The following is a 56,978-nucleotide window of genomic DNA, read 5'->3' as shown; positions in this document are numbered from 1 at the left end:
ACGCCGGGCTCGTCGCGGACCCACGCCACGTCGTCCGCCACCAGGAGCTCCCATGCGGCAGGACCGGCGGTCCGCCGCAGTTCGTCCTGCGGTCCGGCGGCACGGATCCGGCCGTCGGCGATGACGACCACGTCGTCGCAGAGCCGCTCCACGACGTCGAGCTGGTGACTTGAGAACAGCACCGGGACACCGTCGGCCGCGGTCTCCCGCAGCACACCGAGCACGGTGTCGACCGCCATCGGGTCGAGGCCGGAGAACGGTTCGTCGAGCACGAGCACCTCGGGCCGGTGGGCGAGCGCGGCGGCGACCTGCACGCGCTGCTGGTTGCCGAGCGAGAGCTTCTCGACGGGGTCGCCGGCGTGCGTGGTGAGCTCGAGGCGCTCGAGCAGCTCGGCCGTCCGGGCCGCGGCGGTCCGTCGGTCCACACCGTGCAGGCGGGCCAGGTACGTGACCTGCTCGGCGACGGGCATCTTCGGGTACAGCCCGCGCTCCTCCGGCATGTAGCCGAACCGGCGGCGGTCGGTCGGTCCGATCGGTGCGCCGTCGAGCGCGACCGTGCCGCTGTCGGCGTCGAGCACGCCGAGCATGATGCGCATGGTCGTCGTCTTGCCGGCACCGTTGCCGCCGACGAACCCGGTCAGTCGTCCGCGTCCGACGCTGAAGCCGACGTCGTCGAGCACACGGCGCTCGCCGAAGTGCTTCGTCACTCCCTCGATGGTGAGCATGGGGTCCCCTTCCGCAGCGGCCGTCGCTGCGCCTCCGACGCTATTGCGGTGGCGGGCGGCGGCGCCTCCGGCACGAGACGGGGATCGCGGGCGTCGGCGTCTCCGCCGCGCGGGGGAGGACCGCGGCGGCTCACTCGCCGGAACGCACCACCCCGTGCTCGTACGCCCAGACCACGGCCTGGATCCGGTCGCGCACGCCGAGCTTCTGCAGGACGTTCGAGACGTGCGTCTTGACGGTCGCCTCGCCGACGAACAGCTGGCCGGCGATCTCGGCGTTGCTGAGCCCCCGACCGAGCAGCCGCAGCACCTCGGTCTCGCGTTCCGTCAGACCCGGCAGAGCCACGTCCGCGTCGGGCACGGCCTGGTCGACCACCGGCACGCTGGCCGTGGTCGCCCGACTGATCACCCGGCGCGTGACGTCCGGAGCGAGCAGGGCGTCACCGCGGGCGACGGTCCGGACGGCCTCGATGAGCTTCTCCGGCGAGGCGTTCTTCAGCAGGAACCCGCTCGCCCCGGCGGCCAGGGCGTCGAAGAGGTACTCGTCGGTGTCGAAGGTCGTGAGGACGAGCACGGCCGGTGGGTTCGGGCCCGCGGTGATCCGGCGCGCCGCTTCGAGGCCGTCGACACCCGGCATCTGCACGTCGAGGCAGACCACGTCCGGTCGGTGCTCGGCGACGGCAGCCACCGCGCCCGCACCGTCGGCGGCCTCGGCGACGACCCGGACACCGGGCTCCGACTCGAGGATGACCCGGAAGCCGGCGCGGACCAGGTCCTGGTCGTCGGCGAGCACGACCCGGATCACGTCGTCGGCAGCCATGCCCGCACCAGGTAGCCGCCGCGGTCCCGCGGTCCGATCTCGATCCGCCCGCCGACCGCCGCCACGCGCTCACGCATGCCGACGTGTCCGAGCCCGCTGCCGCCCGCCGACCGGGAGGCCCGTGCCCCGGCGCCCGTGTCCGTCACCTCGAGCTCCACCGCGTCCGGCAGGTACCGGAGCCGCAGGTCGGCCCGTGCGTCCGGTCCGGCGTGCTTGAGGACGTTCGTCACCGCCTCCTGCGCGATGCGGTAGGTCACCGCGGCGACGGTCGGCGGGACCGGTCGTTCGTCACCGACGACGCTGAACCCGGTCTCGTGCCCGGCGTCCGTGGCGGCCCGGGCGAGTTCCGGCAGCCGGGTGAGGCCCTCGGTGCTCGGCGCTTCCGCCGGGGTCGTCGGGGCGTCCGTGCCGGGTTCCCGCAGCGTGCCGAGCATCCGGCGGAGTTCCTCGACCGCGGTCCGGGCACTGTCCTCGACGACGCCGAGGGACGCCACCGCCTGCGCCGGGTCGCGGTCGAGCACGCGCCGCGCGGCCCCGGCCTGGACGCCCATGAGCGAGACGTGGTGGGCGACGACGTCGTGGAGCTCACGGGCGATCCGGACGCGTTCGAGCGCGACCGCCTGCGCCGCCGACCGCTCGCGTTCCGCGGCGAGCTCGGCCGTGCGCTGGCCGAGCTCGTGCGCGGCGACGGCCGCTGCCCAAGCCCGGTTGCCCGAGTACCAGGCGGCACCGAAGTAGACGAGGTTGATGACGATCGTGAGGAGCGAACTCGCGACGAACGGCGGGATGACGGAGTGACCGTCGTCGGGCAGCGCGCTCGGCACCGACCAGCGGAAGACGATCGCCAGGAACACCCACGCGAACATCCCGGCGATGACGACCCAGCGCACGGCCTCGGCCCGCACGCGGTCGGAGCACCACGCCCCGACGGTGTACAGCGCGATGAACAGCGTGAAGTTGGTGAAGAGCCCCTCGGGCACGTGCAGCAGTTGCGTGGCCGCGAAGGCCAGCGCGGCGACGACGGCCACCGTCATCGGGAACCGGCGGCGGAACGCCAGGGGCCCGGCGTTCGCGACGACCATCAGTGCGCACACCCACCACGCCGCCGGGTCGTCGTACAGCCCCACGGCGGAGTACAGGGTCACCGAGACCGCGAGCGCCCCCGCGAGCACGAGCGCCAGGACCGCGTCCTGCCGGTGCTCGCGGGGACCCACCGGCAGCCGTGACCAGCCGTCGTCCTGCGTCGGACCGCCCCCGGCGGTCGCCCCCGTGCCCGTCATGCCACCACGGTAGCGGCACGGCCGCGCCGCCCGGCGGCGGACCGGACGTCAGCGGTAGGCGCGCTCGTACGGGGCGGGCTTGTACGGCAGGTCCACCCGGAGCGCCTGGGCGGCCCGGATCGGGAAGTTCGGGTCGCGCAGCGCACCCCGTCCGACGAGGACCACGTCGGCCTGCCCGAGGGCGACGATCTGCTCGGCCTGGAAGGCGTCGTCGATCATGCCGACGGCCGCGACCGGGATCCCGGTGGCCTGCCGGATCGCGGTCGCGAAGGGCAGCTGGTAGCCGGGGCCGATCGGGATGCGGGCGTCCGCCACGTTGCCGCCGGTGGAGACCGACACGAGGTCGACGCCGTGTTCGCCGAGCCACGTGGAGACCTGTTCGGTCTCGGCGAGGTCCCAGCCGCCCTCGACCCAGTCGGTCGCGGACAGGCGCACGACGAGCGGGACGGCCTCGCCGACCTCGGCGCGCACGGCGTCGACGGTCTCGAGCAGGGCCCGCGCCCGGTTCTCGAGCGAGCCGCCGTACTGGTCGGCGCGCTCGTTCGACAGCGGTGACAGGAACTCGTGCAGCAGGTACCCGTGGGCGCCGTGCAGCTCGAGCAGGTCGAAGCCGGCGTCGACGGCGCGACGGGCCGCAGCGGCGAACGCACGGACGACCTCGGCGATGCCCTCGGTCGTGAGCTCGGTCGGGACGTGCAGGCCCGGGAACGCGATCGGCGACGGACCGACCGGCTGCCACCCGCCCTGCTCCGGCGCGACGTTGCCGCCGCCCGCGGTCGGTCCCCACTCACGGCTGGTCGAGGCCTTGCGGCCGGCGTGCGCGAGCTGGATCCCGGCGACCGCACCCTGGCTGTGGATGAAGTCGGTGATCGGTCGGAAGGCATCGCGCTGGTCGTCGTTCCACAGGCCGAGGTCCTGCGGGCTGATGCGGCCCTCGGGGACGACGCCCGTGGCCTCGACGACGACCGCACCGGCACCGCCACGGGCGAGGGCGCCGAGGTGGACGAGGTGCCACGGGGTCGGGACGCCGTCCTGCGCCTCGACCATGTACTGGCACATCGGCGGGATCCACACGCGGTTCCGGATCTCGAGGCCGCGGAGGGTGATGGGGTCGAAGAGTGCGTGGGTCACGCGGGTCCTTCCGTTGGTCGTGCAGGGGACCGGCCGACGGACGTGGAGCCGCCGGGAGGCCCGTCCACAGTACGACTGTCGACGTACTGCTCGCCCAGGCGCCTCCCCTGTGCGCGAGGTGAGTGCGACGGCACTACGCTCGGACGCGGCCCGCGACGCGATGCTGCGCCAGGTCTGCGGGCTGACCGAACTCTGGCGTTCAGGAGGACCGAAGTGACCGAATCCGCACCCGTCGACCCCACGACGACCGCAGGGTGGAAGCAGCTCGCCGGCATCGCCGACGGCTTCTCCCCGGACCTCCGTGGGTGGTTCGACGCCGACCCCGGTCGTGCCGAGAAGTACACCTTCCAGGCAGCCGACCTGACCGTCGACCTCTCCAAGGGCCTGGTGACCGAGGAGGTCCTGCAGGCCCTCCTCCAGGTCGCCGAGGACACCGGCGTCGCCGAGCGGTACCAGGCGATGATCTCCGGCGAGCGGATCAACGTCACCGAGGACCGCGCCGTCCTGCACACCGCGCTGCGCCGTCCGGCGGCGACCGAGGGCCTCGTGCCCGCGGCGCCCCTGACCGTCGACGGGCAGGACGTCGACGCCGACGTGCACGCCACGCTCGACAAGGTCTACGGCTTCGCCGAGCAGGTCCGTTCCGGCGCGTGGACCGGTGTCACCGGCAAGCGCATCGAGACCGTCGTCAACGTCGGCATCGGCGGGTCCGACCTCGGCCCGGTCATGGTCTACGAAGCACTCAAGCCGTACGTGCAGCAGGGGCTCGAGGTCCGCTTCGTCTCGAACATCGACCCGGCCGACATCGCCGAGAAGACGGCCGGCCTCGACCCCGAGACCACGCTCTTCATCGTCGCGTCGAAGACCTTCGGCACCCTCGAGACGCTCACGAACGCCCGTCTCGCCCGCCAGTGGCTGTGGCAGGGTCTCGGCCTCGCCGACGCCGGCGACGACGAGAAGAAGGACGCCGTCGCGAAGCACTTCGTCGCCGTCTCGACCGCGCTCGACAAGGTCGCCGCGTTCGGCATCGACCCGGAGAACGCCTTCGGCTTCTGGGACTGGGTGGGCGGCCGCTACTCGGTCGACTCCGCCATCGGCACGAGCGTCGTCATCGCGATCGGCAAGGAGAACTGGGAGCAGTTCCTCGCCGGCTTCCACGCCATCGACGAGCACATGCGCACCGCGCCGCTCGCCGAGAACGTCCCGGTCCTGATGGGCCTGCTCAACGTCTGGTACACGAACTTCCTCGGGGCGCAGAGCCACGCGGTCCTGCCGTACACGCAGTACCTGCACCGCTTCCCCGCGTACCTGCAGCAGCTCACGATGGAGTCGAACGGCAAGCGGGTCCGCTGGGACGGCTCGGACGTCGTCACCGACACCGGCGAGGTCTTCTGGGGTGAACCCGGCACGAACGGCCAGCACGCGTTCTACCAGCTCATCCACCAGGGCACGCGCCTGATCCCGGCCGACTTCATCACGGTCGCGAAGCCCGCGCACGCGCTGCAGGACGAGACCGGCGACGGGAAGGCCGTGCAGCCGGGCCAGGACGTGCACACCCTGTTCCTCGCGAACTTCTTCGCCCAGTCGAAGGCGCTCGCGTTCGGCAAGACCGCCGACGAGGTCCGCGCCGAGGGCACCACGGACGAGGCGATCGTCGCCGCCCGCACCTTCACCGGGAACAAGCCGAGCACGTCGATCCTGGCGCCCGAACTCACCCCGAGCGTCCTCGGCCAGCTGATCGCCCTCTACGAGCACATCGTGTTCACCGAGGGGACCATCTGGGGCATCGACTCGTTCGACCAGTGGGGCGTGGAGCTCGGCAAGCAGCTCGCGCTGCAGGTCACCCCGGCCGTGCAGGGCGACCGTGCGGTCCTCGACGCGCAGGACTCCTCGACGAAGGCGCTCATCGCGAAGTACCTCGAGCTGCGCGGCTGACGCCGCCGCCCGGCCGGGAGGCCCGGGGCACGCAGGCAGGGCGACGTCCCTGTCCGGCGGGCCCCGGGCCTCCCGTCATCCCGGGCCTCCCGTCATCCCGGGCCTCCGGTCGTCCCGGGCGTCCGGGCCGGTCGTGCGTCCGGCCCTCAGGTGCGTCGGGCGAGCACCACGGAGTCCTCGAGCGTCGCCGTGCCACCGTCCGGTCCGGTGACGGTCCGCGTGCGCAGCTCCGCGACCGCGACCGTCCACCCGGCACCGAGTGCGAGCTGGCTGACCTGTTCCCCGGGCCCGACCAGGGGCTCGGCGTGCGCGTGCTCCTCGTGAGCGGCCCAGGACGGCGAGCCCGCGTGCCCGATCACGAGCAGGCGTCCCCGCGGGGCGACGAACGTCGTCGCACGGCGCAGCACCGCCGCCCGCGGGAACGACACCGACGAGTGCAGGAACGACGCGGACACGAGGTCGAACCGGTCGTCGGTGTTCCACCCGGCCAGGTCGGCCTGCACCCACCGCACCCGGTCGCCGAGCCCGGCACGTTCCGCCTCGGCCCGGCCCCGGTCCAGCGCGTTCGGCGCGATGTCCACCGCGGTCACCCGCCACCCCTGCGCCGCCAGCCACAGGGCGTCGCCGCCCTCGCCGGACCCGAGGTCGAGGGCGGTGGGGCCGGTCTCGGCGCCGACGCGGTTCGACGCGCGATCGTCGTCCGTTCCGGGGACGAGCGGCCCGAGCGTGTCGACCAGGGATGCGTTCGGCCGCCCCGACCAGATCGGCGAGTCCCCGTAGCGGGCCGTCCAGAACGTCTCGGCTTCGGACCGGGGAGCGGGGTACGCAGTCATGCGCGCAGCATCCCACCGGCGCTCATCCAGGGCCAGTACGATTGCCGGATCGGCAACGGGGACGACAACCCCGGGGTCCGTTCGACGCAGTCGCAACGGAGACCCAGCCTCGATACGGAAGTATGTGCAAGTGACGATCATGACCGAGCGGCCTCAGCAGGACACCCCGAGCGCCGAGACGGAGCGACCCGGCAACGCGACCGTCCGTTTCCAGAACGCCGCGATCCTCGCCGTGGAGACCACCGTCGCCGAGCGCGTGACCACGTCCGCGGACATCGAGGAGAAGCTCCGCGGTGTGCTCCGCCGCCTGCGCCTGCCGATGGGGCTGCTCGAACGCGTCGCCGGGGTGCGGGAGCGCCGCAACTGGGGCGAGGACCAGTCCTTCCAGACCGCCGCGATCGACGCCGGACGTCGGGCGATGGCGGCCGCGGGGATCAAGCCGGAGGACGTCGGCCTGCTCATCAACACGTCGGTGACCCGTCCGCACCTCGAGCCCTCGGTGGCCGTGCGGCTGCACCACGGTCTCGGCCTGCCGACGTCGGCGATCAACTTCGACATCGCGAACGCCTGCCTCGGCTTCGTCAACGCGATGAGCGTCGCCGCGGGCATGATCGACTCCGGTCAGATCAAGTACGCGCTCATCGTGGACGGCGAGGACGCCGACCAGGTGCAGCTCAACACGATCGACCGCCTGAACCAGGGCGGCCGGAACCGCAAGGACTTCATGAGCGAGTTCGCCAGCCTGACGCTCGGCTCCGGCGCTGCCGCCGCCGTGCTCGGCCCGGCCGACCTGCACCCGACCGGCCACCGGATCGTCGGCGGCGTCACCCGCGCGGCGACCCAGTGGTACGACCTGTGCGTCGGCAGCGTGGACGGGATGTTCACGGACGCGAAGATGCTGCTCAAGGGCGGCATGGAACTCGTCGTCGCCGCCTGGAACGAGGCCCGCGCCCACTTCGACTGGGCCGACATGGACCGCTACGTCCTGCACCAGGTCTCGGACGTGCACACGAACGCCTTCGTCCAGGCGATCGGTGTCGAGCGCGACAAGGTCCCCACCACCTACGAGCGCTTCGGCAACGTCGGCCCGGCGTCGATCCCGATCACCCTCGCGGACGAGGTCACCCGTGGCTCGATCCGCCCCGGGGACCGCGTGTTCCTCGGCGGCGTCGGCTCCGGCATCAACACGGCGATGATGGAACTGCGCTGGTGACACCGCGGTTGCCCCGCGTCGCCGCGACCACGGCTCCGGCGACGCTCCCGCCGCCCCTGCCCGGACTCGACCCCGCGTGGTCCCGTCTGGTCACCGTCCCCGCGTCAGCCGGTCCGACGGCGGGCACGGCCCGACCCGAGCGCACCTGGCACCTGCTCGACACGGCCGGGCAGCTCGACGAGCTCGGCCTGGAGCCCGTCGGCACCCTGCTGTGTGTGCACGGCAACCCGACGTGGTCCTACCTGTGGCGCTCGGTGCTCGCGCGCTCGCTCGAGGTCGCCGCGGCCGGTGGCCCCGTGTGGCGTGTGGTCGCCGTCGACCAGCTCGGGATGGGTTTCTCGGAGCGCACCGGCGAGGACCACCGTCTGGCCGACCGGGTCGCGGACCTCGGCGCGTTGACCGACGAGCTCGGCCTGACCGGGCCGGTCGTCACGCTCGGCCACGACTGGGGCGGTGTCGTCTCGCTCGGCTGGGCCGTCGACCACCCCGACCTCGTCGTCGCGGTGACGACCTGCAACACCGCGGTCCACCAGCCCGACGACGCCCCGATCCCGGCACCCCTGCGCCTCGCACTCCGCCCGCACCTGCTCGGCCGGGCCACGGTCGTGACGCCGGCGTTCATCGAGACCACCCTCGCGATCGCGCACCCGCGGCTCGACCGGGCGACCGCCGACGCCTACCGCGCCCCGTACCGCGGCGCTGCCCGACGCGGGGCGGTCGGCGGGTTCGTCGCGGACATCCCCGTCGACGCGCAGCACCCGAGCGCGGCCGAACTCGACCGCATCGCAGCCGGCGTCGCGGCGCTCGACGTTCCCGCCCTGCTCCTCTGGGGGCCGCGCGACCCGGTGTTCCTCGAGCGGTACCTCGACGACCTCGCGGCCCGTCTGCCGCAGGCCGACGTGCACCGGTTCGAGGGCGCCGGTCACCTGCTGCCGGACGACGCCGACGTGGCCGGGACGGTCTTCGACTGGCTCGGCGACCGCCTGCCGGACGGCGAGGTGCCGGCGGACGGTGGCGCGGGCCTCCCGGCCGGCACCGCCGACGCCGATCCGGGCCGCCCGCTCCCTGCCGATCCGGGCCGCCCGCTCCCTGCCGGTCCGGGCCGCCCGCTCTGGGCCCACCTCGAGGAGCTGCGGGACAGCGACGACGCTGCCCTGGTCGAGATGGCCGCCCCCGGCGGGACCCGCACGATCAGCTGGCGGCTGCTCGCCCGACGGATCGAGGAGGTCGCCGCGGGACTCGTCGACCTCGGTGTCCGTCCCGGCGACCGCGTGTCGCTCCTCGTGACCCCCGGCGCGGACCTGACCGCCGCCCTGTACGCCTGCGTGCGCGTCGGCGCGGTCGTCGTCGTCGCCGATGCCGGTCTCGGCCTCCGCGGGCTGACCCGGGCCGTCCGCGGTGCCCGGCCCGACTGGGTCATCGGCGCGCTGCCCGGACTCGCCGCCGCACGTGCGCTCGGCTGGCCCGGCCGCCGCATCGCCACCATCGCGCTCCCCGCACCGGCCCGTGCGGCCCTGCGCGTCGAGCACACCCTCGCCGCCGTCGCCCGCCGGGGAGCAGCACGCCTCGCCGCCGGCACCGCGCTGCCGGCAGCCCCGGCGCCCGACGCCCCGGCCGCGGTGCTCTTCACCTCGGGGTCGACCGGGCCCGCGAAGGGCGTCGTCTACACGCACGGCCAGCTCGGCGCGGTGCGGGACGCGCTCGCCGGGCAGTACGACGTCGGCGTCGGCACCGGACTGGTCGCCGGGTTCGCGCCCTTCGCGCTCCTCGGTCCCGCGCTCGGCGCTCGCTCCGTGGCACCGGACATGGACGTCACCGCGCCGCGCACCCTGACCGCCCGTGCGGTCGCGGACGCCGTCGCCGCGGCGGGAGCCACCGTCGTGTTCCTGTCGCCGGCCGCGATCGCGAACGTCGTCGCGACGGCGTCGGCGCTCACCGACGACGACCGCCGGGCACTCGGCCGCGTGCGGCTGTTCCTGTCGGCCGGAGCCCCGGTGTCGGCCGCGCTGCTGACCGCCGCGACCGAGCTCATGCCGAACGCCAGCGCCCACACCCCCTACGGGATGACCGAGGGGCTGCTCATGACCGACGTGGACCTCGACCGGGTCACGGCCGCCTCGGCGTCCGCGTCGTCGGGCATCTGCGTCGGCCGACCCGCTGCGTCCGTCCGGGTGCGCATCGCACCCCTCGACGCTGACGGCCGGGCGACCGGAGCGCTCACGGAGACGCCCGACGTCACCGGCGAGATCGTCGTCGCGGCGCCGCACGTGCGGGACCACTACGACCGGCTCTGGCGCACCGACCGGGTCTCCCGTCTCGGGGTGGACGACCCGCGCGGACACCGCACCGGGGACGTCGGACACCTCGACGCCTCCGGGCAGCTCTGGGTCGAGGGCCGCATGCAGCACGTCATCACGGCCCCGACCGGTGTCGTGACCCCGGTCGGGCCCGAGCAGCGCACGGAACGCGTCCCGGGCGTCGGGCGCGCGGGTGTCGTCGGCGTCGGTCCGTCCGGTACGCAGCAGGTGGTCGCCGTGGTGGAGACCGTCCCGGCCGCCCGTCGCCCCGCGCTCGCCGACCCGGCGCTCGCGGACGCAGTCCGGGCAGCGGCCGGGGTGCCCGTCGCCGCGGTGCTCGTCGTGCCGGAACTGCCGACCGACATCCGCCACAACTCGAAGGTGGACCGGGCACGCCTCGCGCGCTGGGCGTCCTCGGTGTTGGCGGGCGGACGGATGACCCGCCCGTGACGGTCCTGGTGACCGGTGCCAGCGGCTTCCTCGGGCGCGCCGTCGCCGCTGCCCTCCGGGACGCCGGGCACGACGTCCGGACCTTCCAGCGGCGACCGACGGGCGTCGACGGGGTGGTCGACGTCCTCGGCACGGTGACCGACCCGGCAGCGGTGCGGTCCGCCGTGCAGGGCGTCGACGCCGTGGTGCACCTGGCCGCCAAGGTCTCGCTGGCCGGGGACCCGGCCGACTTCGAACGGGTCAACGTCGCGGGCACGCGGGACCTGCTCGCGGCCGCGCGCGACGCCGGCGTCACACGGTTCGTCTTCGTCTCGTCCCCGTCGGTCGCCCACGCGGGAGCGTCCATCGCCGGGGACGACGCCACGACGGCCTCGCCCGGCAACGCCCGCGGCGAGTACGCCCGGACGAAGGCCGCCGCCGAACTGCTCGCGCTCGCCGCCGACGCCCCCGGGTTCGCGGTCGTCGCCGTCCGCCCGCACTTGGTCTGGGGCCCAGGCGACGAGCAGCTCGTCGGCCGCATCGTGGACCGCGCACGTCGTGGCCGTCTGCCGGTGCTCGACTCCGGTGCCGCCCTCATCGACTCCTGCTACGTCGACAACGCCGCGACCGCCATGGTCGCCGCGCTGGACCGCGCGGAGGCCGTGCACGGCAACGTCTACGTGGTCACGAACGGGGAGCCCCGACCGGTCGGGGAACTGCTGGCACGGATCTGCGTCGCGTCCGGCGTCCCGGCACCGGGGGCACACGCGCCGTCCGGGCTCGCCCGCGCGGTCGGGTCCGCGGTGGAGGCCGTGTGGCGCGTCCGACCCGGCACCGACGAGCCGCCGATGACGCGGTTCCTGGCGGAGCAGCTGTCGACCGCGCACTGGTTCGACCAGCGGCGGACCCGGCGGGACCTGCACTGGGAACCGACGGTGTCGATCGACGACGGCCTGCGGGCGCTGGCCGGGGCGCGCTGAGCCGTCGCGCTGCGCGGGGTCACCGCTCGAGGAGCATCCGGCGCGCGAGCCGTGCGATCTCGCGGGTCGCGGGGGAGAGCGGGACGTCCCGCCGTCGGACGAGGGCGATCGTGTCGTACAGCGGCTCCGCGAACGGCACGGTGTGGATCCCGGCCGGGAAGGTCGGTGCCTCGGCGACGGCCCGCGAGACGATCGTGTCACCGGCACCCCGGGCGACGAGGTCGAGCGCCGAGTCGACGTGTTCGACCTCGATCCGGGCGGTGAGCGTGACCCCGGCGAACTGCGCCCGTTCGGCGAGCTGCCGCCGGGTCGGATCACGCCACCCGTAGTGGGCGTCGTACAGGATGAGGTCCGCGGCCGCCAGGTCCTCGATCGTCACCGGCCGCGCGGTCCGCGCCGGGTCCGCCGAGGCGTAGAGGACGTCGTCGCGGCGGAGCGGCGTCACCTCGAGACCGTCGGCGTCGATCGGCAGGACGACGAGTCCCGCCTCGAGGTCCCCGGCGGTGACGGCATCGGCGACCTCGACCGAGTTCAGGCCGATCACGCGGAGCCGGACGTCCGGGTAGCGGGAGTGGAACCGTTCGAGCAGGCGGGACAGGAAGTAGTAGTTCGCGTTGCGCAGGAGACCGAAGGTGGCGACACCGCCCTGGAGGCTCGTGAGGTCCCGGAGCGTCCGGTCGGCGTCGTCGGCCGCCTCGACCGCCCGGCGCGCGTGCGGGAGGAGCGCCTCGCCGGCGCTCGTCAGGACGAGGCGGCGGCTGCCCCGGGTGAACAACCGCACCCCGTAGGACTCCTCGAGCCGACGGACCAGTTCCGAAACGGACGGCTGCGCCATGCCGAGGTGGGCGGCGGCAGCGGAGAACGAGCCCGCCGTCGTGATGACGAGGAAGGCACGCAACTGGGTCAGGGTCACAGGGGAACCCTATGGGTGGTCGTGGATCATCTGGCCTTGTCCTTGCCGATCCGTCCGGGCAGGGTCGTCTCCATGAAGCTCAGCCCTCGTTTCGTGGCGGACAACGCCGACCGGTTCTCGTTCCTCAAGGCCCCGGCCGTGGACGCCCCCGAGGCCCAGCGCGACCCCGCCGTCGCCGAACGGGTCGCCGGGATGCTCGCCGAGATCCAGCGCGACGGGTTCGAGGCCGTCCAGCGGTACGCCCGCGAACTCGACCACGCCGACGTCGTCGAGCTGAGCGCCGAGGAACTCGCCGCGACCGGTGACCGGCTCACCCCCGAACTCCGCACGGCCATCGAACTCGGTGCCGCGCGCACGCAGCAGTTCGCGCGTCTGCAGCGCGAGCACCTCGCGGACTTCTCCGCAGAACTCGTCCCCGGGCTCACCGTGGGACAGCGCTACGTCCCGGTCGGCAGTGTCGGCGCGTACCTGCCGGCCGGGCGCTTCCCCCTCACGGCGAGCGCGTTCATGAGCGTCGGCGTCGCGAAGGCCGCGGGCGTCCCGACCGTCGTGGCCTGCACCCCGCCGCAGCCGGACGGTGGCGTGAACGCGGCCGTGGCGTACGCGGCGTACGTCTCCGGTGTCGACCGGCTGTTCGTCGTCGGCGGCGTCCAGGCGCTCGCCGCCATGGCGTTCGGTCTGCTCGGCGCGGCACCGGTCGACATGATCGTCGGTGCCGGGAACGCCTTCGTCGCCGAGGCGAAGCGCCAGCTCTTCGGTGCCGTGGCCATCGACCTGCTGGCCGGGCCGTCCGAGGTCGCCGTGATCGCGGACGAGACCGCCGACCCGGAGCTCGTGGCCGCCGACCTGCTCGGCCAGGCGGAGCACGGCCCGAACTCCCCGGCGGCGCTCGTCACCACCTCCCGCGCACTCGGCGAGGCGGTCATCGCGGAGGTCGAGCGGCAGCTGCCGACCCTGTCCACGAACGAGATCTGCGGACCCGCCTGGCGCGACCACGGCTCGGTCGTGCTCGTCGGGGACCGCGAGTCCGCCGCAGCGGTCATGGACGAGTACGCTCCGGAACACCTCGAGGTGCAGACCGCGGACGACGCCTGGTACCACGACCGCCTCACGAACTACGGCTCGCTGTTCATCGGCACGTGGAGCACCGTTGCCTACTCCGACAAGGGCATGGCGGGCACGAACCACACCCTCCCCACCGCGGGCGGCGCGAAGCACAGCGCCGGCCTGTCGGTGTCCCGGTTCCTCAAGCCGCTCACCTACCAGCACATCGCCCGCGAGGCCACCCCCGAGCTGGCCGACGCCGTCGACGTCATCTCGGCGAGCGAGGGCATGTCTGCCCACCGCGCCACCGCCACCCTGCGGACCGAGCGGCTCACACGCTCCACCACCCCCGAACCCGACCACACGACCCGGAAGTGACCATGACCACACCAGCCGCACGCCGTCGAGGTCTCCTCGCCACGGTGCCCGTCATCGGCCTCGTCGTCGCCCTCGCCGGGTGCTCAGCCCCCGGCTCCGGAGGGCCCGTCGGCCAGGTCGACCAGCCCGAGATCACGAAGAAGGTCGCCGCGTCGGACATCGACGGTGACACGACGCTGACGATGTGGGCCGACGTCGCCGAGAAGCCGCTCATGGAGAAGCTCGTCCCGGCCTACGAGAAGGCGTACCCGGACGTCGACGTCCGGATCACCTACAAGAGCTTCGACGACCTCATCGCGACCGTCGTGAACGCCGCCAACTCGGCGAACGCCCCGGACCTCTTCCAGGGCAACATCGGCTACGCGGTCGACGGGGCGCTCGTCAAGGGCGACCTGGTCCGGCCGCTCGACGACGTGGCGGACGTGTACGGGTGGTCGACGGGCACCGGGGCCTCGACGCTCGGGCCCGCACGCTGGAACGACGACGGCACGGCGTTCGGCTCGGGCACGCTCTACGGCATGTCCGTGATCAGCGAGGTGCAGGGCATCTACTACGACGAGCGGAAGCTCGACGAACTCGGGCTCGAACCGCCGACGTCGATCGCCGACCTCGAGCAGGACCTCGCGACGGCGAAGGCAGCGGGCGAGCAGCCGATCATGCTCGGCAACTCCGACCAGTACGCCGCCACCCACGTCTTCTCGGACATCGCCGCGACGAAGCAGGACCCGTCGTCGATCGCCGCCTGGATCGGCGGGAAGTCGGGTTCGACCTTCGCGACCAAGGGCAACGAGGAAGCCGCCCAGACCATGCGGGACTGGGCCGAGAAGGGGTACTTCGGGTCCGGCTACGACGGGCTGAGCAACGAGGACGCCATCGCCCGGTTCGCCGACGGCAAGGGCGTGTTCTTCGTCGGCGGCTCGTGGAACGGCGCCTCGCTCGACTCTGACTCCTTCGGGTTCGCTCCGCTGACGTCCGGCGGTGTCGGCGCCACCGCGTCCCCGTGGCACATCAGCACGAAGTCCGAGCACCAGGAGGCGGCCATCGCGTTCCTCGGGATGATGCACAGCCCCGAGGTCGGCCAGTGGATCCTCGACACCGGCCGCCTGCCGGTGGTCACCGACGGCGTCAGCTCGCAGGACCGGCTCCAGGAGCAGACCCTGACCGCGCTGAAGGACACCATCGCCGCGGGCACCCAGGTCGGGTACTACGACTGGAGCACCACGGACATGCTCACCGCGATGGGCGGAGCGCTGCAGGAGGTGATGGCCGGCCGGACGACGCCGTCCGAGTTCACCGACACGGTCCAGCGGACCTGGGCGAAGGCGCACGACTGACATGGCGGCCACGCTCGTCGAGCGCGGGACCGACCGGACGACGCCACGTCGGCGTCGCCCGGCCGCCACCCGTGTCAGCTGGAGTTCGCTCCTGTACGTCGCCCCGGCCCTGGCGTTCTTCGTCGTGTTCGTCGTGGTGCCGATCGTCCAGTCGGTGCGCATCTCGTTCTACGACTGGGACGGCATCAGCGTCGCCACCCCGGCCGGGTTGTCGAACTACGCGGCGGTCTTCGCGGACGCCGACCTCCGTCAGGCGCTCGGACACTCGGTCGTGCTGCTGTTCTTCTACGCCGCACTGCCCGTCCTGGTCGGGCTGCTGCTCGCGGGCGCGATGTCGCGGATCCGCATCCACGGCCTCACCGTGTTCCGGGCGGTGCTGTTCCTGCCGCAGATCCTGTCGAGCGTCGTCGTCGCCGTCGCCTGGCGCGGGCTGCTCGCCGAGGACGGCCCCGTCAACGGCTTCCTCCGGGCGGTCGGGCTGGGCGGTCTCGCCCGCAGCTGGCTCGGTGACTTCGGCACCGCCCTGCCGTCCATCGGGCTCATCGGGACCTGGGTCGAGTACGGCCTGTGCATGGTGCTCTTCCTGGCCGGCATCGCGACGATCGACCGGTCCCTCTACGAGGCGGCCCGGCTCGACGGCGCCGGGGCGATCCGGGAGTTCACGTCGATCACACTGCCGGCCCTGCGCCCGCAGATCTCCATCGCGCTCATCCTGACCATCACGTTCGCGCTGCGGAACTTCGACCTCATCTGGAACACCACGCGCGGTGGCCCCGGGACGTCGACCACGGTGCCGAGCGTCTTCGTCTACCAGGACGCGTTCCAGGACCGTGCCCTCGGGCAGGCGTCCGCGCTGGCCGTGGTCCTGACGGTGCTCATCCTGGTGGTCGTCGGCATCGTGCAGCTCGCCCTCCGCGAGCGGAAGGGAGCGGCGTCGTGAAGGTCGCACGCAGCGAGACCCTCATCACCCACGCGGTGCTCGTCGTCGCCGCGCTCGTCGCGGTGTTCCCCCTCGCGTCGGTGATCGTCACCTCGCTGAGCGGGGACGACGGCGGGGTCGGGTTCGACAACTACGTCGACGCCTGGACGCAGGGCGGGTTCGCGTCCGCCCTCGTCTCGAGCGCCGTCGTCGCGATCACGGTCGTCGTCGTGACCGCGACGGTCGCCTGCCTGGCCGGCTACGCCCTCGCACACATGCGGGTGCCCGGGGGCCGGTTGCTCCTCGGCCTCCTGCTCGTCGGGCTCGTCCTGCCGTACGAGGTCACCGTGCTGCCGCTGTACCAGATGCTCGCCGGGTGGGGTCTCGTGGACACGTACTGGGCGCTCATCCTGCCGCAGATCGGTCTGTCGGTGCCGCTCGGGGTGTTCTGGATGCGGTCGTTCTTCGCCTCCGTCCCGGGCGAACTGCTCGAGGCGGCACGCATCGACGGTGCCTCCCGCTTCCGGATCCTCCGCAGCGTGCTGACCCCGGTCGCGCTGCCGGCCGTGGCGACGCTCGCGACGATCCTCTTCCTGTTCACGTGGAACGAGTTCCTGCTCGCGCTCGTGCTCGTGCCGCAGAACGAGGCCGTCCAGACGGCGCCGCTGTCGCTGTCGTTCTTCTCCGGCGCGCAGCGTGGCGCCCAGCCCGACGTCACCGCCGCGGCAGCCGTGCTCGTCGCCCTGCCGATCGTCGTCGCCTACGTCCTGCTCCAGCGTCGGCTCATCACCGGGCTGACGGAAGGCGCGGTCAAGTGACGGCCGGCGGGACCGGCGTGGCCCGGGTCCGGTGCGACCAGCTCGCACCGGTGCTCGGTGACCTCGAGGGCAACGGCAGGAGCGTCCTCGCCGCGGTGGAGCGGGCCGTCGAGGACCGGGTCGACGTCCTCGTCCTGCCGGAGCTCGCCACGACCGGGTACGTCTTCCGGGACGCTGACGAGGCAGCGGCGCTCGCGGTCACGGCGGACGACCCGCTCTTCGCCCGGGTCGCCGGCGCGCTGACGGGGACGGACAACGTCGTCGTGGTGGGCTTCTGCGAGCGGGACGGCCGCGTCCTGCGCAACAGCGTCGCGGTCGTGGACCGGACCGGTGTCCGGACCGTCTACCGGAAGACGCACCTGTGGGACCGCGAGACCCTCGTGTTCACGCCGGGCGACGCCGCGCCTCCCGTCGTCGACACCGCGCACGGCCGCATCGGCGTGCTCGTCTGCTACGACATGGAGTTCCCGGAGATGCCCCGCATGCTCGCGCTCGCGGGCGCGGACCTCATCGCCGTCCCGACGAACTGGCCGGTCGGGGACCACCCGGAGCGCGACCGCGTCGCCGAGGTGATCGCCGCGCAGGCCGCCGCGCGGACCAACGGCGTGTTCATCGCGTGCTGCGACCGCGCGGGCACGGAACGGGGCCAGGACTGGAACGAGGCGAGCGTGATCGTCGACCAGTTCGGCTGGGTCGCCGCCGAGACGGACCCCGGCGCCGGCGCGACCGCCATCACCGTCGACGTCTTCCCGGCCCTCGCCCGCGACAAGTCCACGAGCCCGCACAACGACTGGATCGGGGACCGCCGCCCCGAGCTCTACGACCGGAAGGTGCCGACCGCATGACCACCCCCGACGTGACCGACGCCGACGTGACCGACGCTGCTGTGACCGACGCCGCGACCGACTGGTGGCGCACCGCCGTCATCTACCAGGTCTACCCGCGGTCGTTCGCCGACCTCGACGGTGACGGGACCGGTGACCTGGCCGGGATCACGGCGCGGCTCGACCACGTCGCGGCGCTCGGCGCCGACGCCGTGTGGCTCTCGCCGTTCTACCCGTCCCCGCAGGCCGACGGCGGCTACGACGTGGCCGACTACCGGGACGTCGACCCGCTGTACGGCACGCTCACCGATGCGGACGCCCTGCTCGCACGGGCCCACGACCTGGGGCTGCGGGTCATCGCCGACCTCGTCCCGAACCACTGCTCGGACCAGCACGTGCTCTTCCGGGCCGCGCTCGCCGCCGCGCCGGGCAGCCCGGAGCGTGGGATGTTCCACTTCCGCGACGGACGCGGCGAACACGGCGACCTGCCGCCGAACGACTGGCAGTCGATGTTCGAGGGCCCGGCCTGGACCCGCGTCACCGAGGCGGACGGCACCCTCGGCCAGTGGTACCTGCACCTCTTCGCGCCCGAGCAGCCGGACTGGAACTGGGACGACCCCCGGGTGCACCGGGAGTTCGAGACGACGCTGCGGTTCTGGCTGGACCGCGGGGTGGACGGGTTCCGGGTCGACGTGTGTGACGCGATCGTGAAGGCCCCGGGCCTGCCGGACTGGCCGCACGCGACCCACGGCGTCGTGGAGCCGGTCGACGGCGTGATGCCGCCGATGTGGGACCAGGAGGGCATCCACGCCGTCTTCCGCGAGTGGCGACGGATCCTGGACGAGTACGAGGGCCAGCGCATCCTCTGCGCCGAGGCGTGGCTCCCACCGGAGCGGGCGGCCCGCATCGTCCGGTCCGACGAGATGCACCAGGCGTTCAACTTCGCGTACCTGTCGCTCCCGTGGGACGCGGCGGCGATCCGGGCGAACGTCGACACGAGCATCGCCGCGAACGACGCCGTCGGTGCGCCGACCACGTGGGTGCTCTCGAACCACGACGTGATGCGGCACGCGAGCCGCTTCGGCTACGACGGACCGGTCGAGCTCGAGGCCGGTGTGGGCGTGGACGACCCGCAGCCGGACCGTGCCACCGGTCTCCGCCGTGCCCGGGCCGCGACGCTGCTCATGCTCGGCCTGCCGGGCTCCGCCTACCTGTACCAGGGTGAGGAACTCGGCCTGCCCGAGGTCACCACGCTGCCCGACGCGGTCCGCCAGGACCCCGTGTGGGAGCGCTCCGGCCACCGGATCCGCGGCCGCGACGGGTGCCGGGTCCCGATCCCCTGGACCTCCGGCGGGCCGTCCTTCGGCTTCTCGTCCGCCGCGGACACCTGGCTGCCGCAACCGGCCGACTTCGGCGCGTACGCCGTCGCCGCGCAGGAGGACGACGAGGCCTCCACCCTGGCGATGTACCGCCGGGCGCTCGACGTCCGACGGCGGACGGCCCTCGGCGCCGGGACCCTGCGCTGGCACGAGACCGGTACCGGCAGCGTGCTGGCGTGGTCGAACGGCCGGGTCACCGTCGTCGGCAACCTCGGCTCCGAGCCGGTGCGGCTGCCGGCCCGGGAAGGGGTGTCCGGGGAGGGCGTGTCCGGAGAGGGCGTGTCCGGCGGGGAGGTCCTGGTCGAGTCGGTGCCGGGCGCGTTCGTGGACGGGGTCCTCGCTGCCGACGCCGCGGTCTGGCTGACCACGGAGCCCGCCCGCACGAACTGACCCGGCGGCGGTGCGCCGGCCCCCCCCCGGTGCGCGCACCGCCGCTCGCGGTCACCCGCACCTCGGTCCTCCGGTCCGCACGCCTGCCGCTGCGGTCGTCCGGACGGCCGGGAGGCCCGACCCACGTCGGTCGTGCACGGTACCGTCGTGGCATGGACCGTTCCGAGATCCTCGCGGCCGCAGCAGCGGCCCACGCCGCCCGCATCGCCGCCGGCGGCGACGACCGCGGTGCCCGCGAGCGCGCCGAAGCGGCGTCGGCGGCCCCGGCACCCGAGCGTCGCCGGTCGGCGGACGCCGAACGGGCGGCGGAGTCGGACCGCGCTGCCGACCGGACCGAGGGCGCGCTGTCCGACTGGCGCCGTATGGGCACCCGCCGCGGCATGACCCCGGACGCCCAGGTCCGGAGCGCCTGGACGGTGACGGGCATCCCCGAGCAGGGAGACGCCCGTGCGTTCGCGAACGTGCTGCTCTCGACCGCCGGGCACGCTGGCCGGGTGGCGGACGCCGCGCGTCGCAACGAACGGCTCGCCGGGGCCGCACGGGCCGCCGCACGACGGACCGTGCGCCGCTACACCGACCACGGGGCGGGGATGTCCGCGCTCGGGGACGTGCTCGACGCCGGACCCGTCGCTCGGGACGACGACGGCGGGGCCGAGCACGCCTGACCCGGACGCGCCCCGCCCGGGCTCGGACTACCGCCGGAACGGGTCGAGGTTCAGCACGGTGTCCTCGTACAGGTACTGCTGGTCGCCGTACACGGTGACGTCCGGGTTCAACCAGACCAGGTCCTTCACCGTGATGCCGAGCCGGGCTGCGACGGCGCCGATGAGGTCCTCCGACGCGATCCGGTAGGCGACGGGTGACCCGTCCGGGGACCCCTCGCTGCTCGTGATCCCGGTGGCGTTCGGGCGTGCCCCACCGTCGACGGGGTGCACGTTCGTCGTCCGCGCCGGTACCGACCAGTTGACCGGTGTGACCGCGAGCACCTTGTCCGGTCCGAGTTCGACCGGCAGGTCGGGGGCCGCGGACTCGGCCGCCGAGTAGACGACGAGCGTGCCGAGCCACGACGGGTCCACCCGTCCGGGGTCCATGTCGGTCGTGGCCGGGGTCGGGACCGCGGGGGAGCCGCCCCCGAGCACGGTGTCCCCGACGCCGTGCCAGGAGAGGCCGTCGCCGACCGAGGGCGGCGTCTTGAGGAAGGTCGCACCGACGGGGACCGGCAGCGTCGAGGTGAACCCCGACCACTGCACGGTCGGGTAGCCGTTGTCGGCGACGACCACGCGGTAGTGGAACCGCACGCTGCCCTTCGGCGTGACGACGTCTGCCTCGCTGACGACGGTGCCGACCGGGATCGGGGAGACCGTGGGCTCCGGCGCCGCGGCCTCGGTGGGGACGGCGGTCGGGGTCCGTGGTGACGCGGACTCGGCGATGCGGCGGGCCTCGGCGCTGGCGCTCGGGTCGGGGGCCTTGCCCGTGCCGTCGGCGGTGGCGCTGCGGCTCGGCGCCGGCAGCTCGTCCGGCCCGCGGAGGAACGCGCACCCCGCTGCGGTCGTGACGACGACCGTGGCGAGCGCGACCGCTCCGAGCAGTCGGCCGGGCCTGCCTCGGCCGTGCCCCTGTCCGGCGTGTCCCTGTCCTGCGTGTCCCTGTCCTGCGTACCCGCGACGCATGGTCCCCCCGTCCCGTCGTGCCTGGTCCCCTCGCGCTGCGAGCCTACGGCACCACGGTCGGCCCGGCTCCTGCGCGTCGGACCTGCACGTCGGACCTGCGCGGCGGTGGGAAGATCACTGGTGGCCCGCCGGGAGCCGTCCCGGGACGGTGGGCCGCGCCGGTCCCTGCCGGACCCCCGCTCGCGATCACGGACGAAGGACACACCGCATGGTCGACACCCGACCCACAGCACACGAGGCCGGGCTCCCCCCGGTGGGCACCGGACCGCACCGCCGCCGCCTCGGGCTGCTGGCGCTCGTCGCGACCTTCGGCGGTCTGCTCTTCGGGTACGACACCGGGGTGGTGAACGGCGCGCTCCTGCCGATGCGGCAGGAGCTCGGCCTGACGGACGTCACGGTGGGTGTCGTCACCAGTTCGCTGGCCTTCGGCGCGGCAGTCGGCGCGGTGTTCGGGGGACGGGTCGCCGACGCCTGGGGTCGACGGCGGACCATCATCCTCCTGTCGGTGCTGTTCTTCGTCGGGACGCTCGTGTGCGTCGCCGCCCCGTCGTTCGGCGTGATCGTCGTCGGCCGCGTGCTGCTCGGCCTCGCGGTGGGCGGTGCCTCGACGGTCGTGCCGGTGTTCCTCGCCGAGCTCGCTCCGTACGAGATCCGCGGGTCGCTGTCCGGTCGCAACGAGCTCATGATCGTCATCGGGCAGCTCGCCGCGTTCGTCGTGAACGCCGTCATCGCCAGCCTCTGGGGTGAGGGCGACGGGGTCTGGCGGATCATGCTCGCCGTCTGCGCACTCCCCGCCGTCGCCCTGTTCGTCGGGATGCTCCGCGTGCCGGAGTCGCCCCGGTGGCTCGCGACGCACGGCCGTGACGACGCGGCGCTCGCCGTCCTGCGGCAGGTGCGGTCGGCGGACCGTGCCGAGGCCGAGCTCGCGGACATCCGCCGCGCGCACGAGCACGAGGCGCAGGAGCAGCGGGAGAGCGGGTGGACCGTCCTGCTCCGGAACAAGTGGCTCGTCCGGATCGTGCTCATCGGCGCCGGACTCGGGGTCGCGCAGCAGCTCACCGGGATCAACTCGATCATGTACTACGGCCAGTCCGTCCTCATCGAGTCCGGGTTCAAGGCATCAGCCGCGCTCATCGCGACCATCGCCCCGGGGGTCATCGCGGTGGTCGGTGGCGTCATCGCGATCGCGAACATGGAGCGGATCGACCGGCGGACGACGCTCCTGCTCGGCTTCTCCCTGACGACGGTGTGCCACTTCCTCATCGGCACCGCCTCGGTCGCCCTGCCGGCGGGTAACCCGGCGCGACCGTGGGTGATCCTGGTCCTCGTCGTCGCGTTCGTCGGCTCGATGCAGACCTTCCTCAACATCGCGGTGTGGGTCGTGCTGTCCGAGGTCTTCCCGACGCAGATCCGGGCGCTCGGCATGGGCATCGCGGTGTTCTGCCTCTGGATCGCGACCGCGCTCGTCGGGCTGTGGTTCCCGTCCGTCGTCGCGGCGACGGGCATCACCGGCACGTTCTTCGGCTTCGGGGTCGTCGGGGTCCTCGCGCTGCTGTTCATCTGGCGGTTCGTGCCCGAGACGCGCGGCCGCACCCTCGAGCAGGTCGAGGAGGGCGTCGCCTCGGGCAGCCTCTTCACCGTCGACGCGGCGGGGCGCCGCTGACCGACGCGACGGCGGACACACGGGAGGCCCGTCACCGGCTGGTGACGGGCCTCCCGTGTGTCTCCGGTCGGGCTACGGGCGCAGGAGCACCTTGCCGACGCGGCCGGCGGTGTCGCTCGCACGGGCGGCGTCGCGGGCGTCCTCGAACGCGAAGGTCTCGGACACGGGGAGCGTCAGCGACCCGTCGAGCACGCGGCTGATGAGCTCGCCGAACAGCTCCTGCTTGGTCTCCGCGGGCATGGTCCGGCTGACCACACTGCCCCAGAAGCCCTTCACGGTGAGCTGGCCGAAGATGACCTTGCCGGACGGGATCTCGAGCGTGGGGGAGGCCATCGCGCCGAAGACGACGAGGGTCGCCTCGTCACCGAGCACGGACGCGATGTCGCCCGCGGCCTTCCCGCCGACCGACTCGACGCCGGCGCGGATCGGGGCGCCGCCGGTGATGGCCGAGACCTGGTCCTGCCAGTCCTCGGTGTCGGTCGCGACGATCCGCTCGATGCCCTGGGCGCGCATCTCCTCGACGCCCTCGGCACGGCGGACGAGGCCGATGACGTTGATGCCGCGGGCGGCACCGAGCTGGGCGACCATGCGGCCGACTGCGCCGTTCGCGGCGTTCTGGATGAGCCAGTCGCCCTCGTGCAGGTCGAGCGAGTGCAGCAGGCTGATCGCGCTGAACGGCATCGACACGAGCTGGGCGGCCGACTCGTCGGGCATCGCGTCCGGCACGGGGATCAGCCCGGCGGCGTCGGCGACGTAGTACTCCGCCCAGACGCCGAAGGTGCCACCGGCCACGCGCTGGCCGACGGACAGGTGCGTGACGCCCTCGCCGAGGGCCTCGACGACGCCGAGCGCCTCGGTGCCGGACGGCGCGGGCAGCTCCGGCTTGAAGCCGTACGTGCCGCGGATCGTCCACAGGTCGTGGTTGTGGATCGGGGAGAGCACGGTCCGGACGAGCACCTGGCCGGCGCCCGGGGTGGGGACGGGGCGCTGCTCGACGGTCAGGACGTCGGCGGGCTCGCCGAACTCCGGGTGGACGACGGCGCGCATGGTCTGGTCTGCCACGTTCAGTCCTCCGAGACCGTGATCGTGACGTCGATGTTGCCGCGCGTCGCGTTCGAGTACGGGCACACCTGGTGGGCGGCGTCCGCGAGGGCCTGGGCCTGGTCGTGCTCCATGTCCGGGATGACGACCTCGAGCACGACGGCGAGCTGGTATCCGCCCTGGCCGTTCGGGCCGATCTGGACGCGGCCGCCGACGGACGAGTCGGTGACCTTGACCTTCTGCGCGCGGGCGACGCCCTGCAGTGCGGAGTGGAAGCACGCGGCGTAGCCGGCGGCGAAGAGCTGCTCGGGGTTCGTGCCGGCGCCGGAGCCGCCCATCTCCTTCGGGATCGCCATGTCCAGCTCGAACGAGCCGTCGCTGGTCTGGACCTTGCCGTTGCGGCCTTCGCCGGTGGACAGGGCTTCTGCGGTGTAGAGGACGTCCATGTGGTGTCCTTCCTTCCTTCGTGGGGTCTGTCTGGTCAGTGGGGACGCGCTCGCCGGTCCGCTGGGTTCGCGCTCAGCGACACCGTTCGGGGTGCCGAGCGCGAAAGATGTCGGCCAGCGCGCAAGCTGCGTCAGGCGGGCGGCGCGGGTGCGGGCTGCGCGGGCGCGGGCTGTGCGGGTGACGCTGCGGCGCGGTGCATCGTCTCGGTCAGGCGGTGCAGCGTCGCGATGAGCTCGGCGGCCGAGCGCTCGTCGATCAGTCCGGTGCCCGCCGCGACGGCCGCCGGGACGTGCGCGAGTTCGGCGCGTATGGACCGGCCGCGCTCGCCGGTCGTCACGGTGACCACGCGCTCGTCGTCACTGCGGCGCTCGCGACGGACGAGGTCGCCCTGCTCCATGCGCTTGAGGAGCGGCGAGAGGGTCCCGGAGTCGAGCTGCAGGTGGTCGCCGAGGCTCGACACGGTCTGGTCGCCCTCGACCCACAGCGTCACGAGCACGAGGTACTGCGGGTAGGTCAGGCCCCACGGCTCGAGCAGCGCGCGGTACGCCTGGGTTGTCGCCCGGGTCGCTGCGTAGAGGGAGAAGCACACCATCTCGTCGGTCACCGGCATGACGTCACTGTTGCACGCGACCGGGTTGTGCACAACCCGATCGCGACGACGTCCAGCCGACACACGGCGTCCGTCCGCCGAGAGCGCACCGGACGGACGTCCGTCGTCGGGTCCGGTTAGGCTGGCCGGACCGACGATGACCAGCAACCACCCCGCCACCGCACCGACGACGACCACAGCGATCCCGCGAGTCGGCTCATCGGTGTCCCACGGCAAGACGATCCTGATCGGCGAGCACGCCGTGGTCTACGGCGCACCCGCGCTCGTGCTGCCGGTGACCGACGTCCGCGTGACGGCCACCGCGACGCCCCTGCCGGTGACGCACTCGTCCGGAGCGGAGCACGTGCTGGAGTCCACCGTCCACACGGGGCCGTTCGGCCTCGCGCCGGCCGCCGTGCTGCCCACGACGACCGCCGTCACCGCGACGCTCAGCCACCTCGCCGACCTCGGGTACCCGCACGCCGTGGACACCGCGTTCCACGTCCGGGTCGACAGCCAGGTGCCCACCGCCCGCGGGATGGGGTCGAGCGCCGCCGTCGCCGCGGCCGTGACCGCCGCGGTCGCCGACGCCCTGGGGGTCGTGCTCGACCGCGCCACCCACCACGACCTCATCCAGGCGTGCGAGCGCGTCGCCCACGGGCGCCCGTCCGGACTCGACGCCCGGGGGGTCGTCGCCGACGAGCCCGTCTGGTTCGAGCACGACGTCATCGAGCCGGTGCAACTCACCGGGCGCTTCGTCTTCGTCGTCGCCGACACCGGTGTCCCCGGACACACGCGCGAGGCCGTCGCGGCCGTGCGGGAACGCCACGACCGCGCCCCCGAGGTGGTCGACGCCGTCGTGCAGCGCATCGGGGACCTCGCCCGGGCAGCGCGGGGGACGCTCGTCGACGGCGACGCCCAGGCCCTCGGTGCCACCATGGACGCCGCGCACGAACTGCTCACCACCCTCGACGTGTCGAGCGGGGACCTCGATCGGCTCGTCGGCGCCGCACGCAGCGCGGACGCCCTCGGCGCGAAGCTCACCGGCGGGGGACGGGGCGGATGCGTCCTGGCCCTCGCCGCCGACGACGAGCACGCCGCCCGCATCGTGACCGCACTGCGCGACGCGGGCGCCGCCGCCACCTGGACCACCTCGATCGGAGCCCGTGCCTGATGACCGCAACCGCCGTCGCGCACCCCAACATCGCGCTCGTGAAGTACTGGGGCAAGGCGGACGCCGACCTCGCGCTGCCCGCCACGGGCAGCGTCTCGATGGGCCTCGACGTCTTCCCCACCACGACCTCCGTCACGCTCGACGCCGGCCGGGAGGCGCGTGACACGTTGACCTTGAACGGTCGCGTCGTCGACGACGGTGCGCTGGTGCGGGTCGAGCGCTTCCTCGACCTCGTCCGTGACCTGTCCGGCTCGGAGGCCCGCGCCGCAGTCGTCACGGAGAACACCGTGCCCACGGGCGCCGGTTTGGCCTCGAGCGCATCGGGCTTCGCCGCCCTCGCCGTCGCCGCCGCGAGCGCGTACGGTCTCGACCTGTCGTCGCGGGACCTTTCCCGGCTCGCCCGCCGCGGTTCAGGCTCGGCCACGCGGTCGATCCCCGGCGGGGTCGCGGTCTGGCACGCGGGCGACGACGAGGGGTCCTTCGCCGAGACGATCCCCGCGCCGCCGATGGCGATGGTGGTCGTGACGATCGACGACGGCCCGAAGGAGATCGGCTCGCGCGAGGCCATGCGCCGGACGATCGCGACGTCGCCGTTCTACCCGGCCTGGGTGACCTCCACGACCGAGACCGTCCAGGACATGCTCGCCGCGTGCGCGGCCGGCGACTTCACCCGCATCGGCGAGCTGACCGAGAGCAACGCGCTCCGCATGCACGCCACCATCGAGGGCGCCTTCCCCCCGATCCGCTACCTGAACAGCCGCAGCGTCGCGGTCTTCGACGCCGTCGCCGCGCTGCGGGCCGACGGCCTCGAGGCCTACGCCACGGCCGACGCCGGCCCGAACGTCGTCGTGCTCTGCCGTCCGGAGGACCGTGCCCGCGTGGCCGCGTCCCTGGACGGGTTCGGCGCGGTCATCGAGTCCGGCACCGGACCAGCCGCTCACCTGGTCGGCTCCGAACGCCCGGGGGACCCCCCCCGAGCAGAGGAGACCACCGCGTGACCGAGTTCCGAGCCCACGGCAAGCTGTTCGTGGCGGGCGAGTACGCCGTCGTCGAGCCCGGTCAGCCGTCCGTGCTGATCGCCCTCGACCGTGCGATCACCGCCCGCGTCTCCGAGGGGCACGGGGCCGGCAGCGTGCACTCCGAGGAGTACGGCAACCTCCCGCTGACGTGGACCCGTGCCGAGGACGGCCTCGCACTGGACCGCGAGCACCACCCCTACGACTACGTCATGGCGACGATCGACCTCGTCGAGAAGCTCCGTGCCGAGCTCGGGATCGCGCCGCGGTTCCACGACCTGCGCATCGAGAGCCAGCTCGACGACGCCAGCGGCCGGAAGTTCGGGCTCGGCTCGTCGGCCGCGGTGACCGTCGCGACCGTCGGCGCCCTCGACCGCTTCTACGGCCTCGGCCTGTCGCAGCGCCGACGCTTCATGGTGGCGCTGCTCGCGACCATCCGCGTGGCACCCCGCGCCTCCGGCGGTGACCTCGCTGCGAGCACCTTCGGCGGCTGGCTCCGCTACAGCGCGCCCGACCGTGAGGTCCTGGCCGGTCTGCTCGACGAGCGGACGGTCTCGTCGATCCTCGACGACGACGACGCCTGGACCGGTTTCGACGTCGAGCACCTGCCCGCCCCGACCGACCTGCGGCTCCTCGTCGGCTGGACCGGGTCACCGGCGTCCACGACCAAGCTCGTCGGCGTCGTGCGTCGGCACCGCGACGGTGACTACGCGGCGTTCCTCGACGCCAGCCGCGCCTGCGTCGACGACCTGACCACGGGCCTCCGGACCGGGGACGCCGAGCGCACGCTCGGCGCACTCCGGCGCGCCCGCGGCCTGCTGCAGGACCTCGGGACATCCGTCGGCTCGCAGATCGAGACGCCGCGCCTCGCGACGCTCTGCGACGTCGTCGAGGCAGCCGGTGGCGCCGCGAAGCCGTCCGGGGCCGGTGGCGGCGACTGCGGGATCGCGCTCGTCCCCGCCGACAGCGACCCCGCCGACATCCTCCGCACCTGGGAGGCACACGACATCAGGCACCTCAGCGTCGCGGTGCAACCCGAGGAAGGGACCACGCGATGACCGACCTGCAGACCCCGATCCCCACGAAGTGGGTCGGACCGATCCGCGTCAGCGGCAACGCCGTCGAGGGCGAGCACGAGGTGCCCCTCGCGACCTACGAGAGCCCGCTCTGGCCGTCCGTCGGCCGCGGCGCACGGATCTCGCGCATGGTCGAGGGCGGCATCGTCTCGACCGTCGTCGACGAGCGGATGACCCGCTCGGTGGTCGTCCGCGCCTCCAGTGCCGCCGCCGCGCACATGGCCGCCGGACGGATCCTCGCCCGCCAGGGCGACCTCGAGACCATCGTCACCGGGCAGAGCCGCTTCGCGAAGCTCATCGAGGTGCACCCGGAGATCGTCGGTGACCTGCTCTTCCTGCGTTTCGCGTTCACCACGGGCGACGCCTCCGGTCACAACATGGTCACGCAGGCGGCGGACACGCTCCTGCCGGCGATCCTGGCCTGGGAGCCCGAGCTGCGGTACGTGTCGATCTCGGGCAACTTCTGCTCGGACAAGAAGGCCACGGCGGTGAACGGCATCCGGGGCCGCGGCCGGAAAACCATCGCCGAGATCGTCATCCCGGGCGAGGTCGTCGAGAAGCGCCTGCGGTCCTCCACCGAACGGATCGTCGAGCTCAACACGGCGAAGAACCTGGTCGGGTCGACGATCGCCGGGGCACTGCGCTCCGCGAACGCGCACTACGCGAACATGCTGCTCGGGTTCTACCTCGCCACCGGGCAGGACGCGGCGAACATCGTCGAGGGCTCCCAGGGCATCACGCTCGCCCAGGCCCGAGGCGACGACCTGTACTTCTCGTGTTCGCTCCCGCACCTCATCGTCGGCACGGTCGGCAACGGCAAGGGCAACGACCTGCCCGTCGTCGAGGACGCCCTCGTGCGCCTCGGCTGCCGGGAGGACCGCGAGCCCGGCGCCAACGCCCGACGCCTCGCCGCGCTCTGCGCCGCCACCGTGCTCTGCGGTGAACTCTCACTGCTCGCCGCCCAGACGAACCCTGGCGAGCTCATGGCCGCACACGTCGCCATGGAGCGACGCGGCCACCGACCGGAAGGAGCGTCGGCATGACCACGCAACAGCCGCTCACCGTGGGCATCCACGACCTCGCGATCGCCACCGGCCACCACGTGCTCGACCTCGACGACCTCGCCGCCACCACGGGCGTCGACCCGGCGAAGTACCACGTCGGCATCGGCCAGGACGCCTTCAGCGTGCCCGCCCCCGACGAGGACATCGTCACGATGGGCGCCGCCGCCGCGAAGGAGGTCCTCGACCGTCACGGCGTGGAGGGCATCCGCACGGTGCTCTTCGCGACCGAGTCCGGCATCGACCAGTCCAAGGCCGCCGGGGTGTTCGTGCACGGGCTGCTCGGTCTGCCGACCAACGTCCGTGTCGTCGAGCTGAAGCAGGCCTGCTACGGCGGGACCGCCGCGGTGCAGATGGCCCTCGGCATCATCGCGCGGGACCCGGGTGAACGCGTGCTCGTGATCGCCGCCGACGTCGCCCGCTACGACGTCGAGACGGCCGCGGAGCCCACGCAGGGCGCCGGCGCGGTCGCGATGCTCATCGCCGCCGACCCGGACCTGGTCGAGCTCGAGCCGCAGTCCGGTCTGTTCACCGCCGACGTCGACGACTTCTGGCGCCCGAACGACCGCTCCACCGCGCTGGTGGACGGGCGGCTGTCGGTCACCGCGTACGTCGACGCCTTCATCGGGGCCTGGGACGACCTCGCCGCGCGCGGTGGCCCCGGCATCGAGGCGATCGACCGCTTCGTGCACCACCAGCCGTTCACGAAGATGGCGATCAAGGCGCACCGGAAGCTCGCACAGCACGTCGACGTCCCGTTCGAGGAGACCGAGCTCGCCGTCGGGTTCACGTACAACCGTCAGACCGGCAACACGTACACGGCATCGCTCTGGATCGCCCTCGGCGCGCTGCTCGACCTGGACGACGACCTGGCCGGCGCCCGCATCGGCATGTTCAGCTACGGCTCCGGCAGCGTTGGCGAGCTCATGACCGGCGTCGTCCGGCCGGAGTACCGCGACCACCGCCGGACCGGACGCGTCGCCGAGCTGCTCGCGGCACGGGTCCCGCTGTCCGTCGAGGCGTACCGGGAGCTGCACGCCGCCGGTGCCGCGACGAGCGACGACGTCGAGCGTCCGCGCGTCACCGCGGGGCCGTTCCGCTTCGCCGGGGTCACCGGCGGTGCCCGGCACTACGAGGCGACCGGCGCCTGAGCCAGCCGGCCGCACACCGACCTGACCCCAACCCGGCCCGACGTGAGCGTCCCTCGGAGAGGGGTCGTGCCTCCCGGATCGGACCCGCACCCACGCCCTAGGCTTGCGGTGTGGACGCTGTCAGTGCCGGGGCGATCCGCGACGTCGTCGCGGTGCTCCCGAACGCGCCCCGCCTCCGTCACGTGGTCGACGCCGTCGCCGCGCGGATCGGCAAGCCGATCCGCGTCGTGGACGTCGACGGCCCGAGCTGGGGCGCCCTGACCGCGCTCGTGTCCCAGTCGCCCGACGCGGCGCTCGTGCTCCTGCCGCCGGGGTCGACGCCGCTCTACCGGATGCACTGCGTCCTGCACGAACTCGGCCACCTCGTGCGCGGGGACACCGGCGTGCCGGTCCCGCGGACCCAGCTCGACTTCGCCGCGTGGTCCGTCGGCGGCACCGTCTGCCACCGCTCGATCGACGACGTCCAGCACACGCTCCCCGCACCCGCGGGTTCGTCCCTGCAGGGTGACGACGAGGAGTTCGCCGAGACCTTCGCGTACGAACTGGCCACGGTCCTCCTGTCCGGCACCGTGGGGGCGGACGAGCGGACCTACGGCTAGTGGGGGTCCTGCACGCCCTGGCGTTCTGGTGTGCCGCGGCGAGCTTCGCGATCCGCGCGCCCTCGATCGGACGGAACCCGCACGGGCGAGCGAGCTGGGCGGCCACCGGGGTGGGCGCGCTCGGGTTGCTGACGCTCGGCGCGGTCGTCCCGCAGCGGGACCTGGACGCGCTGCTCGGCGGCACGAACCTCGTGAACCTCGTGCAGAACCTCTGCGCGACGACGGCGTTCTGGTTGCTGTTCCGCGGCAGCGTGCGTGACGTCGACCGGCGTCCGGCACTGGCGCACCCGCTCGCCCTGGTGGCGATGCTCGCGTCCTTCACGGTGCCGTTCCTGTTCATCCGGGACCGCGGGGACACCGTCTTCACCTTCATCGTGGACGAGATCGACCAGACCGCGACCTGGTCGTACGCGAGCATCTACATGGCGTGCGTCGCCGCGATCACCGCCACGACGCTCGCTCGCGGGGTGCTCGGCAGCCGCGGGGCGCTCGTCGTGTTCCGGGTGGGGCTGTCCCTCGTCGCGATCGCGAGCGTCGAGGAGATCGCGTCCCTGACGGCCGACCACTTCATCCTCGGGCCGGTGCTGCTCCGCGACGTCCTCCGGACCGCGTTCGACCCGCCGTTCTACCTGGGGATCGTGCTCATGGTCGCCGCGATGGCGTCGATGACCGTCCGGCGATGGGCCCGGGAGGCCCGGCTCCGCGGACACCGCATCCGTCTCGCCCGCATCGCCCGCCGCCTCGACCTTCGCGCACGCCGACGGCGAGGTGGTCTCCAGGTGCGCACCTACGACCTGCTCATCGCGATCCGGGACGCCGAGGTCCAGGGGCGGGAGCTCACGTCCGCGGAGACGGCGTCCGTGCGGTCCGCGGAGCTCATGCTCGCGAAGGACCTGGCGGGGTGAGGCGGCGGGGTGGGGCGGCAGGGCCGCTGGCGTGTGACATGGCCCGCCTGGTAGCATGGGTGTGCTCGTTGCGTTGAGCTCCGAGAAGTGGACCCGAGACCCATCCGGACGGTTGTGGCGCTCGGGTCTCGCGTCTTCCCGGGCGTCATCGCGCGACGGTCCGGCAGTCGATCAGGTGGGTCACCCGGCGCCTCCAGTCCCCGCCCTTCGCCCATGCCCAGCGAGCGCATCGGGCAGGGCGAGGAGGGGCTCCTCGCGAGCGGTGGCGTGCCGGTGCCGCAGCTGCGCTCCCTGCTGGTGCAAGGTGTCGATGATCTGTCGGCGATCCCGGCGCTCCAGGGTCTCGTCACGCTCCAGACACAGCCCTGAACAGCCGGATCGCGTGAGGTCGATCACCAGTGCTCGGAGGCACGCCGCTCGACGGTCGACCTCGGACCGGCCGTCCTTCGGAGCGCGGTGGATGGTCGTCGAGGACGGGATGCTCGCGACTGCGTCCAGGATCATGCGACGACGCCCGTCGCTCTCCTTCGCCATGTGGAGGCGGTGCTGCCCCGGCAGGACGAGCGACCGGACCAGGTTCCGGGCTGCTCCGACGTCCCCGGGTTCGAGGAGCGTCGCTGCGAGCAGGTAGTCGCGCGCCTTCGACTCGTCGGCGAACGCCGCTCGTCCGGTCCCGCTCGATGCTCCCACCGCCACCCTCCTCGCGGCGCAACACTCTACACATCACCGGGGTGGGTCGGAGGTGCACGCCGACGGGGTCACTGCCCGGTGACGGCCCGACGGATCTGCTCGACGGGGACCTTCGGTGACCGGTCGGCGTTCAGCAGCCCGTTCGTCTCCTGCATCGTGTCCGTCAGCTGCGTCCAGCACGAGCCGGCGAGGAAGGTGCTGGCGCGGACGGCGTCGTGCAGCGCCGTGATGCGCTCGACCCAGTCGTCGCCGTCGGTGGCGGTCGTGTAGCCCCAGCCCTCCTCCCGGCGCCCGCCCGACTGGTGTCGCACCCCGCCGAACTCGGTGAGCATCACCGGTTGCCCCTGGTCCACGGCCCCGCCGACGAACTGTGGGTGGCCGGACGGGGCGAGTCCTTCGAGGGCACGGGTGCGGGCTGCGTCGTCCGCGTAGGTGCGCGCCAGCACCGCACCGTCGCCCTCGTAGTCGTGGATCGTCACGATGTCGGTGTCCTGCTGCTCCCAGCCGTCGTTCCCGATCACGGGGCGGGACGGGTCGAGCGCGCGCGTCAGGTCGACGAGGGCGCGGGAGTACGCCTGCTGCGCCGGGTCGGACACGACGTGCTGGATGCCCCACGACTCGTTGAACGGGACCCAGGTGACGATGGACGGGTGCGAGGCGTCCCGTTCCACGGCCGCGGTCCACTCCGCGGTGAGACGACGGACGGCGGTGGGGGAGAACTCGTACGCGGCCGGTGCCTCGCCCCACACCATGAGGCCGAGGCGGTCCGCCCAGTGCAGGAACCGCGGGTCCTCGATCTTCTGGTGCATCCGTGCGGCGTTGAACCCCAGGGCCTTGATGAGTTCGACCTCCTGGCGGTGGGCGAGCGGGTGCGGTGCGGCCAGGTGCGACTCCGGCCAGAACGCCTGGTCGAGCACGCTGCGCACCGGGTACGGCGCACGGTTGAGCAGGAACCGGCCACCGCCGACGCCGACGCTCCGCATGCCGAGGTAGCTCGACACCGCGTCGAGCACGTGGCCGTCCTGGTCCACGAGGGCGAGCACGGCGTCGACCAGGCGTGGGTGCTCGGGCGACCAGGTCAGCTCGTCCTCGGCCTGGCCGTTGCGCTGCCGTGCGACCGGCACCGTCACGTCGAGGGTCGGCCGACTCGCGGTGGCGTCCCAGTCGGTGGTCCCGAGGTCCTCGTCCCGTTCGTCGAACCGCAGGGCGACCCGCAGCCGCGCTCCGGCCGGCACGCGGCCCCGGAACCGGACGGTCAACGCGGTCGCCGTGGCCCCCGCCGGCGACCACCGGAGGGAGCTGATCGCGGTGCGCGGCACGGCCTCCAGCCAGACCGGCTGCCAGATGCCGGTGGTGCGGCGGTACCAGATGGCGTGCGCGTCTTCGTGCCAGTCCTGCTTGCCGCGGGGGAGGGTGACGTCGGCGGGGTCGTCCTCGGCGCGGACGACGAGCAGGTGCTCGGTCGTGCCGTCGGCGCCGTCGGTCAGCAGTGCGGTGACGTCGAACGAGAACGGCGTGTGCCCGCCCTCGTGCTCGCCGACGAACCGGCCGTCGATCCACACCTGGGCGCGGTGGTCGACGGCGCCGAAGTGCAGCACCAGGCGGGGGCGTGCGGTGCCGTGGCCGGCTGCCTCGAGTTCGGCGCGGCCGATCGTCCGCGCGTACCAGACCACGGGGTGGAACCCCGGGTCGCCGATCCCGGACGCCGGGGACTCTGGCGGGAACGGCACCGTGATCGCGCGGGGGGCCGGGAGGCCCGTGGCCCATCCCGAGTCTGCTCCGGAGTCGTCGTCGTCGTACCGGAAGGACCAGGTGCCGCTGAGGTCCGTCCAGTCGCGGCGGAGCATCTGCGGTCGGGGGTACCGGCCGTCCTGACGACTCGCGAGGGGGAGGTCGGTGACGTCGACGGGGACCGGGGAAGCGACGGTGCTCATGGTCGAGCAATTTACAGCGCTGTAAACGCAGCGTCAACGGTACGGTGAGCGCGTGGGCCAGGTCACGCTGCAGGACGTCGCGGAGCACGCCGGCGTCTCGATGAAGACCGTGTCCAACGTGGTCCGCGGGTACCGGCACGTCAGCGACGCCATGCGGGAGCGCGTGCAGCGGTCCGTCGACGAGCTCGGGTACCGGCCGAACGTCTCCGGGCGGAGCCTCGCCACCGGACGGACGAACATGCTCGCGTTCGCCTTCCCCGACCTCCGCCGTCCGTACTTCGCCGAGCTCGCGCACGTGTTCTCCCGCGTGTGCGCCGACCGCGGCTACCAGCTCCTGCTCGAGGAGACCGCCGGAGCGCCGGGCGGCGAGCTCTCCGCCGTCCGTGGGCGTGAGGCGGGCGTCGTCGACGGCGTCGTCATCCACCCCCAGGTCCTCACACCGGCCGAGATCGACCGGGCGCGCGGGGACACCGCCGTCGTGTTCCTGGGCGAGGACGTCCGACCCCCGGGCGGCGACCTCGTGGCCATCGACAACGTCTTGGCCGCGTCCGAGGCCGTCGCGCACCTCGCCGCACTCGGGCGACACCGCATCGGGTTCCTCGGGCACGAGGTGGGCGAGCAGTCCCGCACCTCGGCCTTCCGCATGGAGGGGTACCGCGACGGCCTGGCCGCTGCCGGGCTGCCGTTCGACCCGTCGCTGTGCGTGCCGCGCGAGGTCGGCGACGCCCGCGGGGCCGAGCAGGCCTTCGGACGCGCGCTCGACGACGGACTCTCGATCGACGGGCTGCTCTGCCGGGACGACCTCGCCGCGGTCGGCGCCCTCCGTGCGATGCGGTTGCGCGGGCTCGAGGCGCCACGCGACGTCGCCGTCGTCGGGTGGGACGCCATCGGCCTCGCCGCGAGCCTGGTGCCGAGTCTGACCTCGGTCGCGCCGGACACCGTCGCGCTCGCCGAGGCGGCACTCGACCGGTTGCAGGAGCGCATCGCCGGTCGGCCGGGCGAGGGGCGTGCCGTGACCGTCGGGCACCGGATCCTGGTCGGGGAGAGCGCGCCCTACCCGGACGGCTCGGTCGACTGACGGGAGGCCCGCCCGTGACGGGCTCAGTCCTCGTCGTGGCCGGATCCGCCGTGCTCTCCGCGTCGGCCACGGTGGCCGGGCTCGCCCTCGTGGTCGACGACGCGGTCCAGCCACTCGGCGAGGACCGACCGTTCGGCCGGGGACAGGGCCGCGAGGTCCGGCGCGACCGACCGGAGGGTGAGCGCGGCCGTCCGGGTCGCGGACGGCCCGTCCGGCGCCGCCCCGCTCGGATCGGGCGTGCAGATCTGCGTCATGACGGCCGCGAACGCGGCGTCGGCGAGGGCGGGGTCCCGCTCGCCCTCGGGCTCCTCGAGGAGGGTGAGCACGGCGCCCGTGCCGGCCGCGTGCAGGAGCCGGACGGCGTCGCGCTCGCGGACCGCGAGCCTCCCGGCCGCTGCGACGCGGCGCAGACGGTCCTCGAGCAGGCGGAGCCCCGCGGCGACGGCCGGTGACCCGTTGCCCCGTCGCGGGTCGCTCATGATGACGAAGAGGTCGGGGTTGTCGAGCCCGAAGCCGATCGTCAGGTCCCACCCGATGCGGAGGTCGGCGACGGGGTCGACCTCGTGCTCGGCGGCTGCGTGGACGGCAGCGGCCTTCGTCCGACCGAACTCGGTCATCGCGTGTTCCGCGACGGCGTCGAGCAGGCCGTCCTTGTCGCCGAACAGGCGGTAGATCGTCGGCGGTTGCACGTGCGCGCGGTCCGACACCGCCCGGGTCGTGACACCGGCCGCTCCGTCCCGACGCAGGAGTTCCGCGGCGGCGGTCACGATCCGGTCGCGGACGTCGGCGCGGGGCAAGGGCGCATCGGGCATGGATCAACGATAACGACTCCTTGCTACCGCTGTGTTTCCGGTGGTAGGTTCGTTCTGTTACCACCGTTAGCACGAAGGAGACATCGATGATCACCATCACCGGAGCGACCGGCGCCCTGAACGGCGCGACGACCGACCACCTGCTCGAGCGGCTGCCCGCATCGGAGGTCACCGTCGTCACCCGTGACCCGGCCCGAGCCGCACGGTTCGCCGAGCAGGGCGTCACCGTCCGGCAGGGCGACTACGACGACCCCGACGGACTGCGGTCCGCCTTCGCCGGTGCCGACCAGCTCCTGCTCGTCTCGTCGAACGACCCTGCCGGCGACACGATCGGCCAGCACCGCAACGCGGTCGACGCCGCGGTGGCAGCCGGGGTCGGACGGGTCCTCTACACGAGCCACCAGGGAGCCGGTGCCGGCTCGCCGTTCCTGCCGGCCCGGCACCACGCCGCGACCGAGGACATGCTCGCCGCGTCCGGGCTGCCGTGGACCTCGCTGCGGAACGGCTTCTACGCGCACAGCATCCAGTGGATGACCGGACCGTGGCAGGCCACGGGTGTCGTGTCGGTACCGGCCGACGGGCCGGTGTCCTGGACCGCCCGCGAGGACGCCGCCGAGGCCGCCGCGCAGATCCTCCTCGCGGCGGAACCCCTCGACGGCCCGGTGACGCTCACCGCGAGCGAGGCACCGACGTTCGAGGACCTGGCGCGCACCGCCGCAGCGGTGTCCGGTACGCCGGTGCGCTTCGAGGTCGTGGACGAGGACGAGTGGGTCGCCCGCGCGGTCGCCAGCGGACAGGACGAGCGCATGGTGCGCTTCCTGCTCGGTATGTACCAGGCGGCGGCGCAGGGTCGGTTCGCGGGCACGGACCCGCTGCTCCGTGACCTGCTCGGGCGCGAGCCGGCGACCGCGCAGGACCTGCTCGCGCGGATGGTGGCGGCCTGACGGACCGCGGCGAGCCCGTCGTCAGCGCCCGTCCGGCTGCACGCTCCCCAGCAGCTCGACCAGGGCGCTCCGCAGGGAGTCCGGCAGCCCGACCGTCTCGAGCTCGACGATCCGGTCGGCCCGCGGCACGTCGCGGTCCACGACCTCCCACGCGGTGAGCTTCTCGGGGTTCCCGGCCTGGGCGCGCTCGAGCAGGTCCCGCGCGGCGTCCCGTGCGTCGACGCCGACCGACGGGGGACCGGCCAACGTGAGGACCGCGCCCTCGTCGGTGGGGACGTCGAGGTCGATCGAGAACCGGTCGGGCCGGACGACCGCGGCCTCCTGCCCGGCGGCAGGCGACCCGAGGAACGTGACGCGCCACCGTCGACGGACCGGGACGACGTCGACGTCCCCGACCGCCGCGTCGACGCGGAACGAGGCGGTGTCCCGGTCCCACGTGAGCGTCGTCCGGCAGGCACCGGTGCCGTCGGCGACGGAGGGTCCCGCGGATCCGCCGGGGTCCTCCTGCCCGGACGTGTCCTCGCGGTCCTCGACGAGCGTGAAGCTGCCGGAGGCCCCGGGCGCGACGAGCACCTCGAGCGCGGCCGGGTTCACCGTCGCGTCGACCTCCTCCGGTGCGGCGAGCGGCAGGATCCCGCCGGCCCGCAGCAGCACGGGGATCGTGTCGAGCGTCCGGTGCAGGTCGACGAAGCGGTCCCCGGCGTAGGTGGTGCCCGTGAACACGTCCGTCCAGGTCCCGGCCGGCAACCAGGCGCGGGCGTGCCCACGCAGGGTCACCGGGTCACGCGGTTCGACGATCGGCGCGACGACCAGCTCGGTGCCGAAGGCGTACTCGTTCGGGACGCGGTACGCCTCGTCCCGGTGCGGCTCGAGGTGGTACATCGGCCGGACGAGCGGGGTGCCGGCCGCGGCGAGGTGGTTCATGGTGTGCAGGTACGGCACGAGGCGGTGCCGGAAGCGCAGGGCGTCGCCCATCGCCGCCCGCGGTTCGGCGGGGAAGACCCACGGCTCCTTGCGGATGAAGGGGTTGTTCGCCGAATGCAGGCGCATGATCGGCGAGAACACGCCGAACTGCACCCACCGTGTCGCGAGTTCGTCGTCCCGGACCCCGCGGGTGTGCCCGCCGATGTCGTGACTCCACCACGGGTAGCCGATGTTCGCGGCGGTGGCGGTGAACTCCGGCTGGAACGCCAGGGACGCCCACGAGACGACGGCGTCCCCGGAGAACCCGACGGCGTAGCGGTGGCTGCCCGGTCCGGCGTAGCGGGAGAACGTCATGCCGGCGCCGCCGTCACGGGCCGAGTCGAGCAGGTGGAAGTGGTTGAGCACCCAGAGCGGGTCGACCCCCGGGACGGAGGACGTCCGGCCCTGCTGCCAGTCGATCCACCAGAAGTCGACGCCCTGCTCCTCGAGGGGACGGTGCAGCACCTCGAAGTACGCGCGGAGGAAGTCCGGATCGGTGGGGTCGAACGGGATCGCCTGCTCGGTGTCCGGGTCGACCCCCATCGCCGCGGCCATCGCGGGGTAGGCGTCCTCGAACGCCCGGACGCCGTCCGCGGGGTGCAGGTTGAGCGTCGTGCGCATCCCGCGCCGGTGCAGCTCGGCCAGGAACGCTGGCGGGTCGGGGAAGAGCGAGGGCTCCCACGAGTAGCCGGTCCAGCCGTTGCCGAACCGGGACGGGACGGACTCCACCCGGTGCCAGTCCATGTCGATCACGGCGACGGAGAACGGCAGGCGCTCCTCGTCGAACCGGTCGAGGAGGGCCAGGTACGACTCGTCCGAGTACGGGTGGTAGCGGCTCCACCAGTTGCCGAGCGCCCACCGGGGCATCAGGGTCGGCGGCCCGGACACCGCGTGGAACGCCCGGAGCGCCGCGGCGTAGTCGCGCCCGTACGCGAAGACGCTGACGTCCCGCCGGCCGGGGACCCGGCTGCCGACCCAGCCGTCGTCCTCGAACAGGAACGACTCGCTGTCGTCCAGCATGACGATGCCGTCGCGCGCCAGGACGCCGGACTCGAGCGGCATCCGCCCGTCCACGTCGTCGAGGGTGCGTCCGGTGCCACCCAGGTCACGGGCCTCCTGGCCGTAGCGCCAGCGGTTCGCGTCGGGTCCGGAGGTCTCGACGACCAGGCCGGCCGACGAGAACGGCCGCCCGTCGTACCGCAGGGTCGCACGGTCGGTCGTCACCTCGACACCCGCGCCGCGGCGCAGCACCGTGTACTCGGGTACCTCGAGCCGCCGACGCACGGCGAACGTCGAGGCACGGTCCTCGAAGCCGCCGTCCTCGCTCCACTCGACCCGGAACAGGCCGTCCTGCAGGACCGTGACCCGCCAGTGGTCGCCGTGCACGACGGCCTCGGCGGAGGCGACGGGGTCGGATCCGGGGAAGGGGCGGATGGTGGGCAGGGGGCCGGGAGGGGGTGTGGTCACGCTGGTGGTCCTGTCTCGGCCGTTCCGGCCGGTGTCGGTCTGGAGGCTCGGTTCAGCTCTTGACGGCGCCCTGCGTCACGCCGCTGATCACCCAGCGCTGCGCGAACAGGTAGACGATGACGGTCGGCGCCATCGCCATGAGGTACGAGGCGAACGCGACGTTGTAGTTCGTGCCGAACTGGCTCTGGAAGATGTTCTGCACGACGGGCAGCGTCTGCAGCCCCGGGTCCGCGGTGATGAGCGACGGCATCATGAAGTCGTTCCACGAGGCGAGGAAGGCGAAGATGCCGACGGTCGCGTTCATCGGTCCGAGCAGCGGCAGGATGATGCGCCAGAAGATCTGCCACGTGGAGGCGCCGTCGATGCGGGCGCTCTCCTCGAGTTCGACCGGGATGGAGCGCAGGAACGCCGAGTAGAGCAGCACGCTGAACGACAGTTGGAACATGGCGTGCAGGATCGCGACGCCGATGGGGTTGTCGAGCGAGATCATCGCGGTGAGCTTGATCTGGGGGAGCGCGACGACCGGGAACGGCAGGAACATCGCCGCGAGCAGGTACACGAACGACCAGCGGAAGAAGCGGCGGTGCCAGTTCCGGACGATGGCGTACGAGGCGAACGAGCTGAGCAGGAGCGTCGCGACGACGGTGAGTGCGGCGACGCCGAGCGACACCGAGAACGAGACCGGGAAGCGGGTGAGCGCCCACGCCTCGGCGAAGCTCGCCGGGTTGAACGGGGTCGGCAGGGACAGCGCGTTGCCGTCGACCGCCTGCGCGCTCGTCTTGAACGCCATGGCGACCGTGACGTACAGCGGGACGAGGACGGTCAGGGACGCGAGCGCCAGGATGATCGTCAGCGGCCAGTTGACGCGCTCGAGGCGGCGGCGGCGCGGCTGGTCGGGGGTGGTGCGGGCGGCTGCGGTGGCCGGGGACCGGGTGTCGATGGCGCTCATGCGAGTCGGAGGTTCCTTCCGCGCGTCACTGCGAGCTGCAGGACCGAGATGAGGACGGTGATGATGAAGAAGACGGTCGCGTTGGCCATCTGGTAGGCGTAGTCACCGCTGGTGAAGCCGGTGAAGATCGTCATCGCGACACTGCTCGTCGCGGAGCCGGGCCCGCCGTTCGTCAGGCCGACGATGACGTCGTAGGCGCCGAGGTAGCCCTTCACGCCGAGCACGGTGTTGATGACGATGAAGCCACCGATGAGCGGCAGGGTGATCGACCGGAGCTGCTTCCACGTCCCGGCGCCGTCGAGGGAGCTGGCCTCGTACACGTCGGCCGGGATCGAGGTGAGTCCGGCGGTGTAGATGAGGAGCGCGCCCGGGATGGTCTGCCACGCCGAGACGATGACGATGGCGAGCCACGCCAGGTTCGGGTCGCCGAGGATGCTCTGCTCGAGCGGGCCGAACCCGACGGACGTTGCCAGGGCCGGCAACGTGTTCGAGAACAGGTAGTTGAAGACGTAGGCGACGATGATGCCGGACACGACCATCGGGATGACGAACACCGACCGGAGGCCCGCGGCGAAACGGACCCGCTTGGACAGGGCGATGGCGAGCGACAGCGCGATCGTCTGCGTGACGATGACGGTCACCACCGCGAAGCCGAGCGTGAACCCGTACGACCCGAGGATCGCCGGGTCGGACACGAGTGCGCGGTAGTTCTCGATGCCGAGGAAGTGCCACTGCCCGAACCCGAGATAGTCCGTGAAGCTGTAGAAGATGCCGACGCATGCCGGCGCGACGACGAACGCCGTGAACAGCACGAGGGCGGGCACGAGGAACAGGTAGTACATGCCCTCGGTGCGGTGCAGGGAGCCGACGCGGCGGTGGACGCGGGTCGCTGCGGTGGCGGGGCCGGGACGGGGGTCCTCGGTCTCGGGGGTCAGGGGGGTCTGCATGGTCATGATCGCTCCTGGGGTCCGGTCCGGCTGTTCCTGGTCGCGCCGGTCAGACCGTCGCCGAGCGGCCGGCGAGTCGTCGCCAGTCGGTGTCGAGCCGCCGCAGCATCGAGTCGAAGTCGCCGCTGCGGATGGCGGTCTGCAGGTAGTTGCCGAGCGGGATGGAGGTGGGGATGAACGTGCCCGCGCCCTGGTAGAACGCGCCGTCGTCGACGTACTGCTGCAGTCCCTGGATGCGCTCGTCGGTCTGCGGGGCGGCGTCCTCGGTGGTCGAGAACGCGAGGTTGTCCAGGTTGTAGGCGTTGATCACGTCGGGCTGCATGAGGAACTCGACGAGCTCCTGCGCCTGCTCGAGGTGCGGGGTGGTGGTCGGGATCCACAGGCCGAGGTCGATGTTGACGCGTGCCTTCCGGTCACCCGGGTCGTTCGAGACCGGGAGTGCGAAGGTCCCGACGGGCAGGTCCTCGTCGACGAGGGCGATCTGGCTGAGCGCCCACGGTCCCTGCAGGTACATCGCCGCCTTGCCCTGTCCGAAGGCGAGGTTGCCGTCCGCGTAGGAGCGGGTGGCGTGGTCGGGGTTGAAGAACGACGAGATCGTCTTCGCGCGCTCCATCGGGAGGGCGAAGTCCTTCTCGAACGACACCTCGGCGTCCGGCCCGACGTCGGTCCCGAGGGCCTTCATCTTCCGGAAGAACGAGCCGGTGTCGACCAGGCTCCCGACCGAGTAGTCGAACAGGCCCTGCCAGAGGGTCCAGGTGTCCCGGTCGGTCGCGTAGACCGGGGTGATGTCGGCCTCCTGGAGCGCGGTGCAGACGTCGACGAACTCGTCCCAGGTGGTCGGGACCGGCAGGCCCTGCTCGTCGAAGATGCGCTTGTTGTAGATGACGCCGGCGGCCGCGAGCGAGAACGGCAGCACGCTCGTGCGGTCCTCGTACTTCGCGTACTGGTTCGTCAGGCCGTCGATGCTCTTCCGGACCCGACCGGCGGAGGGCAGGTCGCTCAGGTCACGGAGCACCCCGCGCTCGATGTAGCGCGCGAGTTCGAGGTTGTCGTTGAAGCAGCCGACGTCGGCCGGCTCACCGCGGACGAACTGCGGGGCGATGGCGACGGTGCTGTCGTGCACGACCCGCACGCCGCGGTTCTCGCGCTCGAAGCGGCGGAGCAGGTCGTCGAAGTAGGCGATGACCTCCTGCTTCTGCTCGTAGAAGCGCAGGGTGCTGCCGCCCGCCGCGGTGCTACCGGCCGAGGGGGCCGAGCACCCGGCGAGCGCCAGTGTGCCGAGCCCGAGCCCGCCGACGGCGCCGGCGAGGAACCCGCGCCGGCTGAGAGCCGATCGTGCCGTTGTGCTGCCCATGCCCATGGTCACTCCCTTTCGCGCTCCGTCGCGCCAGCCCAGTTTTACAGCGCTGTAAACGCAAAGTCAACGCCGCGGCAGCGTTCTCCGGGGAGGGTCACGGGAGGGACGAGCCGCGGGGTGCCGGCGTGTGCTGGAGCTCCTGCCGCAGGGACCGGACGGCCCGCATGAGGTCGTCCTGCTTCCGGGCGCTCGCGCCGAGCGGCGATCCCAGGGCGGGACGCGCGATCACCCCGAGGCGTCCTGCCCCCGTGACGAGGGCGAGCGACCAGCCGCTCTGCCCGGTGATGCTCCTGCGCTCGTCGGGTTCGACGTCGCGGAGGTCCACCCACGGGATCTCGACGACGGGCTCGGCCTGGTCGGGTGTCCAAGCGTGCAGTCCGACCTCGTCGACGGTCCAGAGCGCCGGTCGCGCCCGACGGCGGGGAGCGATGCCGAACGCGGCGAGGTCACCGCGGAGGTTCACGTGTGCCGGCAGGAACAGGCGCGGCCGCACCTGCCACGCCCGGGCACGGGCCAGCGCGGCACGGTCGCGACGGCGGTACCGGGCGGTGCCGACCGCGAGCGCGACCGCGGCGAAGAGGAGGAATCAGGGCAGCAGCCAGCCCCGGGTGCTGCGGCCGTCGCCGGACCCGACACCGACCCCGCTGGCGAGCTCGAGCGCGATGCTGGCGAGCCCGAGCACGCCGAGGACCGCGACGGCGACGACGGTCTTCCGGACGGGCGGGAAGGCGCCGTCGCGGAGTCGTTGCATCCAGGGTTCGGGGACGGTGGTCATCTCCCCAGCCTGGCAGGGGGACGGCCACCCGTCCGGCGTGGATGCGGTCCGGGCCGTCAGGCGTAGCGGCGGGCGGCGCGCAGTGCGGCGTCGGTGTACGAGCCACCGAACAGGAACACGTGCAGCAGGAGCGGGGCGAGCTGGTGCAGCGCCACGCGGTCCTGCCACCCGGGGGCGAGCGGCGACTCGTCGTCGTACGCGGCCAACACGGTCCCGAGCTCCGGGAGGCCGAAGAGCGCCAGCAGCGCCAGGTCCGTCTCCGCGTGACCGCCGTGCGGGGTCGCGTCGATGAGCACGGCGCCGGTCGGTGCGTCCGCCTCCCGCGGCCAGAGCACGTTCCCGGCCCAGAGGTCGCCGTGCAGTCGGGCCGGACCGTCCCCGACGAGCGCCGGCTGCGGGGACCCGAGCGAGCCGTCCTCCAGGCGGTCACAGACCCGCTCGAACACGGCGGCCTCGGCACCGTCGTACCCGCCGGCGTCGACGATCCGCTCGACGAAGTCCCGGATCCGGTATTCGGCGAAGAACGCGCCCCAGGACGTCGGCGCCTCGGACGCGGGGACGAACGGTGTGCGCGAGCGGCCCATCCGCAGCGGACCGTTCGCCGGGAACCCGGGCGACGGGGCACCCCAGTGCGCGGCACCGGCGGCGTGCGTGTGGGCCAGCGAGCGACCGAAGCGCGCCGCCTGCGCACGGGTCGGGGTCCCGTCGGCGATGAGCTCCAGTTCGAGCAGGGTCGGGTGTGGACGCCCGAGGACGCGGGCGATCCGGGTGCCACCGGTCTCCTCGGCCTCGGCGAGCCACTCGAGGCCGGCCGCCTCGGCGGCGGCCTCGTCCGGGTCCGTGAAGGTCTTCGTGTGCGTCGAGGCCATCACCCCATCCTGCCGACCGGGGACGGCTCCGGGTTCAGACGGCGTCGACCAGGGCCCGGGCGAGGGGGTGCCACGGCCGCGAGGACGGCCCGCTCAGCACCAGCGTCCGCTGGTACCCGGGCGACATCGGCAGCATGACGAGGTCCGGCGGCAGCATCACGCGGCCGAGCGTCGGCACGATCGAGACGCCCTCGCCGCGCTGGATCATCCCGAACATCGTGCTCATCTCCCGCACGCGGTGGGCGTAGCGGAACGGCTGTCCGGCCCGCTCGTGCATGAGCTGGATCTGGTGCTCGCAGCCACCGCCGCCCGCGACCAGGCCGTCCTCGTGCAGGTCGTCGAGGGTCAGCGCCGGGAGCTCGGCCAGCGGGTGGTCCCGGCGGACGACGGCGGCCATCTCGTCCTGAGCGACGACGACCCCGCCGTCCGGTACCACGGTCGGGTCGACGAGCACCGCGGCGTCGACCGTGCCCGCTTCGAGCCACTCCGGCATCTCGTCGTCGTCGCCCTCGTACACCTGCACGTCGACGTCCGGCAGCGTGACCGCCCAGACCGCGCGGAGCCGGGGGAGCAGCCCCTGGCACACCGTCGGGACGGCGGCGAGGCGCACGGTGCCGCGTGCCGGGGCGGGCCGCACCACGGCCTCCAGGGCGTCGACCGAGGCGAGCACGCTCCGGGCGTGGGCGAGCAGGCGGTCGCCGAGCGGCGTCGGCGCGGTGGCGGCGCCGCGGAGCACGACCGGGCCGCCCACCTCGCGTTCGAGTCCGGCGACCGCGTGCGAGACGGCCGACTGCCCGACACCGAGCACGAGCGCGGCCGCGGTGAAGGAGCCCGCGTCGACGGTCGCGACGAACGCGCGGAGCTGGGGGAGCGATACGGTCATGCGCTTCCTTCATGACGGCATGAGCGTCATGCGTTTGCCGCATGACCGGACACTCCCGAGACTAGGCCTCGTGAACGCCCTCCTCTACGTCCTCGTCGCCCTCACGTGGGGCTCGAGCTTCTTCTTCGCGAAGATCGGGCTCGAGGGCTTGGCGCCCCAGCAGGTCGCCACGGTCCGCACGGTGCTCGGCGCACTGACGCTCGTCGTCGTGCTGCTCGTCACGCGCCGTCGGTGGCCGCGTGAGCGGCGGCTGTGGGGACACCTGTTCGTCGTCGCGGTGTTCCTCAACGCGGTGCCGTCGTCCCTCATGGCGTGGGCCGAGCAGACCGTGCCGTCCGGGCTCGCCAGCATCTACAACGCGACGACGCCCATCATGACGCTGCTCGCGCTGGCCGTCCTGGTGCCGACCGAGCGGTTGGACCGGCGGCAGGTCGGTGGGATCGTGCTCGGCATCGTCGGGGTCCTCGTGCTCGTCGGTCCCTGGGACGTGCTCGGCGACCCGGAGGTCCTCGCGAGCGTGCCGGGACAGCTCGCGCTCCTCGGCATGACCGCGTCCTACGGCATCGGCCTCGCGTGGCTCCGCCGCTTCGGCGTCGGCGGCGGGATCGATCCGACCACCGTCGCGACGGTGCAGCTGACGCTCGCCGCGGTGCTCATGCTCCTGGTCGCACCCGTCATCGCGACCGGTCCGGTGCGGCTGGACTGGAGGATCGGAGCCGCGATGGTGGCGCTCGGCGCCGTGGGCACGGGGCTGGCGTACGCGTGGAACACCCGGCTGGTCGGGGCCTGGGGCGCCGGGCGCGCCTCCACCGTGACCTACCTGACGCCGGTCGTCGGGGTCGCACTCGGCGTCCTCGTGCTCGGGGAGCCGCTGCGGTGGAACGAGCCGGTGGGCGGTCTCGTCGTGCTCCTCGGCATCGCCCTGGCGTCGGGACTGATCGGGTCGCGGCGTCGGTCGGTTCCGGCGCCGTCCGGTGAGCAACGGGCGGCGGCCGCCGGTCGGTGACGAGCCCGAGCGTCAGCGCCCTGCGGCGGACGGCGTCTGCTGCCGGAGCGGCTGCGTGCTGGTGTCGTGCAGCCCCTTGCCCGTCGTCTCGGGTGCCATGACCTGCGACAGGATCCCGCCGGCGACGCAGACGGCCGCCGCGATGAGCATGCACGCACCGATGCCGATCGTCGAGATGCCGACCGGGAGCAGGAACGTCCCCGCGGCCGCGCCGATGCGGCTGCACGCGGCGGCGAACCCGACGCCGGTGGAACGGACCTCGGTCGGCAGCACCTCGATCGGGTAGACCGCGGTCAGGTTGCCCTGCACGGCGTTCATGAACGAGAACACCGCGAAACACAGCACGACGACGACGCCGGGCGCGGATCCCCACAGTCCGACGACGGCGAGCGCCACGGCCATGATCCAGAACGGCGGGATCAGCTGCCGGCGACGACCGAGCCGCTCGATCGTGAGCATGCCGACGAGTGCTCCGACCGCCGCCATCGCGTTCACCGTGATCGTGCCCGCGGCCTCGTCGTGCAGCTGCAGGGACTTCAGCACCGTCGGGGCGAACGTGAAGATCGCGAAGTAGGGCGCGACGTTGCACGCCCAGAAGAGGGAGATGAACGCGAGACGCTGCCGGTTCTCCTTCGAGAACAGCACGCGGTACCCGCCGGCCTTCTGCTGCTCCGCCGCGTACTGCTCGTCGCGGAAGTACGCGTCACCGCCGAGGTGCTCGGCGACGATCGTCCGTGCTTCGTCCACCCGGCCGCGGGCGAGCAGCCACCGCGGCGACTCCGGGAACCCGATCCGGGCGACGGCGGTGACGACGGCCGGCAGCGCGCTCGTCACGAGCACCCACCGCCAGCTCAGGCCGAACGCGTCGATCATCACGTAGGCGGTGACGACGGCGATCAGGTAGCCGCCGTACCAACACACGAGCAACCCGGACAGTCGTCGGCCGCGGTCCTTCGCGGGGGCGAACTCGGCGAGCATCGCGGCACCGATCGCGTACTCCGCGCCGATCGCGACCCCGAGCAGTACCCGGACGACGAACAGCTGCCAGCCGTCGGCGACGAACGCCTGCGCGAGACCGAGGACGATGAACGCCAGCACGTCGATCGTGAAGACGCGCTTGCGGCCGAACCGATCGGTGAGCCAGCCGGCGAGCGGCGCTCCGATGAAGATGCCGATCAGTGAACTCGCACCGATGAGTCCTGCGAGCACCGGGTCCAGGCCGAGCGCCACGGTGATGGCGGGCAGGGCGACGCTGATCACGCCGAGGTCGAACCCGTCGAGGCCCTCACCCCACGCGCAGGCGAAGGTCATCCGGCGCAGGAACCCCCGCCGTCCGGCCGGGATGCTCGTCGTGGTCATGGTGATCCCTCCCGCGTGCGCCCCGTGGTCGACGCCCATCGGACCCTAGGCCGGAGGTGGTCGTGTGCTCGTCCAGGTTCTCAGTGTGCGGACCCCACGAGGGGGACCGCCGGCCGTCGCACTGCCCGGTGGCATGGCTCGTGGCGACCGAGCACGCGCCCGCTCCGTACGCTGGCACGGTGACCCCTCCGCGCAGGCCCTCGACCGTCCGCCTGCTCGTCGCGTCCTCGCACCCCGGCCCGACCGTGACGGTGACGGTCCTCGCCACCGTCCTCGCCGCCGCGGTGGGGCACCCGGTGGGGACCGTCGTGCTCGTGGCGCTCGCCGTGGTCGCCGGCCAGCTCTCGATCGGGCTCGCCAACGACTGGATCGACGCCGACCGTGACCGAGCCGTGGGGCGGAGCGACAAGCCGGTGGCCCGGGGGCTCATCGCCGTGGGGACGGTCCGCGCCGCCGCCGTCGTCACCGCGGGCATCGCCGTCGTGCTGTCGCTGTTCCTCGGGCCGGTCGCCGCGGTCGCACACGTGGTCCTCGTCGCGGCCGGGTGGGCGTACGACGCCGGCCTGAAGCGCACGGCCTGGTCGGTCGCGCCGTTCGTCGTCGCGTTCGGGCTGCTCCCGGTCGTCGCGATCGCGGCGGGGCCCGACGTCAGGTGGCCCGCCGCGTGGGCGATCGCGACCGGTGCGGTCTTCGGCGTCGCGATCCACTGCACCAACGTCCTGCCCGACCTCGTCGACGACGAGGCGACCGGGGTGCGCGGCTTCCCGCACCGGCTCGGCCTGCACGCGTCCGGGGTCGTCGCGTTCGGCTCGCTCGTCGTCGCGGCCGTCCTGGTGCTCGTCGGCCAGCTCGGCGGCGACGACCCGGTCCGCGGGGTCGGCGCTGTGCTGGCCGTGCTGGGTGCGGTCGTCGTGGTCGTCCTGGCAGCGGTCGGGGTGCGACTCGTGCTGACCGGGCCGCCGACCCGCACGTTGTTCCGCCTGGTGATCGCATCGTCGCTCGTGCTCGTCGTCGAGCTCGGCTTCGCGGGAGCGGCCCTGGTGGCCTGAGCCGCGGCCGCGGCCGCGGCCGCCGCCGCCGCACACCAGTCCCAGGGCGAGACCGACGCCAGGGCGTGCGGAGTGCCCGATCAGGACCGGCGCAGGAACGGGTCGATGACCGCCCACGTCGCGTCCGGAGCCTCCAGGTGCGGGAGGTGCCCGGCCGCCGGGACCTCGACGAACTGGGCATCGGGAACGGCTGCGGCGACGGCCCTGCCGTACGCGGGCGTGACGACCCGGTCACTGGCACCCCACACGACGAGGGTCGGGACGTCCACCGCCCCCAGACGGCCGAGGAGCGTCGGGTCGCTCATGCTCGTGCCGGCGACGGCTGCCATGGTGCGGCGGTTCGCCTGCTGGACCGCGCGCTGCTCGTCGGTGGAGCCGGCCGGGTCCCGGTACCCGCGCTCGGGGTCGTGCCACGCCACCTCGGCCAGTCGGCGGGCATCGAGGGCGAAGAAGTCGGCGATCGGCTCACCGTCCACCACGACGCCGACGCCGTCGATCACCACGACGGCCCCGATCCGTCCGCGGTACCGGTCATCCGCGGCCGCCTGGACGGCCATCTCGAGGGCGACCCACCCGCCGATCGACGAACCGATCAGGACGACGTCGTGCTCGTCGCGGTCGACGAGGTGGTCGAGGTACGCGTGCGCGAGGTCGGCGACCGAGGCGATGGCCTCCGGCCGGGCGGTGCCGTCCCAGCCGGGGTGGGTCGGCGCGACGGCGTGCATGGTCGCCGCGAGGTGCCCGACGATCGGTGCGACGGTCTGCGGGCCACCGCCGCCGTGGAGGACCAGGGCGACCCGCGCGGCGGGATCGCCGTCCTGGTCGACGGGGAGGTCAGTGGGGAGGGTGCTGGTCATGGTCCACCTGTCTCAACATGTTGATGTAACGATGTTGATACCGTAGCACCATGCCGACGGACCTCGAACTGCTCGGACAGATGCTCAAGCGGGCGCAGTACCGGAACCACCGGACGATGGACGCTGCGCTCCGCGACGTCGGGGTCAGCCTCGTGCAGTGGGACGCGCTCCGTGCGGTCGACCGGATGCCCGGAGCCTCCGGCCACGACCTCGCCGTCGCCACGTTCCAGAGCGACCAGGCGTTCGGCACGCTCGCGACACGGCTCGTCGAACGCGGCCTCATCGAACGGTCGGCGGGACTCGGGCGCCGTCTCGTGCACACCCTGACGGACGCCGGCCGCGCAGCGCTCGACGACGGCCACGCGATCGCGGTCCACGTGCTCGACGAGCTCTTCGCACCGTTGGACGACGCGGGTCGGCGCCACCTGGAGCGCGCGCTGGCTGCTCTCACCGCGGCGGAGTGAAGGGCATCCCCGCAACCGGGTGCGCGGGGCCCTCGACCGTGCGGGCCGTACAGTGCACCATGACCGAAACCACGCCGACACCCCACCTGCTCCGGCTCGGGGTGCTGGCTGTCTCCCGGAAGGCCGACGAACGTCGCCTGCCGATCCACCCCGCACACGTCGAACGCATCGACCCCGACCTCCGCGCCAGGATGGTCCTCGAGCGCGGGTACGGCGATCGCTTCGGCGTCCCGGACGAACAGCTCGAACCCCTCGTCGGAGCGATGGCCACGCGTGCGGAGATCATCGCCACCACAGACGTCGTGCTCCTGCCGAAGCCCCAGGCACCGGACCTCGCCGACCTGCGGGACGGCCAGGTGCTCTGGGGGTGGCCGCACTGCGTGCAGGACCAGGCGCTGACGCAGCTCGCGATCGAGAAGCGCCTGACCCTGATCGCCTGGGAGGCGATGAACCACTGGCGGGCCGACGGCGGCTTCGGCCTGCACGTCTTCCACAAGAACAACGAGCTCGCCGGGTACTGCTCGGTGATCCACGCGCTGCAGCTCTGCGGCTCCACCGGGGACTACGGGCGTCGGCTCACCGCCGTCGTCATCGGTTTCGGTGCCACCGCCCGTGGGGCCGTCACCGCCCTCAACGCCCACGGCATCCACGACGTCCGCGTCCTCACGAACCGCGACATCGCCGCCGTCGGGTCGCCGATCCCGTCCGTCGACATCCTGCAGATCGAGCACGACGAGGACGCGCCGACGGGCAGCACGGTCCGGACCCGGGACGGCTCGGTCCCGCTCGCGCCGTACCTGGCGCGGAACGACATCGTCGTGAACTGCACCCTCCAGGACCCGAACGCGCCCCTGACCTACCTCCGCACCGAGGACCTCGAGGCCTTCCGCCCGGGGAGCCTGGTCGTCGACGTCTCGATCGACGAGGGGATGGGCTTCAACTGGGCACGGCCGACGTCGTTCGCCGAGCCCATGGTCACCGTCGGCGGGTCGACGAACTACTACGCCGTCGACCACAGCCCGTCACTGCTCTGGAACTCGTCGACGTGGGAGATCAGCGAGGCGCTGATGCCGTTCCTCCGGACGGTGATGTCGGGTCCGTCGGCGTGGGCGGAGTCGGACACGATCCGTCGGGCGATCGAGATCGAGCACGGGCAGGTCCGCAACGAGGCGATCCTCGCCTTCCAGGGCCGCGCGGCCGCCTACCCGCACACGGTCACCGCCTGACGGCGGCGTCTGCTCGGGACGCCTCGATGGCTCCGAGACGCCGCCACCTCCCGCGGCGTCCCGACCACTCGGCGGCGTTCCGCTCGGACGGACCCGTCTCGCAGGCCCGTCGGACGGACGGGAGGTCGACTACGCCCAGGCCATCGCGTACAGCCGGGCCAGGGCACGCGCGGTCGGGAGCGCCAGGACGGACCGGAGCAGCGCCTCCCGGCCGACGCCGACCACGTCGGGGACCGCGCGGCCGAGGGCCATGTTCGCCTCCGCCTGCCGTCCGGCCCGTCGTGCGGCGGCCTGCCGCCGGCGCGCGTAGACCGGCCATGGTCCGGCCGCACCGGTGCGCACCGCGTCGGCGAGGACCGGTGCCAGGTCGGCCGCGTCCAGCCACCCGAGGTTCATGCCCTGTCCACCGATCGGGCTGATCTCGTGGGCCGCGTCGCCGACCAGGACCACCCGGCCGAGTCCGACGCGGTCCGCGGTGCGGCGACGCACGCGGAAGGCGCTGAGCATCGAGCAGGTGGCGGGGTCCGGCGCGACACCCGTGCGGTTCCGCACGATCGCCGCCAGCCGGGAGGCCCGGTCCGCCTCCGGCGCGTCGGCTGCGGCCGCGGGGACGGCTGGGTCCGCCAGGGCGTCGTCCCGGGGGAGGAGCACGACGTACCGTCGGCGGCCGTCGGGGAGCGGGAAGGACTCGACCACGCCCGCCGCGCCGACGTCGACGAGGGCGGCCGAACGGGCGTCCGCGTCCTCGGGGTCGGCGAAGTCGCCCATCACGTAGCGGTCCGGGTAGTCCCGGCCGGTCGTCCCGATGCCGAGCAGGTCGCGGACCAGGCTCCGGGCGCCGTCCGCGCCGACGACGAAGGACGCGCGGATCTCGACCGGTCGGCCGTCGCGGTCGGTGCCGGTCGCGTCCACGTGGTCGCGGTGCCGGGTGAGCCCGACGAGTGCGGTGCCGGTCCGGAGTGCTCCGGGTGCACCGGCATCGAGCCGGTCGCGGAGGAGCACCTCGGTCCGGTGCTGGTCGAGCGTCGCCACGTACGGGTGCGTGTCGGACGCGCCGTCGAACGACAGCGTGCCGAGGACCCGACCGCGACTCCGGGCCACCCCGGTCCGCACGAGGACCGCCTCCGCGAGCACCGTGTCGGCCAACCCGACCTCGGCGAACGCGTCGAGCGACGGCGGGTGGATCCCGATCGCCCGCGAGCCGACCGGGTCGGTGGTCCGGCGCTCCCAGACCTGCACGGCGGTTCCCCTGGCCACCAGGAGCGCGCCGAGGAAGAGGCCGACCGGTCCGCCGCCGACGACGAGGACGTCCGTGGTGTCCGTGGTCACGGGCCGAGCCTACGCACGGCCGGACCACCGGTTGCCGGGAACGCCACCACGACCCCCAAAGAGCCCTTTGACGGTGCCGTCTCGCGAGTGTCACCATGACGCCGTGTCGTCGCCTTCGCCGCCGCCGGCGTCGCGATCGAGGTGTTCTCCATCGCCTGGGACCAGTCCCTGCAGACGAACGTGCCGCGCGACGTCCTCGCCCGCGTGTACTCGTACGACGCGGTCGGTTCGGTCGTCGCGGTGCCCGTCGGCGAAGCGCTCGTCGGACCGCTCGCGCACACCGTGGGAACGGTGCCGACCCTGCTCGGGTGCGCCGCGCTCATCGTCCTCGCCACCGTGGCAGCGGCCGCCACGCGGAGCGTCCGGCACGTGACGGTCGAGGAGTCCGCGGGCTCCTGACCGACCGGTTCCCGACTGTCCGCGAACCGCATCAGGTGCCGGATCTGCCAGCCCTCACGGGCGCACCCGAGTTCCGTTCCGGGCGGATCGACCACCAGCACGAGCACCACCGCCAGGAGGCACCCATGAGCACACCCGACGACGACACCCGGCCCGTCCGCGGCACCGGCGCGCACGACGGCACGGGTCGTGACGAGACGCACCACGACGGCGACGCCGCTCACGCGGTCGCCGCTCCCGGTGACGACCGGAACGACGGACGCGACCACGCACGGAACGACGGCGTCGCTGCGGGTGCTGCCGGACGCGCCGAGCGCGGTGCGACCCAGCGTGAGACCGTCCTCGAACGCGAGAAGGAGGAGTTCGCCGGCTTCAAGTGGGGCTCGGCGTTCTTCGGCTGGCTCACCGCCACCGGCACCGCGGTCATCCTGACGGCCCTCCTCACCGCCGTCGGCGCGGGCGTCGGCCTCGGCCAGAACGGCGGCGACGTCGACGACACTGCGAAGGACGTGACGCAGAACGGCGACGTCGTCGGCATCGTCGGCGCCATCGCACTCGCCGTGATCCTGTTCGTCGCCTACTACGCCGGCGGCTACGTCGCCGGCCGCATGGCCCGGTTCTCCGGTGCCAAGCAGGGCATCGCCGTCTGGATCTGGGCGGTCGTCATCGCGATCGTCGTGGCGATCATCACCGCCGTCGCGGGCAGCCAGTTCAACGTCCTCGGGAACCTCAACAGCTTCCCGCGGATCCCGGTCGACGAGGGCACGCTCACCGTGACCGGGATCATCACCGTGATCGTCGTCGCCGTCATCAGCCTGGTCGGCGCGGTCCTCGGCGGCCTCACGGGCATGCGGTACCACCGCAAGGTCGACCGCGTCGGTCTCGGCCGCTGAGCCGAGGCACCGCCCCGGGCGCTCTGCCCCCACGAACCCACCTGACACACCACCGCACGACGAAGGGAACGACCATGATCGACACGAACAACATCAACAGCGTCTTCGACGCCAAGGTCATCGACCCGGACGGCCAGAAGGTCGGCACCGTCAAGCAGGTCTACGTCGACAACACCGACGGACACCCGCTGTTCGCCAGCGTCTCCACCGGCCTCTTCGGCACGTCGGAGTCGTTCGTCCCCCTCGAGGGCGCCGACCTGACCGGTGACGAGCTCCGCGTCGCGTACGACAAGGACCGCATCAAGGACGCACCGCGCATCGACGCCGACGGCGACCTCAGCGACGACGAGCAGGACCGCATCTTCGACCACTACGGCCTCGGCAGCTCCACGGGCGCGACCACCGGTACCCGCACGGACGACGACACCGTCGGCGTGGACCCGGACCTGACGCCGACCGATCCGGCAGCCGCCCACACCACCGGTGACACGACCACCGCGACAGATGACCGCACCGCCGGTGCCGCGGGCTACGACACGACCGCCGACGCCACCGGTGTCGCCGACAGCGACACCGTCACCGGTCGTCACGCCTCGGGTGACGTCACCGACGTCGACCGCAGCGCCGGCCACGACACCTCGGGGGCGAACACGGACGACGCGATGACGCGGTCCGAGGAGCGCCTGGACGTCGGCACCCAGAAGGTCCAGACCGGCCGTGCCCGCCTCCGCAAGCACGTCGTCACGGAACAGCAGTCCGTCACCGTGCCGGTGCAGCACGAAGAGGTCCGCCTCGAGACCGAGCCGATCACCGACGGCAACGTCGGCGCGGCGACCGACGGCCCGGCCCTGTCCGACGAGGAGCACGAGGTGACCCTCAGCGAGGAGCGCGTCGTGGTCGACAAGGAGACCGTCCCGGTCGAGCGCGTCCGCCTCGGCACCGAGACCGTCACCGAGCAGCAGCAGGTCTCCGAGGACGTCGCGCACGAGGAGATCGAGCTCGACGAGGACGGCACCACCCGCCGCTGAATCGCGTTCTGCACGACCGGGCAGGCGTCGGAGGGGCGCCGACCACTAGCGTGAGCGCATGGCAGCAACCGACGAGACACCGGCAGTGGAGCCGACGCCGGCACAGCACATCGATGCGATGATCGCGGCGCACGCGGACTGGCGCGGATCGGTCCTCGCCGACGCACGTGCGGCGGTCCTGGCCGTCGACCCGGTGATCGAGGAGACCTGGAAGTGGCGGGGCGCTCCGGTGTGGGAACTCGACGGCATCCTCGTCGTCGGCAACGTCTTCAGGACGGCCGTGAAGCTCGGCTTCATGTACGGCGCGGCCCTCGAGGACCCGGACGGCCTGTTCAACGACGAACTCGGTGGCAACCAGCGTCGCGCGATCAAGTACTCCGAGGGGGACGACGTCGACGTCCCGGCACTGCAGGCGCTCGTGCGACGGGCGATCGACCACAACCACACGCGACGCCAGGCCAGCCGACGCCGCTGGCCGACCGACGCCGCTGACCGACCGACGCCGCTGACCGACCGTCGCCGCTGACCGACCGGCCCCGCTGTCGGGTCCGCGTCAGCTCGCGGCGCTGCGGGCGGCGTGGTCCTCGGCGACCAGGCGACGGGCCTCCCGGGCACGCGCGCGGAGCTTCTCGACCGGGACCTCGATCGCGTACGCCGCCCCGATGGACACGATGACGGCGGCGGCGAAGAGCCAGACGTTCCCGAACCAGCCGATCGCGAACGTGCCGAGCAGGGCGATCACGAGCGGGTGCCAGAGGTAGGCGGAGTACGACACCCGGCGTCCGAACCAGGCGACCGGGGACCAGGACAGGGCCACGGACACTGGGGTCCGCACCGAGACCAGCCCGCCGATGAGGACCGCCGCCGCCAGTCCGGTGGCCGGCATGAGCAGGCCGAAGGTCCAGGCGTGGTCGGTCCAGTCGTCACCGATCCAGAACTGCACGCCGACCACCGCCGCGGCGCCCGCCCAGGTGCCCACGTGTCCGGCCAGGCCGGAGGCGAACGAACGCCACCGCTCGTCGTCGAGCAGCAGCGCGAGTACGCACCCGGTGGCGAGCGGCACGACGCCGAGCACGGGGGAGAAGTACACGTCCGGGGTCGAGCCGCCCGAGGGGGTGCGGTAGCTGAGCCACGACGCTGCCGACGCCGCCACGACGACGGTGGACAGGCCGAGGACGAGTGTCCGCCGACGACGTCCGAGCGACAGCAGGAGCAGCAGCACCGGTGGCCAGACCAGGTAGAACTGCTCCTCCATCGACAGGCTCCACGTGTGCGCGAAGACCCCCTGCGTGGTGTCCCAGAACGAGCGGAACAGGTTCCCGGTGTAGGTCAGGGCGATGAACGCCGCCGAACCCGCCGAGAGCGACGCGCCCTTGTAGTCGCCGACCCAGTTCCAGAGCAGCAGTCCGGCCACGACGAGGGCGACGAGTGCCGGGTAGAGCCGGAGCAGGCGCTTCCACCAGAACGACACGAGGCGGATCGTGCCGGTCCGCTGCCGCTCGCGCAGGAGCAGCGTGGTGATGAGGTACCCGGAGAGCACGAAGAAGACCGTGACGCCGATCCACCCGCCCTCGAACTGCGGGACGTGCAGGTGGTACAGGACCACCATGACGATCGCGACGGTCCGGAGGCCGTCCAGCGCGAGGGCGCGACCCGGCGGCGACGCCGG

Annotated in this window: 54 protein-coding genes (1 of these 54 running past the window's edge); 29 read left to right on the top strand and 25 right to left on the bottom strand. The window is 73.0% G+C overall.

Annotated elements, in window-relative coordinates; genetic code table 11:
- From DEJ32_RS14045 to DEJ32_RS14030, 4 genes are all read right to left on the bottom strand, one after another.
- On the bottom strand, positions 1-725 hold the 5' portion of the coding sequence (locus DEJ32_RS14045; protein WP_110901710.1) for an ABC transporter ATP-binding protein. The gene continues 157 nt to the left of window position 1, outside the view; only the first 725 of its 882 coding nucleotides appear in the window; its start codon is at positions 723-725; its stop codon lies beyond the left edge, outside the window.
- Between the two features lie 130 nt (positions 726-855).
- Positions 856-1,542: a response regulator transcription factor gene (locus DEJ32_RS14040; RefSeq protein WP_110901709.1), complete on the bottom strand. Its 687-nt coding sequence runs from the start codon at positions 1,540-1,542 to the stop codon at positions 856-858.
- Positions 1,524-2,822 carry a sensor histidine kinase gene (locus DEJ32_RS14035; RefSeq protein ID WP_110901708.1) on the bottom strand — a complete coding sequence of 433 codons (1,299 nt, stop codon included), beginning with the start codon at positions 2,820-2,822 and terminating at the stop codon, positions 1,524-1,526. Before DEJ32_RS14035 ends, DEJ32_RS14040 begins: the two co-directional genes overlap by 19 nt.
- Before the next feature lie 48 nt (positions 2,823-2,870).
- Entirely contained in the window at positions 2,871-3,953 is a 1,083-nt protein-coding gene (locus tag DEJ32_RS14030; protein ID WP_110901707.1) for an NADH:flavin oxidoreductase/NADH oxidase, read from the bottom strand.
- A 213-nt stretch (positions 3,954-4,166) separates the two neighbouring features.
- On the opposite strand from DEJ32_RS14030, the gene pgi reads away from it, so the two are divergent.
- Positions 4,167-5,888, top strand: a complete 1,722-nt coding sequence (pgi, locus tag DEJ32_RS14025; protein WP_110901706.1) for a glucose-6-phosphate isomerase — start codon at positions 4,167-4,169, stop codon at positions 5,886-5,888.
- Positions 5,889-6,034: 146 nt separating this feature from the next.
- On the opposite strand, the gene DEJ32_RS14020 is transcribed toward pgi, so the two are convergent.
- Entirely contained in the window at positions 6,035-6,721 is a 687-nt protein-coding gene (locus tag DEJ32_RS14020; RefSeq protein WP_110901705.1) for a cyclopropane-fatty-acyl-phospholipid synthase family protein, read from the bottom strand.
- A gap of 139 nt (positions 6,722-6,860) precedes the next feature.
- Between DEJ32_RS14020 and DEJ32_RS14015 the strand changes: the two genes are divergently transcribed.
- Genes DEJ32_RS14015 through DEJ32_RS14005 form a run of 3 tightly spaced genes read left to right on the top strand, consistent with a single transcriptional unit; the run spans position 6,861 to position 11,640 of the window.
- Complete coding sequence (locus DEJ32_RS14015; protein ID WP_110901728.1) at positions 6,861-7,934, top strand: 3-oxoacyl-ACP synthase III; 1,074 nt, start codon at positions 6,861-6,863, stop codon at positions 7,932-7,934.
- A complete protein-coding gene (locus tag DEJ32_RS14010) occupies positions 7,931-10,681 on the top strand; it encodes an alpha/beta fold hydrolase (RefSeq protein WP_258369068.1) in 2,751 nt (916 codons plus the stop codon). The genes DEJ32_RS14015 and DEJ32_RS14010 overlap by 4 nt, the downstream gene beginning before the upstream one ends.
- Entirely contained in the window at positions 10,678-11,640 is a 963-nt protein-coding gene (locus DEJ32_RS14005; protein WP_110901704.1) for an NAD(P)-dependent oxidoreductase, read from the top strand. The genes DEJ32_RS14010 and DEJ32_RS14005 overlap by 4 nt, the downstream gene beginning before the upstream one ends.
- A gap of 19 nt (positions 11,641-11,659) precedes the next feature.
- Here DEJ32_RS14005 and DEJ32_RS14000 read toward each other — a convergent pair whose 3' ends face one another.
- On the bottom strand, positions 11,660-12,553 hold the full coding sequence (locus DEJ32_RS14000; protein WP_110901703.1) for a LysR family transcriptional regulator: 894 nt from the start codon (positions 12,551-12,553) through the stop codon (positions 11,660-11,662).
- Positions 12,554-12,625: 72 nt separating this feature from the next.
- Between DEJ32_RS14000 and hisD the strand changes: the two genes are divergently transcribed.
- From hisD to DEJ32_RS13965, 7 genes are all read left to right on the top strand, one after another.
- Positions 12,626-13,975, top strand: coding sequence for a histidinol dehydrogenase (gene hisD, locus DEJ32_RS13995; protein ID WP_110901702.1), 1,350 nt, complete (start codon positions 12,626-12,628; stop codon positions 13,973-13,975).
- A 2-nt stretch (positions 13,976-13,977) separates the two neighbouring features.
- Positions 13,978-15,309: an ABC transporter substrate-binding protein gene (locus tag DEJ32_RS13990; protein WP_110901701.1), complete on the top strand. Its 1,332-nt coding sequence runs from the start codon at positions 13,978-13,980 to the stop codon at positions 15,307-15,309.
- Position 15,310: 1 nt separating this feature from the next.
- Positions 15,311-16,249 (top strand): carbohydrate ABC transporter permease, encoded by a 939-nt coding sequence (locus DEJ32_RS13985; protein WP_110901700.1) that lies wholly within the window; start codon positions 15,311-15,313, stop codon positions 16,247-16,249.
- Positions 16,246-17,046: a carbohydrate ABC transporter permease gene (locus DEJ32_RS13980; RefSeq protein ID WP_110901699.1), complete on the top strand. Its 801-nt coding sequence runs from the start codon at positions 16,246-16,248 to the stop codon at positions 17,044-17,046. The genes DEJ32_RS13985 and DEJ32_RS13980 overlap by 4 nt, the downstream gene beginning before the upstream one ends.
- Positions 17,043-17,891, top strand: coding sequence for a nitrilase-related carbon-nitrogen hydrolase (locus tag DEJ32_RS13975; protein WP_220033033.1), 849 nt, complete (start codon positions 17,043-17,045; stop codon positions 17,889-17,891). Before DEJ32_RS13980 ends, DEJ32_RS13975 begins: the two co-directional genes overlap by 4 nt.
- The gene (locus DEJ32_RS13970) at positions 17,888-19,639 is read left to right on the top strand and encodes a glycoside hydrolase family 13 protein (RefSeq protein WP_110901698.1); all 1,752 of its coding nucleotides are present in this window, start codon (positions 17,888-17,890) and stop codon (positions 19,637-19,639) included. Before DEJ32_RS13975 ends, DEJ32_RS13970 begins: the two co-directional genes overlap by 4 nt.
- 152 nt (positions 19,640-19,791) lie before the next feature.
- Positions 19,792-20,304, top strand: a complete 513-nt coding sequence (locus tag DEJ32_RS13965; RefSeq protein ID WP_146234163.1) for a hypothetical protein — start codon at positions 19,792-19,794, stop codon at positions 20,302-20,304.
- A 27-nt stretch (positions 20,305-20,331) separates the two neighbouring features.
- Here the strand turns inward: DEJ32_RS13965 and DEJ32_RS13960 are convergent, their stop codons facing one another.
- Complete coding sequence (locus DEJ32_RS13960; RefSeq protein WP_110901696.1) at positions 20,332-21,309, bottom strand: LysM domain-containing protein; 978 nt, start codon at positions 21,307-21,309, stop codon at positions 20,332-20,334.
- A 208-nt stretch (positions 21,310-21,517) separates the two neighbouring features.
- Between DEJ32_RS13960 and DEJ32_RS13955 the strand changes: the two genes are divergently transcribed.
- Entirely contained in the window at positions 21,518-22,972 is a 1,455-nt protein-coding gene (locus tag DEJ32_RS13955) for a sugar porter family MFS transporter (RefSeq protein WP_110901695.1), read from the top strand.
- 72 nt (positions 22,973-23,044) lie between these two features.
- Here the strand turns inward: DEJ32_RS13955 and DEJ32_RS13950 are convergent, their stop codons facing one another.
- The 3 genes from DEJ32_RS13950 to DEJ32_RS13940 form a co-directional block, all read right to left on the bottom strand.
- On the bottom strand, positions 23,045-24,019 hold the full coding sequence (locus DEJ32_RS13950; RefSeq protein ID WP_110891406.1) for a zinc-binding dehydrogenase: 975 nt from the start codon (positions 24,017-24,019) through the stop codon (positions 23,045-23,047).
- Positions 24,020-24,036: 17 nt separating this feature from the next.
- Complete coding sequence (locus tag DEJ32_RS13945; protein WP_110825923.1) at positions 24,037-24,459, bottom strand: organic hydroperoxide resistance protein; 423 nt, start codon at positions 24,457-24,459, stop codon at positions 24,037-24,039.
- 131 nt (positions 24,460-24,590) lie between these two features.
- Positions 24,591-25,070, bottom strand: coding sequence for a MarR family winged helix-turn-helix transcriptional regulator (locus DEJ32_RS13940; protein WP_181420689.1), 480 nt, complete (start codon positions 25,068-25,070; stop codon positions 24,591-24,593).
- A 136-nt stretch (positions 25,071-25,206) separates the two neighbouring features.
- Here DEJ32_RS13940 and mvk point away from each other — a divergent pair, with 136 nt between their 5' ends.
- The 7 genes from mvk (at position 25,207) to DEJ32_RS13905 (ending at position 32,031) form a co-directional block, all read left to right on the top strand.
- Complete coding sequence (mvk, locus tag DEJ32_RS13935; protein ID WP_181420688.1) at positions 25,207-26,223, top strand: mevalonate kinase; 1,017 nt, start codon at positions 25,207-25,209, stop codon at positions 26,221-26,223.
- Positions 26,223-27,221 (top strand): diphosphomevalonate decarboxylase, encoded by a 999-nt coding sequence (mvaD, locus tag DEJ32_RS13930; protein WP_309146433.1) that lies wholly within the window; start codon positions 26,223-26,225, stop codon positions 27,219-27,221. Before mvk ends, mvaD begins: the two co-directional genes overlap by 1 nt.
- Positions 27,218-28,297: a phosphomevalonate kinase gene (locus DEJ32_RS13925; RefSeq protein WP_110891392.1), complete on the top strand. Its 1,080-nt coding sequence runs from the start codon at positions 27,218-27,220 to the stop codon at positions 28,295-28,297. Before mvaD ends, DEJ32_RS13925 begins: the two co-directional genes overlap by 4 nt.
- Complete coding sequence (locus DEJ32_RS13920; RefSeq protein WP_110901693.1) at positions 28,294-29,358, top strand: hydroxymethylglutaryl-CoA reductase; 1,065 nt, start codon at positions 28,294-28,296, stop codon at positions 29,356-29,358. Before DEJ32_RS13925 ends, DEJ32_RS13920 begins: the two co-directional genes overlap by 4 nt.
- Positions 29,355-30,527, top strand: coding sequence for a hydroxymethylglutaryl-CoA synthase (locus DEJ32_RS13915; RefSeq protein ID WP_110825928.1), 1,173 nt, complete (start codon positions 29,355-29,357; stop codon positions 30,525-30,527). The genes DEJ32_RS13920 and DEJ32_RS13915 overlap by 4 nt, the downstream gene beginning before the upstream one ends.
- 110 nt (positions 30,528-30,637) lie before the next feature.
- The gene (locus DEJ32_RS13910) at positions 30,638-31,126 is read left to right on the top strand and encodes a hypothetical protein (protein WP_110891395.1); all 489 of its coding nucleotides are present in this window, start codon (positions 30,638-30,640) and stop codon (positions 31,124-31,126) included.
- Positions 31,126-32,031, top strand: coding sequence for a hypothetical protein (locus DEJ32_RS13905; protein WP_110901692.1), 906 nt, complete (start codon positions 31,126-31,128; stop codon positions 32,029-32,031). The genes DEJ32_RS13910 and DEJ32_RS13905 overlap by 1 nt, the downstream gene beginning before the upstream one ends.
- A gap of 180 nt (positions 32,032-32,211) precedes the next feature.
- Here the strand turns inward: DEJ32_RS13905 and DEJ32_RS13900 are convergent, their stop codons facing one another.
- Together DEJ32_RS13900 and DEJ32_RS13895 are read right to left on the bottom strand one after the other, a co-directional pair.
- On the bottom strand, positions 32,212-32,721 hold the full coding sequence (locus DEJ32_RS13900) for a hypothetical protein (RefSeq protein ID WP_110901691.1): 510 nt from the start codon (positions 32,719-32,721) through the stop codon (positions 32,212-32,214).
- Positions 32,722-32,789: 68 nt separating this feature from the next.
- A complete protein-coding gene (locus tag DEJ32_RS13895) occupies positions 32,790-34,655 on the bottom strand; it encodes a sugar-binding domain-containing protein (RefSeq protein ID WP_110901690.1) in 1,866 nt (621 codons plus the stop codon).
- Positions 34,656-34,707: 52 nt separating this feature from the next.
- Between DEJ32_RS13895 and DEJ32_RS13890 the strand changes: the two genes are divergently transcribed.
- A complete protein-coding gene (locus DEJ32_RS13890) occupies positions 34,708-35,733 on the top strand; it encodes a LacI family DNA-binding transcriptional regulator (RefSeq protein ID WP_110901689.1) in 1,026 nt (341 codons plus the stop codon).
- Positions 35,734-35,756: 23 nt separating this feature from the next.
- Here DEJ32_RS13890 and DEJ32_RS13885 read toward each other — a convergent pair whose 3' ends face one another.
- The gene (locus DEJ32_RS13885; protein WP_110901688.1) at positions 35,757-36,545 is read right to left on the bottom strand and encodes a TetR/AcrR family transcriptional regulator; all 789 of its coding nucleotides are present in this window, start codon (positions 36,543-36,545) and stop codon (positions 35,757-35,759) included.
- 86 nt (positions 36,546-36,631) lie between these two features.
- Between DEJ32_RS13885 and DEJ32_RS13880 the strand changes: the two genes are divergently transcribed.
- Positions 36,632-37,489: an NAD(P)H-binding protein gene (locus DEJ32_RS13880; RefSeq protein ID WP_110901687.1), complete on the top strand. Its 858-nt coding sequence runs from the start codon at positions 36,632-36,634 to the stop codon at positions 37,487-37,489.
- 21 nt (positions 37,490-37,510) lie between these two features.
- Here DEJ32_RS13880 and DEJ32_RS13875 read toward each other — a convergent pair whose 3' ends face one another.
- From DEJ32_RS13875 to DEJ32_RS13840, 8 genes are all read right to left on the bottom strand, one after another.
- A complete protein-coding gene (locus DEJ32_RS13875) occupies positions 37,511-39,919 on the bottom strand; it encodes a glycoside hydrolase family 31 protein (protein ID WP_258369067.1) in 2,409 nt (802 codons plus the stop codon).
- Between the two features lie 52 nt (positions 39,920-39,971).
- Complete coding sequence (locus tag DEJ32_RS13870; RefSeq protein ID WP_110891263.1) at positions 39,972-40,868, bottom strand: carbohydrate ABC transporter permease; 897 nt, start codon at positions 40,866-40,868, stop codon at positions 39,972-39,974.
- Complete coding sequence (locus DEJ32_RS13865) at positions 40,865-41,821, bottom strand: carbohydrate ABC transporter permease (RefSeq protein WP_110825937.1); 957 nt, start codon at positions 41,819-41,821, stop codon at positions 40,865-40,867. The genes DEJ32_RS13870 and DEJ32_RS13865 overlap by 4 nt, the downstream gene beginning before the upstream one ends.
- 43 nt (positions 41,822-41,864) lie before the next feature.
- Positions 41,865-43,169 (bottom strand): ABC transporter substrate-binding protein, encoded by a 1,305-nt coding sequence (locus DEJ32_RS13860; protein ID WP_110891262.1) that lies wholly within the window; start codon positions 43,167-43,169, stop codon positions 41,865-41,867.
- A gap of 97 nt (positions 43,170-43,266) precedes the next feature.
- Positions 43,267-43,665, bottom strand: a complete 399-nt coding sequence (locus DEJ32_RS13855; RefSeq protein WP_110901686.1) for a hypothetical protein — start codon at positions 43,663-43,665, stop codon at positions 43,267-43,269.
- Positions 43,666-43,758: 93 nt separating this feature from the next.
- Positions 43,759-43,947, bottom strand: a complete 189-nt coding sequence (locus tag DEJ32_RS13850) for a hypothetical protein (RefSeq protein ID WP_110901685.1) — start codon at positions 43,945-43,947, stop codon at positions 43,759-43,761.
- A 56-nt stretch (positions 43,948-44,003) separates the two neighbouring features.
- Positions 44,004-44,816, bottom strand: coding sequence for a fructosamine kinase family protein (locus DEJ32_RS13845; protein ID WP_110825939.1), 813 nt, complete (start codon positions 44,814-44,816; stop codon positions 44,004-44,006).
- 34 nt (positions 44,817-44,850) lie between these two features.
- The gene (locus DEJ32_RS13840; RefSeq protein WP_110901684.1) at positions 44,851-45,699 is read right to left on the bottom strand and encodes a LysR family transcriptional regulator; all 849 of its coding nucleotides are present in this window, start codon (positions 45,697-45,699) and stop codon (positions 44,851-44,853) included.
- A gap of 70 nt (positions 45,700-45,769) precedes the next feature.
- Here DEJ32_RS13840 and DEJ32_RS13835 point away from each other — a divergent pair, with 70 nt between their 5' ends.
- Positions 45,770-46,705, top strand: coding sequence for a DMT family transporter (locus DEJ32_RS13835; RefSeq protein WP_110901683.1), 936 nt, complete (start codon positions 45,770-45,772; stop codon positions 46,703-46,705).
- A 12-nt stretch (positions 46,706-46,717) separates the two neighbouring features.
- Here DEJ32_RS13835 and DEJ32_RS13830 read toward each other — a convergent pair whose 3' ends face one another.
- Positions 46,718-48,064, bottom strand: coding sequence for an MFS transporter (locus tag DEJ32_RS13830; RefSeq protein ID WP_110901722.1), 1,347 nt, complete (start codon positions 48,062-48,064; stop codon positions 46,718-46,720).
- Between the two features lie 179 nt (positions 48,065-48,243).
- On the opposite strand from DEJ32_RS13830, the gene DEJ32_RS13825 reads away from it, so the two are divergent.
- Positions 48,244-49,113 carry a UbiA family prenyltransferase gene (locus tag DEJ32_RS13825; protein WP_110901721.1) on the top strand — a complete coding sequence of 290 codons (870 nt, stop codon included), beginning with the start codon at positions 48,244-48,246 and terminating at the stop codon, positions 49,111-49,113.
- 80 nt (positions 49,114-49,193) lie between these two features.
- Here the strand turns inward: DEJ32_RS13825 and DEJ32_RS13820 are convergent, their stop codons facing one another.
- Positions 49,194-49,970, bottom strand: coding sequence for an alpha/beta fold hydrolase (locus DEJ32_RS13820; protein WP_110901682.1), 777 nt, complete (start codon positions 49,968-49,970; stop codon positions 49,194-49,196).
- Between the two features lie 50 nt (positions 49,971-50,020).
- Here DEJ32_RS13820 and DEJ32_RS13815 point away from each other — a divergent pair, with 50 nt between their 5' ends.
- Together DEJ32_RS13815 and DEJ32_RS13810 are read left to right on the top strand one after the other, a co-directional pair.
- Positions 50,021-50,434 carry a MarR family winged helix-turn-helix transcriptional regulator gene (locus tag DEJ32_RS13815; RefSeq protein ID WP_110901681.1) on the top strand — a complete coding sequence of 138 codons (414 nt, stop codon included), beginning with the start codon at positions 50,021-50,023 and terminating at the stop codon, positions 50,432-50,434.
- 59 nt (positions 50,435-50,493) lie between these two features.
- The gene (locus DEJ32_RS13810; protein ID WP_110901680.1) at positions 50,494-51,660 is read left to right on the top strand and encodes a N(5)-(carboxyethyl)ornithine synthase; all 1,167 of its coding nucleotides are present in this window, start codon (positions 50,494-50,496) and stop codon (positions 51,658-51,660) included.
- A 129-nt stretch (positions 51,661-51,789) separates the two neighbouring features.
- Here DEJ32_RS13810 and DEJ32_RS13805 read toward each other — a convergent pair whose 3' ends face one another.
- Positions 51,790-52,989, bottom strand: coding sequence for an NAD(P)/FAD-dependent oxidoreductase (locus DEJ32_RS13805; protein WP_110901679.1), 1,200 nt, complete (start codon positions 52,987-52,989; stop codon positions 51,790-51,792).
- Between the two features lie 141 nt (positions 52,990-53,130).
- On the opposite strand from DEJ32_RS13805, the gene DEJ32_RS13800 reads away from it, so the two are divergent.
- From DEJ32_RS13800 to DEJ32_RS13785, 4 genes are all read left to right on the top strand, one after another.
- Positions 53,131-53,388 (top strand): hypothetical protein, encoded by a 258-nt coding sequence (locus DEJ32_RS13800; protein ID WP_181420687.1) that lies wholly within the window; start codon positions 53,131-53,133, stop codon positions 53,386-53,388.
- A gap of 125 nt (positions 53,389-53,513) precedes the next feature.
- Positions 53,514-54,281, top strand: coding sequence for a hypothetical protein (locus tag DEJ32_RS13795; protein ID WP_181420686.1), 768 nt, complete (start codon positions 53,514-53,516; stop codon positions 54,279-54,281).
- Between the two features lie 74 nt (positions 54,282-54,355).
- Positions 54,356-55,309 (top strand): DUF2382 domain-containing protein, encoded by a 954-nt coding sequence (locus DEJ32_RS13790; protein ID WP_110901678.1) that lies wholly within the window; start codon positions 54,356-54,358, stop codon positions 55,307-55,309.
- Positions 55,310-55,367: 58 nt separating this feature from the next.
- The gene (locus DEJ32_RS13785; RefSeq protein ID WP_110901677.1) at positions 55,368-55,835 is read left to right on the top strand and encodes a DUF1801 domain-containing protein; all 468 of its coding nucleotides are present in this window, start codon (positions 55,368-55,370) and stop codon (positions 55,833-55,835) included.
- 27 nt (positions 55,836-55,862) lie between these two features.
- Here DEJ32_RS13785 and DEJ32_RS13780 read toward each other — a convergent pair.
- Positions 55,863-56,978, bottom strand: a 1,116-nt coding sequence (locus DEJ32_RS13780) for an acyltransferase (protein ID WP_110901676.1), incomplete at its 5' end; no start/stop codon positions are given.

The organism is Curtobacterium sp. MCPF17_046 (assembly GCF_003224295.1).
Classification (GTDB): domain Bacteria; phylum Actinomycetota; class Actinomycetes; order Actinomycetales; family Microbacteriaceae; genus Curtobacterium.
This window is presented reverse-complemented; position numbering and strand designations above follow the sequence as displayed.

Coding starts and splice junctions, on each gene's coding strand:
- DEJ32_RS13940 (WP_181420689.1), bottom strand. CDS start 25,070: ATGCCGGTGACCGACGAGATGGTGTGCTTCTCCCTCTACGCAGCGACC.
- DEJ32_RS13830 (WP_110901722.1), bottom strand. CDS start 48,064: ATGACCACGACGAGCATCCCGGCCGGACGGCGGGGGTTCCTGCGCCGG.
- DEJ32_RS13840 (WP_110901684.1), bottom strand. CDS start 45,699: ATGACCGTATCGCTCCCCCAGCTCCGCGCGTTCGTCGCGACCGTCGAC.
- DEJ32_RS13950 (WP_110891406.1), bottom strand. CDS start 24,019: ATGCGCGCCGTCGTCCACCCGGAGTTCGGCGAGCCCGCCGACGTCCTG.
- DEJ32_RS13920 (WP_110901693.1), top strand. CDS start 28,294: ATGACCGACCTGCAGACCCCGATCCCCACGAAGTGGGTCGGACCGATC.
- DEJ32_RS14015 (WP_110901728.1), top strand. CDS start 6,861: ATGACCGAGCGGCCTCAGCAGGACACCCCGAGCGCCGAGACGGAGCGA.
- DEJ32_RS13895 (WP_110901690.1), bottom strand. CDS start 34,655: ATGAGCACCGTCGCTTCCCCGGTCCCCGTCGACGTCACCGACCTCCCC.
- DEJ32_RS13960 (WP_110901696.1), bottom strand. CDS start 21,309: ATGCGTCGCGGGTACGCAGGACAGGGACACGCAGGACAGGGACACGCC.
- DEJ32_RS13795 (WP_181420686.1), top strand. CDS start 53,514: ATGAGCACACCCGACGACGACACCCGGCCCGTCCGCGGCACCGGCGCG.
- DEJ32_RS13845 (WP_110825939.1), bottom strand. CDS start 44,816: ATGGCCTCGACGCACACGAAGACCTTCACGGACCCGGACGAGGCCGCC.
- DEJ32_RS13945 (WP_110825923.1), bottom strand. CDS start 24,459: ATGGACGTCCTCTACACCGCAGAAGCCCTGTCCACCGGCGAAGGCCGC.
- DEJ32_RS13965 (WP_146234163.1), top strand. CDS start 19,792: ATGGACCGTTCCGAGATCCTCGCGGCCGCAGCAGCGGCCCACGCCGCC.
- DEJ32_RS13860 (WP_110891262.1), bottom strand. CDS start 43,169: ATGGGCAGCACAACGGCACGATCGGCTCTCAGCCGGCGCGGGTTCCTC.
- DEJ32_RS13850 (WP_110901685.1), bottom strand. CDS start 43,947: ATGACCACCGTCCCCGAACCCTGGATGCAACGACTCCGCGACGGCGCC.
- DEJ32_RS13955 (WP_110901695.1), top strand. CDS start 21,518: ATGGTCGACACCCGACCCACAGCACACGAGGCCGGGCTCCCCCCGGTG.
- DEJ32_RS13810 (WP_110901680.1), top strand. CDS start 50,494: ATGACCGAAACCACGCCGACACCCCACCTGCTCCGGCTCGGGGTGCTG.
- DEJ32_RS14020 (WP_110901705.1), bottom strand. CDS start 6,721: ATGACTGCGTACCCCGCTCCCCGGTCCGAAGCCGAGACGTTCTGGACG.
- DEJ32_RS13985 (WP_110901700.1), top strand. CDS start 15,311: ATGGCGGCCACGCTCGTCGAGCGCGGGACCGACCGGACGACGCCACGT.
- DEJ32_RS13865 (WP_110825937.1), bottom strand. CDS start 41,821: ATGACCATGCAGACCCCCCTGACCCCCGAGACCGAGGACCCCCGTCCC.
- DEJ32_RS13880 (WP_110901687.1), top strand. CDS start 36,632: ATGATCACCATCACCGGAGCGACCGGCGCCCTGAACGGCGCGACGACC.
- DEJ32_RS13815 (WP_110901681.1), top strand. CDS start 50,021: ATGCCGACGGACCTCGAACTGCTCGGACAGATGCTCAAGCGGGCGCAG.
- DEJ32_RS13970 (WP_110901698.1), top strand. CDS start 17,888: ATGACCACCCCCGACGTGACCGACGCCGACGTGACCGACGCTGCTGTG.
- DEJ32_RS13870 (WP_110891263.1), bottom strand. CDS start 40,868: ATGAGCGCCATCGACACCCGGTCCCCGGCCACCGCAGCCGCCCGCACC.
- mvk (WP_181420688.1), top strand. CDS start 25,207: ATGACCAGCAACCACCCCGCCACCGCACCGACGACGACCACAGCGATC.
- mvaD (WP_309146433.1), top strand. CDS start 26,223: ATGACCGCAACCGCCGTCGCGCACCCCAACATCGCGCTCGTGAAGTAC.
- DEJ32_RS13820 (WP_110901682.1), bottom strand. CDS start 49,970: ATGACCAGCACCCTCCCCACTGACCTCCCCGTCGACCAGGACGGCGAT.
- DEJ32_RS14035 (WP_110901708.1), bottom strand. CDS start 2,822: ATGACGGGCACGGGGGCGACCGCCGGGGGCGGTCCGACGCAGGACGAC.
- DEJ32_RS13790 (WP_110901678.1), top strand. CDS start 54,356: ATGATCGACACGAACAACATCAACAGCGTCTTCGACGCCAAGGTCATC.
- DEJ32_RS14040 (WP_110901709.1), bottom strand. CDS start 1,542: ATGGCTGCCGACGACGTGATCCGGGTCGTGCTCGCCGACGACCAGGAC.
- DEJ32_RS13915 (WP_110825928.1), top strand. CDS start 29,355: ATGACCACGCAACAGCCGCTCACCGTGGGCATCCACGACCTCGCGATC.
- DEJ32_RS13990 (WP_110901701.1), top strand. CDS start 13,978: ATGACCACACCAGCCGCACGCCGTCGAGGTCTCCTCGCCACGGTGCCC.
- hisD (WP_110901702.1), top strand. CDS start 12,626: ATGAAGCTCAGCCCTCGTTTCGTGGCGGACAACGCCGACCGGTTCTCG.
- DEJ32_RS13885 (WP_110901688.1), bottom strand. CDS start 36,545: ATGCCCGATGCGCCCTTGCCCCGCGCCGACGTCCGCGACCGGATCGTG.
- DEJ32_RS13785 (WP_110901677.1), top strand. CDS start 55,368: ATGGCAGCAACCGACGAGACACCGGCAGTGGAGCCGACGCCGGCACAG.